Raw genomic sequence first — 57,671 nt, 5'->3', positions numbered from 1 at the left:
GGGGCAAGCGGTAAAAGTGTCAAGATATGGACTTGCTTCACCCGACCGGACGGCACTTTGCCACAAACAACGGAAGAGGCCGAAGTGTTCCAAGCGCATGCCTATCGCCTCGCCATCAAATGTTATCAGCCTCAACTCCCTTTCAACATTCTGCTAAAAGAGCCGAAACTGGAACAATTCTCACGTCTTAGCTATGATCCGGACCTGATTTATCGTTCCACCCCTGTCCCTTTCTATCTTTCACAACCTATCGGTATGCCCGGCGAGATGACTTATCATGAGAAATCGAGCTCTGAAACATCTCCATTGAATCGTGCCTTGCCGGGATATGATACGGAAGATACTGTAGCATTACTCTATGAAGCGGCATTGCGGAAAACATTCGAAGAAATGGAAACAGATTGGCACCGGAACGATCATGATTTGCAAACTTTAGTAGTCCCGCTTGCCGAAAACTGCTACTATTCAGGCATCCCGGAAGAGGAGGCAACCAGACGCACCATCATGCGTTATTACAAAAGAAAAAATCCGATGCTGGTACGCGAAATGATAAGAAACGTGTATAAGGAATGTAAGGGAGTGCCCAAAGACAACTGCCTGACTAAAGAGCAACGCCTTAGCCTGCAAATGGACGAATTTATGAATCGTCGTTATGAGTTTCGCTACAATACGCAGATCGGGGAGGTGGAATACCGGGAGCGTTTCTCATTTCAGTTCTATTTCCATCCCATCGACAAACGGGCGCAAAACAGTATTATGCTGGACGCCCAATCTGAAGGAATCGGGGTATGGGACAGGGATATAGACCGTTACTTACATTCCAACCGTGTGCCTATCTATAATCCATTGGAAGAATTTCTGTTTCATTTGCCGCATTGGGACGGTAAAGACCGCATTCATGCTTTGGCAAACAGGGTTCCTTGCAACAATCCACATTGGGAATTGCTTTTCCATCGTTGGTTCCTGAATATGGTTTCGCATTGGAGAGGGGTAGATAAAATGCACGCGAATAGTACATCACCCATATTAGTAGGGGCACAGGGAACTCATAAATCAACTTTCTGCCGTGAAATGATTCCGCCTGCACTTCGAGCTTACTATACGGACAGCATTGATTTCAGCCAGAAACGGGATGCGGAACTGTATCTGAATCGGTTCGCGCTCATCAACATTGATGAGTTCGACCAGATTACTCTGACGCAACAGGGATTTCTGAAACATATTCTCCAAAAGCCCGTGGTCAATCTTCGGAAACCGCATGGTCGCTCGGTACTTGAATTGCAACGATATGCTTCATTTATCGGCACAAGTAATCAGAAGGATTTGCTGACTGATCCTTCGGGAAGCCGTCGTTTTATCTGCATTGAAGTGACGGGAAACATCGACACTACACAACCAATAGATTATGAACAGCTTTATGCACAAGCCATGCACGAGATTTATCATGGTGAGCGTTATTGGTTTGATAGCGAAGATGAGCAGATTATGACTGAAAACAACCGTGAGTTTGAGCAAACACCGGCTATGCTGCAATTGTTTTATCAATATTTTAAGGCTGCGCAAACGAAAGAGGAAGGAGAATTTCTTACTCCGGTCGAAATTCTGAATTATCTGAAGAAAAAAAGCGGTATTTCATTGTCCGACAATAAAGTATATCACTTCGGGAGATTACTGCAAAAATGCGGAATTACCTCGAAACACACTTATAAAGGTACTGTTTATCAGGTAATAAAGGTATCATAAGAGATAAAAGTAAGGCTGACAATAAAAGTAGAGATATTTTATTGTCAGCCTATTATCAATGGTTATTGTCAGGTGATAGAGTACTGATATTCATCTACTTGAATAGAATTCTGACAGTATGACAATAAAATAGGTACAAATGATTATGAGATCTAACTTTGATATTTTTATTTCATAGATGAATAGAGGCGAAGTATCTCCTATTTTATCTCCATTTTCGTCTGTAATCTGATGTCATCAGAAGCAGCACCGATCATTACTTGGAAAGTTCCCGGTTCTACCACCCTTTTCAAATTCCGATCGACAAGTGCAAAATCCTCTTCGGACAGAACAAACTTCACTTCCTGTTCTTCTCCACACTTCAAAAAGAGGCGTGCAAAGTGTTTCAATTGCTTCAACGGTTGCACTACTGAAGCATATTCATCTCTCAAATAAAGTTGAACAACTTCTTCACCATCGTACTTTCCGGTGTTCCGGATTTTGCATGAAACTTCGAAAGAGTGTGGTGTCAGAGCTGACAGATGTAAATCTGAATATTCAAAAGTGGTATAGCTCAAACCATATCCGAAAGGATAAAGCGGAGCAGCAGACATTTCTACATAATCATGGCTTTGGGGGGCTTTCTTATTATAGTATACCGGAATCTGTCCGACGGAACGGGGCACAGAGAATGGTAATCGTCCTGCCGGATTAAATTCACCGAATAAAACATCAGCAATGGCATTTCCTCCCTCTTGTCCCGGGTAATAGGCCGTCAGCAGTGCATCAGCATTTTCAGATGCCCAGTTTTTATCCAAAGGACGCCCTTCAATGTAAACTACTATTAATGGTTTTCCAGTAGCTTTCAAGGCTTTGAGCAATTCCTGCTGTTTTCCTAATAAAGAAAGCGTTGCCCGGTCGAATCCTTCACCACATTCCATATCGCTGATTGTCTTTTCATCAGCAATGGCCGCACCTGTTTCTTTATAACTGGTTTTGAAATCACGGGCACTGGAACCACCTACCACAGCGATAATGACTTCGGAACGCCGGGCGGCTGCAACGGCCTGTTCAATATCAGATGCCACAGTATCACGAATGGAACAACCTTTCACATATTCCACCTGTGAGGAAGTAAGTTTTGTTCTGATTCCATCCAGTACGGTCTTTACATTCTCTTCTTCCTGCGGAGCGGTGTAATCTCCCAACATATTATAGCGGTTATCAGCATTAGGTCCGATCAGCGCAACTTTCACATGCCTGTTCAACGGAAGCAGAGAGTGCTCATTTTTCAACAAGGTGATCGAGGCTTGTGCCACTTGGCGTGCCAAAGTAACGTATTCTTTGCTACGAACTTCTTTCTTCGCTTTTCCGTAATCTACATAAGGATTTTCAAACAATCCCATTTCAAATTTCAATCGAAGTACACGGCTCACGGCTATATCAAGGATTTCTTTACTTATTTCCTTCCGGTTCACCGCATCCATAAGATTCATATAGGCATCGCCTCCGAGATCAATATCGACTCCGGCAGATAAGGCCATTACAGCCGCCTCTTTCATTGTAGAAGCAACAAAATGGCTTTGATGAATACCTTCGATACTGTATAGATCGGAAACGGCAACCCCTTTAAACTTCCATTCATCCCGCAAAAGTTCGGTCAGGAGATAATGATTGGCTGTACAAGGAATACCATCCATCGAATTATACGAAGTCATTACGGATAATGCTCCGGCATTGATAGCTTGTCTAAATGGCGGCAGAAAGTTTTCATGCAGTTCACGTATACCTGCAAAAGAGGGATTCCCGTTCTGTCCGCTTTCCGAGATACCGTAAGCGAGGAAGTGTTTGAGAGTAGCCAGCGTGCTGTATGGACGTGACAAATCACCACCACCTAATCCTTCCACCATCGCTTTTCCTATTTCCCCCGTCAATACAGGGTCTTCACCAAAAGTTTCTTCCACGCGAGACCAACGGGGATCACGGGCCAAATCAAGCACAGGTCCATAGCTGATATGTCCGCCTTGAAGACGTATCTCTTTACCGATTGCTTTACCTACCTCATTAATCAGTTGTGGTGACCAAGTTGCAGCCATCCCGATTCCGGTAGGAAAAACGGTTGTACCAATCGCCATGTGACCGTGGGGCGCTTCTTCTGCCAGGAATAAGGGGATTCCCAAACGGGTATTCTCCATCACGTACCTCTGTAAGGCATTTCCTGCCTTTGCAGCCAATGCGGGATTCAGTCCGGTTGCCAATGTTTTCTTTGTCCACGGATCGGCACGATAGGTTGCCCATAGCATTCCCGCATTTCTGTCTTTTATAAGTTGCTTGAATTTGTCAGAAGGAAGGACATCGTTGCCTTTGATTTCATACATCTCCCAACCCAAAGGACAAAGAAGTTGCCCGACTTTCTCTTCTAATGTCATACGGGATAGTAAATCCGCAACTCTTGTTTCTACGGGTAAAGTCGGATTTTTATAGGCTACTGCCGGAAGCTGCTGTGCAAAGGAATAAGAAATTCCTGTCATCATAGCCGTAAGCAATAGTGATTTACTGATTCTACTTAGCATAACTATTTTTTTAGATACGAATAAGCTATTTAAAAGAGAAGTCTGCCATCCCCCTCGCAATGCCTTACAGCAAAACCGATTCGACAGCAGACTTCATCGTATTAAAGAACAATCTCTATTTTACCTCTTTTAGAACGGACATTTCTGGTTGTCTACGTAGGTGATAGTTCCACCGGGCACTGCATTGTGGCCATGACCTGTCATATCAAGCACCGTACCATCATCCTGCGTTTCGCCATCAAAACGCCAGTAAGCAACAAGCCCTTCGCTAGTGGGGTCCACATAACAAACACCATCCTCAATCTGTGCGGATGTACGCGCCACATTCCATACGCGACATTCGCTTATGTAACCATCGAAGAAACGGGCATTACCTGCTGAACGGCCAATGGAAAATGCATCATTCCATGTATGACCATCATAAGCCATACTCAAGTTGATAGTTCCGCCATTCTTGGTCTCTACGAAATGGATTTGCTCACCGTCCAGATAAAGACGGAGATACTGACCGTCGTATACGGCAGCAAAGTGCAACCAATGTCCGGTAGGGAATTCTTTTTCTACCCACGATTCATAGTGGTCTTTCTTATCGGGATGAGATGCCGCACCGATGGAGCCTTTCACAAACTGCAACTTATTCACAGGATTACCGGCACCGTCACCAAAACGGAAAAGGAAGTTTTCTTCGCATCCGCATAATGAACTAATGCCACTGGCACTCTTTTCCTGCCCAACAGGGAAAGACTTAGGAAGTACTTTCATTTCCAATGTCATCTGCCCGAGTGCTTTCACCGGGCTATTTTCCTGATCACCAAACGAAGGAATATTGAAATATCCCCGGCGTGCCAAATAGGCGGCTTTAATTTCAATCACTTTGGTGAGCATGACATAAGCAGTGCGGGAACTCTCCATAACTTTCAGATCACTGTTTGATACGGAAGTTATAGTTACGGGAAGACAGTAAGATACACCTTCCTGTAATTTCTCGGAATCAGCAGTCACTTTGATTTGTGTAGACTGGTTTTGTCCGGCAGGAATTATCACTTCACCACCTTCAAAACTGTAGCTGCCTTCAGGAGGCATTTGACAGTTACGACCGGTAGAAGAGTTGAAAGATTCCAGTAATTGAGGAGCCACCTGTACGCCTACCGCCACGTCTGTTTCCGTTTTATCGGTGGAGGTCACGGTCAATCCTAAAGTAGACTGTCCCTCTACCAGAAATTTTACGTTCGATGAAGTCAGCGTACCGGTCATGTAAACGGCATCACTGTAATCCGGTTCGGTCTTGCAGCCTGATACACAGAGCAACAAAGCCAATAAAGATAAAAGTGTATATTTCTTCATGGTTTTAATTATTATTTAGCATAAACATTAAATACGCCACAGTTTACAGAATAAGAGGTTGTCTCCACACGAATATAACGTGCGGTCAACGGTGCATAGAACACGATAAACCTGGAACTATCGGTCACTTCGCCGGCACTCTTGAAGTTCGTACCGTCATCGCTGGTACTAATCTTTGCTCCAGCATTGATGGAATTATAGTCCCCCCAAGAACTGCCCCTGTACGCCACAATGGCATTAAAAGTATAAGATTTGCCCATATCGACTGTAAAAGCTGCCTTATAATTCGACCAATCGGAAATGGAAGCAGTAGATTGAGGATTTCCGTCGAACCATCTGTTAAGATTTGATCCGCTACCACTCAACACCTCCACACTCCATCCTGTCTGATCAGCTACCAACGTACCAGTAACATCGGCTTCAGTGGCCTCATGATTTACATTGTCTTCTGTCACGGTAATGGTCAGGAAAGAAGGTACTACCATATTGGTGCTCAATTCTGTATTAGGACCTTCTGCTGACACCAAGCGTAAAGGTATGATGTATCCCTTTTCGCTCTTAAGTGTAGAAAGCACGCTAACGTCATCTGTCAGTTTCACATGCACAGTGTCAGCAACGACCATTTCTCCGGCAGGGATAGTCATCTCGGCATTTTCCAGTACGATGGCTCCGGCAGGCATAGCTTCAAACTCGGTACCATGCTCTTCATTATAGGCAGCAATCAGAGAGTTGTCCACTTCCACTGCCACTTTAATGGTACCGTCTGCTTTCCTCGAGCATTTTACCGGCCATTTAAAATCCACGTTGCTGACCGTACTAATAGGAGTCTGCACAATCTTGTATGTTTTAGAGTTATCCAGTGTGTATACCCGGTTAAATGGATCGCCATAAACATCATAAGCCTCATCGTCACCACAAGCGGCAAGACCGATGCCACAGAGGGCGAACATACCTATATAAAATAGATTTTTTCTACTTTTCATTGTCATCTTTCATTAAAAGGTTAATTAATGGATAGCCGGATTCTGTATTTGAATACACTGACGGAACCGATAGTAAGGTTCAGGATTGTATTCATGTACATTATAGTCACGATGGATAAAGAATGCGCCAAAGCCACCTTTACGCTTGCCGTTCGCGGGCTTGTAGCGTGCCTGGTTGTACATAGACTGCATATCTCCCTGCCAGTTATCACCCATATTGCAACAGTACACCACTTTTTCATCAGGCCATCCGCCTGCTCCCGTACCACCGCCATAAGCTTGAAGGAAGCAATAGTTACTATACGGGATAAGGCTAGTCATGCTGGTACTGGTCTGGTCGATATTGAGCATTTTATCACAGATACCTTCCTGTGAAGCGATTTCTTTACCATAGCGTTCTTCGATGAGCTGTAAACGTTCTTCCTTAGTGATGTCCGGATTCGGTCCCATGTACTTTGCCATGTGTTTGTAAAAATATTCAAAGTTAGAGCCACTCAAGAAGTCACCTTCCGGCTCATAGTCCGCATCAAAACCGTCGAGATCGTTCAGAAATACCTGATCGAGGAAATATTCGGCATACATTTCAAAAGAACGATTGAGTGCGGCAGTCCGTTCTTCACCACTCGGCATTGCCTTCGCTTCATTGTAAGCCTGCTTGAAAGCATGGTCATCTGTTTCCGCATCGATACGGGTGATTGCCACACAAAGCATCTTGGTTCCTTTCACTTTCTGCACGAAGCGGATTTCTTCCCAAATCTCCGTATTTTCTGTTGCCGGAATGCCACCCCACATAGAGCAAATATCAAGGCTGTCAGGTAATCCCATAAAACGAACAGCGGCAGAGTTCTGCGCTCCATACTGTGCAAACCATCCGAAAGCAATTTCGTGCTCGCTCGCTTTGTAGTCGCGTAAGTTCTGGTAGTATTGGTCGTCGCAAGTCAGTGGTCGCTGAATGGTCAACGACTCTATGTCTGTATTACATGAGGCCATCATACCGCCCACAGTCAGTGCGGCCAATATGTATTTCATTGTTTTCATATTCTGATTACTTAGTTAGATTGTTCTACATTATATATCTGATCACCTTTTCACATCCCACCAAAGACGTGTGCCGGCAATATCCGTGCCTTTCAACAGGGAAACAGCAGCTTGTGTGTTCTCGCCATTGTCAGAATATTCCTTCGTAGGGAACTTCAAACGGCTGATAAGCTCTCCAGTGGCAACTTCTCCACCGGAAGCATTTGTGTTGATAGTCACAATGCCGGGATAACCAGTACGCCGCATCTCGCTCCACGCTTCTTGCCCGTCCGGGAAAAGAGCAATCCATTTCTGCACCATAATGCGCTCGAGTTTCTTATCAGGAGAAGCCGATTCATCCCACTTCACTGTCAAAGTCGAAACCATACGACTTACATCGGTATTACGTCCGTTTGTCGGATCAATGAATGAAGTTGATGGTACATTTACATCATTATCAAGATAACTCTCCGCACCGGAAGCACCTTTGGAAGAAAAAGAGGTCTTCACACCTTCTTCGTAATATTCCTTCACAGTCTTATCTCCCAAGTTTAAACGCAGTTTAGCTTCAGCCAAAAGGAAATATGTTTCAGCGGCATCCATCCAGAGGATAGAGCTAGCCTGTCCTACGTTCATGCTAGACGCTGCTTCAGACAAAGTGCCCTGACTACGGCTGGTTTGTCCATTACGGACTCCATGATATGCTCCATCTTTCTTCGCAACCTTGAAGTAAGATGCCAAACGCGGATCCTGTAAGCCTTTCAAATAACAATCCATAGTGGCACTCATTCGAAAATCATTGAAACTTTCAAATGCTTCCCACCACTCATTAATGAAAGAGAAGGATACAGACTGTTTCAAAACGGCATTGTCACTAACGGAAGTCATTAACCCGATAGTATGATCTATTGCTGCTTTAGCTTCATCCAGGGCCTTTGTCTGATCCACATAAGAAATACGCATTGCCAGACGGAGACGGAGAGTATTAGCAAACTTTATCCAATTCGCCACATTACCATTGTAAATATAGTCATAGTCTTCCAAGTAAGGCTCGGAAGTACGACTGTTGTAGCTGGTGAGCACCTCAATGGCATTTGACAATTCTTCAAAGAAACGATAATATACATCCTTTTGGCTATCGTAGGCTACTTGAATGCCGGTACCAAACTTTGAATAAGGGATGGGACCATACTTATCTGTAATACGACTCATACCGAACACCTTGACAATAGTAGCCATAGCGCGTGCGGGGGATGTTTCACTAGTACAATCCACGACTTTCCGCCATGGCTGCATCACCTCTGTATAAGCGGTGCTAAACGGAGAGTTGTACCACTGCGGATAGAGTTTGTAACAATCGTTGTCCTGCTCTCCGGCATAGTTCCATGTTTTAATAGGAGCACAGTAGCTGGCAAAAATATCACCGGTCAGCATTTGAGTCTCCTCAAACAAGCCACCTTTGTCTTTACCTACTACGAAAATACCTCTTTCCATCTGCGTGAAATAGGCTCCCGTCAGGAGATTATCGCGTTCCATCTGCTCGGGAGTTACTTCATTCGGATTGATATTCCAACTTTCATAATGGTCGGTACAAGCGGTAAACAACAAGCCTCCGGCAAGCAACACACCATTGAACACTTTCATGCATTTTAATATATGTTTCATCTTATCGATTCTTTAGAAATTGAGTTTAACAGAGAAACCTAAATTGCGTAAGCTCGGCAACATAAAGTAGTCCATTCCGCTGAAATGCGTGCCTGTACTTGCCGTCAGTTCAGGGTCGAAAGGAGCTTTGCAATAGAACATCAGCAGGTTACGTCCCGTGAAGGCTACATTCATGCCCTGTATCCAAGGAACCCACTTCTGAACAGGGATATCATAACCGAGAGACAACTCTGCAAGGCGAACGTTTGTCGCACTATAAACATACATAGAGCCGACACCACTTCCTACAGTACTATAATACTTCTGTACAGCGGGTACTTTATAACCGTCAATCAGCACATAGCCCAAGTCGCGTGCCTCAGCAGTAGCTGTAGAAACACCGTAAGCATCCATCATCGCCTGTGTCTGTGAGACAACAATACCACCAATACGTGCATTAACCAGACAGCTCAATGTCAAACCCTTCCATGAGAATGAGTTGCGCCATCCCATCATATACTTAGCTTGCGAGTTACCGGCATAAATCCATCCGTCCTGGCGTTCGCCCGCCTTGTTGTCTATAGCTACTGTATTGTTGACATAGTCTACGTCAATATATCCATGGGAGTCGGTGCGAAGTGCAGTCACGTACAAGTCACCAATAGAGCCACCTTCAAAGAGACGCGAATTCACAATTTCCAATCCGCCCAAATCCATCATATCCTGTTTGACAATTTCTCCACTCGATAAAGTAGTCGGTTTCAACAGTTTTTTAATCTTATTGCGATTGATGGTATAAGTAAACGTAGAGTTCCATTTTACCGGTCCGAGCGGTTGGTTTAATGTCAGACTTGCCTCGATACCTTTGTTATCCACTTGTCCGCCATTGATATAAATAGAAGAATAACCGGAAGAAGCGGAAATCGATGGGTTGAATAATTGGTTGTAAGTAGATGTCTTATAGAGAGAAACGTTCAGCTCCAATCTATCATTCCAAAGATGAGACTGCAAACCGACTTCCCAAGCCTTGGTACGCTCCGGCTTGATATCCGTATTGGGATATGTGGTAGCCGTGACGGGAGAAGCCGATTCGTATGGGTAAGTCTGATAAGCGATGTAGCGTGTAGGAGCATTACCTACCTCACTGTATGAGCCGCGTACCTTCAAGAAGGTGAGCACATTGTTCTTGATGGGTAGTAACTCTGTCAAGATAGCAGAAACACCCACCGACGGGTAAGCAACCGACTTCGTATCGGTCCATGCCAAAGCAGATGACCAGTCAACACGTCCTGTTACGTCCAAGTAAAGTTTGCTCTTCCAACCCAGCTGTGCTGTAGCAAAGATGGATTGCGTCTGGTCATGATAACCATCCTGCTGGAATTTCACGGCAGACTGCATCAGGTTGAGCATTGTAAATCCGTCTGCCACAGAATTCAAGCTACCTCCCACATCGTAATACTGGTAGTTGACATCCTGAATACTGGTACCTAGTGTAGCGGTCAGCGAGAAGTCACCGAAATATTTGTCGATATTCAGCATCACATCGCCATAAAGTTGACGAGTGGATGCATCACCTTTATAATATCCTCCAAATTTCTGGCAGAAAATATTATCGGTAGATGCAGCGTATTTCTTTTCGTACAGAGCCGACGTATAATCCATTTTGGCACGCGCACCTAATGTAATGCCTTTCATGATTTCGAAACTCAAACCTCCACTCATGAGGAAACGGTTCTTGTGATTGATAAAATTGTCGCGATTGACAATCCAATAGGGGTTCTGCATGGCAATACCCTGATTACCCCAAGGCCAGTATTGTGTTTTGAAGTTACGGGCTTCGTTGTACATTTCAAACTGCTGAAGCATTTCCAAACTATAGCTCGGCGACATCAGATAGATAGGAACAATCGGATTGAAATACTGTCCCTGTGACACCATGTTCTGTTCACGCACATTCATATAGCTTGCGCTTAGGTCGAGACGCAGACGATCATTGAGCATGCTAGTCGTATTACGGATAGTGAAATTGTAGCGATCCAACGTGTTGTTCGGAACAATACCTGCCGCATTGGTAGCAGCCATAGAAAGGAATATCTGGTTCTTCTCATTACCATTACTGATGGTTAAAGAGTTGGTTTCGTTCCATCCGGTCTGATAGAAGTCCAACGGATCGTAACTGCTGGCTTGTCCCAATTTCTGTCCCCAGCTTCTTATTTCTCCCGTAGTTGCACCATAAGTGTTTTGAAATTCCGGAGTTACAAACGGATTGAAGAATGAGGTATTATTGGCATAGTTGACACGAAGCTTATCTTTCGATCCTTTCTTTGTGGTAATCATGATAACACCGTTGGCGGCATCACTACCATAGAGTGCGGAAGCGGCAGCACCACTCAACACAGACATAGTTTCAATATCTTCGGGGTTAATCATGGAAGCACCGTCACCGGATTGGCCCATACCGGTCATAAAGTCGTCCGGTTGTGTTGTTTCCAACGAAGGCATCGGAATACCATCGATTACATACAGGGCGTTATTATTCCCGGATAGAGATTTCGCACCACGCATCACCACCTTAGCTCCACCACCGATACCGGATGAGCTGGAGTTGATGACAACACCTGCTATCTTACCGGACAAGCTATTTACGAAATTGGCATCCTTGACGCCGACAATTTCACTGGCAGAAACTTCTTGGACATTATAAGAAAGTGCTTTCGCCTCTTTACGAATACCAAGAGCGGTAACCACCACTTCGTTCAACACTTGCGAATCATCTTCCAAGGTGACATTCAATACCGGACCGGAGACAGGCAATTCCTTTTTCTGATAACCCACATATGAGAATAGCAATACCGGGCTGGCAGTCTGTGTGGTCAATGTATAGTTTCCGTCAAGATCGGTCACTGTTCCGTTAGTGGTTCCTTTCTCCATAATAGAGACCCCAATCAGCGGTTCGCCATTCTTGTCTTTTACCGTACCTGCAACGGGTTTTGTTTTTTGTTGAGTTACTTTCGTTTCTTTAGCCGTCAGTACAATCTTATTATCCAATATTTTATATTCGACATTTGTACCTGCAAAGACCTGTTCCAACACCTGAAAAATATTCTTCTCGGAAGCTGAAACCGATACCCGGCGATTAAGGTTAAGATTCTTGCTATTTATAAAAAAGCTGAATCCAGATTCACGTTCAATCTTGTGCAGCACTTCTTCTATAGTACAATCGTTAACCCGTAAAGTGATAGAAGTTTTTTGCGCATATCCATCTGATGCATACGCTAGTCCGGCTGAACAAATAAGGAGTATAAATAGTAATTTCATAGCCAATGATATTTCCTTTAAGGTCCGTCTAATAGACTTTAATCCTCCAAGAAATTGGACGATACAATAATTTTGCATAAATTTGTAACGAGTTTAATTAGAAAATTGGTAGTTATACTTGTCGGGAAACAAGTAGGTTCACAATTACTGAAGCTCATACGGGAGGATACGGCCAATATCATCCCGTATTTTTTTGGTTGCTAGGGATCTTTGTTTTTCATGGCAATAAGTTTTTGGGAATTAAGGTTTTTATCTTTTAGTACTAAATAAATATCTCTATCTTTATTTTCTCTTTACCGGCATCTGCGTTATTATTCAGATAACGCCAACGAACTTTCGAGGAGGCACTGATAAAATTAAGTACCTGTTCCAGATTCCGGTTAGTAAATGTCCCGGAGAATGAGTCGTCATAAGGTACATTCTCCTGTATGACAAATTCGGCATTGTATCTATCTGCCAAGATATCCAGTGCATCCCGTAATGACGTTTGACGGAAAATGATTTTGCCATCTTTCCATGAAAGTTCTCTCTCGCCGGAAGTCGTATAGAGTTCCGTCTTTCCATTCTGGGAATAATAGACCAGTTTCTGTCCCGGAGCCATCACAATATACTGCGGTTGTTGACTGGCATTGTTGAATTCAAAATTAACTTTCCCTTCAACTAAAGTAGTAATTACCTCATCTGCTTCTTTGTATGCCTTTACATTGAATTTTGTACCCAGAACTTTTATGGCAGACTGGTGAGCGGTAGAGACTATGAACTGTTTTTCCGGATTTTTCCGGACATCAAAATAGGCTTCTCCATCAAGTTCCACAGTACGTGTACGGGAAGAGAAATGGCTCGGGAAAGTCAATGTACTTTTTCCATTTACCCATACTGTAGTTCCGTCAGCAAGTGTCACGAATGTGCGTTGTCCGGCTGGCACATAAACAGTCTGCATTTCTATATCCTCTTTTTGGAGAACCTGTATCATTGCATAACTTAATCCGAAAGCTACGACAAACACTGCCGCAATCCGCAAGATTCGTTGTGTAACAGGATGCAATGAAATTGTCTTTTTTGTCTTCTTTGAGAATGCGCCTGTGTCTTGCCAGATGAATGCATCATAACTCTTACGAAGAGAAATGAATTCTTTAAGATTGGCTGCATCTGCATCAATCCATGTAGCAACGTCTTCCTTTTCCTTTTGGGATGCCTTGCCTGCAATATATTTTAATAGTAATTCCTTATCCATACAATAAATAATTTATGAGTAATGAGAATAGGAGTATTATTCCCCTTTCATTAAGAATACCACTCACTAAAGAGATTCTCTAGTAAGAAATGTGATTTTTTTTATTATTGCTTAAAAAAAATAGCAAGCAAGGAGGTATTTTCCTTCTTTTCAGATGAAAAAGAAAAGGAATGGAGCATAATCTTTTAGATTATCACGCAGTATTTTAACTGCTCTGCTGATATGATATTCTACTCCTTTTACACTAATGCCCAGTTCTTCGGCTATTTCTTTATGGGATTTTCCATCCAGGCGATCGCGGATGAAAGCAGTACGAGTTTTTTCTGGCATACTCTCCAATAATGCATGCACTTTTGCCCGTAATTCCTCTGATAATATTTCCTTCGGATCACAGGCTTCCAATGTTGATATACGAATTTCCAATTCACGCTGTCCCTTATCAAGCAAAGTTTGAAAAACATTCTCCTGTGATTGTATATGTTTCAGGTAATTGAGTGATTTGCTGCGAATATAAGTAATTAAGATCGCTTCAACACTTGGGATTTCCCGTTCTTTACTTAGTTCCCATAAATGGATAATGGCTTCTGATACAATATCTTCTGCTACTAAGTCATTATGGACATAGGACAAGGTAAATAGGAAGGCTTTCCTATAATATGCAGTATATATCGAGTTGAAGTTGATTTGAGCCATTCGCCAGTATATCCATAAGTATTAAACGCTGCAAAGGAATGCATTTTACTTATAATAAGAAAACTTTTTAGAGAAAATTTAAATTTGGCTAAAATTCCTTTTTCATATAAAGAAGAAAAGGGGTGCTGATTATAATTTGCACGTCAGCATTAAATCCCCTTCTGATGTACTGAGAAAAACATTTAGATGAAAAAGATATAAACAGGATAAATAGTAACTTCTTCATAAAACAAACATAAATAAAAGAAACCTGCTTACCAAAAGAATATTATCTTTTCAGTAAGCAGGCTTTCACTCATATTCAAAAATGCAAAGAGCAAAACTCTCACAAATTTGTGTGTTCCATTAATTAATAGCTATCGGAGCATCCAACGTCTTAATAGTAATTCCATTTGTAGTACCGTTTATACGCCCTGTGGCATCTTTGATAACTCCACCTTCCTGAGTCTCCGATCCGTCTAGTTTATAATAAAGTGCCAAGCCTTCTGAAGCAGGGTCAACCCCCAGCATATTCTGCTTAAGTTGATTTTCCGTACGGGCTACACTCCAAACACGGACTTCACTCATTTTACCATGGAATGGACGTTCACCCCATTTGAAACCATAGATTCTACCAATATAAAAACCCATATCCGAATTCGGATCAAAACCGTCAATACCCCAATCTGAACCAGCCCATTTTTCACCATTTACATAAATGCCGGTTTTTCCTGTCGGTTGATCATAAGTCAACGCTACATGATACCAACGATTTGTTAACAACGGTTTCGTTACACGGTAGTTCTGTCCTCCGGCCACTTCCAAATAATCTTTAGGAGTAATTCCTCCTCCCGCATCACCGATACGGAGAATCATCACACCTTCGGTTCCCATAATCGTATTATTATCGAGGAAATAATCCACATTAATCAATGCTTCGTAAGTGAATGACGAGAAGAAAGTACCGACAGGGAACTTCACAGAAATATAGTGATTACTGAAATTACCAGCTTTGGTAATTTTCAACGGTTTGGAGAAAAAGAAATATGCAATGTTTGTTCCGGAAAGAGTCGACACCGAAGACGAATGTACCCGCATAGGCAAAACATACGAGTTCCCGGCTTTCAAGGCTTCTAACCCGGAAAGTTCGACTTCTACATTATTCGCATACAATTTTCCACTCGAAATAGAAGATGTCGTACTGCTTAGCTTTACCTGCGAAACATCAAGCATCTCATAATTTGTGCCATACTTTGCATTGTATTCGTCTACTACACTTGGTTCGGCTACACTATATGATACGTCTACCTGAGAGGAAGTTGCTGACGAGAGTCTTGAAACCAGATCAAATGTCATTACATCCATCTCATCTTCCACCGAGAAATTATATTCCTTGCTTTCGAAATAAACCTTAGGCTCCAGCAGGTCATTCATGCTGTCGTTGCAAGCGCCCAACAATAATGCCATACTACCTACCATCAAATAATAGAATATATGTTTATTCATCATCTTTTTACTGTTTTAGAATTTTATAAATCCACTTATTCCTGCGGTTTATTTTCCGCTTCGTTTTGTTTCGCTTTCCATTCATTGAAAACCCGCTGATTGATTTGAATAGCCTGACGCATCCATTTATAATTTGGTGTATTGTCATAATCATTATCGAAGCGATAAGCTCCTACTCCACCTTTATAACCTTTCCGCGGCATAGCAGCAGCCTGTCTCAGCAATTGACCTCCATTTGTGGCATACTTTTCAAAGTTTTCAGTACAGATTATTTTCTTAGGATCAACGCCATAACCATCTAAATTGGGGTTGGAACTACCATAACTTTGTATAATCCAATAATCGACATACTCATCCAATTCACTGGTAAGCCCATAAATATTTCCATCAATACAGATCATTTTATGTCCTTTACCTTCCGGATCGCTTTTCGGGCCAATGTAATTGTTCATCTCTTTAACCAAATGAATCAAATGCTTGTTCTGACTCAATGTGCCATCCATATCAAACACACCACTACCGATTTCCCAGTCTACATCATAACCGTCCCATTCGTTTGCATACAAAGAATCGCACAGAGCTTTGGCAAACTTCGCCAGACATGCATAATGGTTTTCACTTTCAAACTGACCTTCAAATCCCCAATATTTCCAACGGGCTTGTTTCTTCGCCGTTTCCAATTGAGCCGCCGACCAGCCTTCTTCCTCCGCTTGTTTTTCCACTTCGAGGTATACCGAATTTGGTGTCGCACCCTTACCAAGATAAGAAAGCAGACTTACCTGCAACAGTTTCGTTCCTTTCACCTTTTGCACAAACTCTTTATCAGCTTTCTGCTCCGGAGTGATTTCATAACGTCCTGGAGCGCCACTCCACATAGAAACAAAATCCATACTATCGGGCATAGCAGAAAGATATCCTCTTCGATAAGCTCCAGCAGGCGCCCAATTGGAATACCATCCGAAAGCTACGGGACGATTGTAATTCCAGGCAGTCGCCTTATAGGCACGCAGATTGGCATAATATGCCTCACTCTCCGCATTGTTCATTGTGGCATACCCGCCTATATGGTCTATCTCAATATTCTCCACATCCATGCAAGAAGTTACCATCATGCCTGTCAATGGAATAATATATAACAATTTTCTTAATGATTTCATATTTTTCATCTGTATTAAAATGATACATGTAGGTTATCTCTTACAATCCCACCACAAACGGGTAGAAGACCTATCTTCGCCACCGGCACCGTTATTGAACAACTTCAAGGCTGCTTCATAGATAGCCTTTCCCTCGTTAGTCTGAGAAAAACTGGTGGGATAAATCATACGGCGAATACCGCCCTCAAGAGTTGCGCCTTGCACTGCTCCTTTCAAAGTCTTAATGACATTCAACTTCGGATAACCGGTTCTTCTCCATTCCGTCCACGCTTCCTGTCCGTTAGGAAACAAAGCAATCCACTTCTGAATCATAATCTTTTCCAACTTCTGCTCAGTTGTTCCTTCAAACTTGGCAGTAGTCTCACACGGAGCAGAAAGTGTTTGCCCATACTGATAATGGGAAAACACAAATGCCCGAGGTGACAAATTGGAATTCATATAATCATCTACAGGATCGGTCACGCCATTCTCCTGAAAAGACATATCAATGCCCTGTTTATACCATGAATCCGCACTACCGAAACCTTCCCAGACTAAAGCTGCTTCCGCACGCAAAAAATAAACTTCCGACGCACGCAGCCAATATGTAGGAGTCCCACTTTGAATATTGGGCTTTGAGCAAGATTTGTAGATATCATTCTGCGCATTGGCATGCCCTGCCGGCACCGCTTGATATGTTTTTCCGTCGAAAGCCTCAACACCATAAGAGGTATTACCATCCATCGGCAAAAAATAAACACTCAAACGCGGGTCTTCATATCCCATCAGATAAGAAAAAATGGAAGAACCCATACGAGCTTCATTATAGTTGCCTGCCAGCCATTCAATGTTGTTGCGGAAAGTCATGCCTGCTCCTTGACTCATTTGGGCCGCATCATCCTTAGCCGTCATCACACCGATAGAATGATTTACTGCTTGAGTAGCATATTTTTTCGCCAGTTCCGCATTAGCGAAGCGGACACGCATAGCCAAACGAAGCATCAGCGAATTGCCGTATTTCACCCATTTAGTAGCATCTCCGGCATATACCGCATCATAAGCTCCCATCACATTCACCCCATTTTCAGCTTTTTCCGTCAATACGGCAATGGCAGCAGTCAAATCCTGAAACATAGCTTCATAAACATCCTTCTCCGAATCGAATGGAATGTTCATTGTAGCGTCCGCCGCATGAGAATAAGGCATCGGACCGAAACTTTCAAGTGTCTTGTGCCAAGCGGAAATCTTCAGAATTTGAGCCAAAGCAAAGACTTCGGGCGTACCATTTTTTTCGGACGCTATTTTCAATTTCTTCCAAGGATCAAGAGCATTGGTATAGGACTGTGTATAGGTCGCTTTTATCCAATTGTCCAACAAATAATAAGTAGTATTGTTACTACCTGCGTTCCAACCGTTACTGTTGTTCTCGCCAAAAAATCCACTCCAATTATCGGCCGATAGATGATAAGCTATTTGATATTCATTGATAACATCTGTATCATCAGCCTGTGTGCCTACGGGAATCACTGTCCGTTGCATAGCTGTAATCAGCCCTCCGACTTCAAAACCATCCATCGCACCTTCTCCGTCGCTCATCTCAAATTGGTTGGTATTGATTTCTTCAAAATTGCATGAGGCAAATAGCGCCATTGCGCATATCACCGCTAATAGTTTAAACTGATTCATTTTTCTCATAATAAAGAAGGTGTATTATAATTTAAATTTAATACCGAAACCAAAGCTACGAACACTCGGTTGCATAAAATAATCATTACCTTGTCCGTAAGTACTAGTGGAAGGAGTCAGTTCCGGATCGAACGGAGCTTCGCAATACAACATCCAAGGATTGTTGGCTATAAACGAAACTGTAACATCTTTCAACACGTTACCAAACCACTTATTAGGCATAGTATAGCTAAAGGTAAGTTCTTGCAAACGAATATTGGTGGCACTGTATACATAGTAACCGGAAGTTTCATAATTTCCCGTACCTGTCATCTGATAATAAGACTTCGCGTCTACCAGACCTTGTCCCTTCAACAATACGCCTCCCGCTTCACGAGCCTCAGCCGAACGTTTGGACACACCGAAACGATCGAGCAATGCCTCTGTAGAAGAGGTCACCACGCCACCAAAACGTCCGTTGATCTGGAATCCGAGCCCAAAGCCTTTGTATGTCAACATATTACTCCATCCCATATTGAAATCAGGAGAAGTTTTTCCCAAATAAACGGGTTCCCCCTTTTCCATTCCAAAGGTTCCATCGCTCTTTACCTCAACATATCCCAAGTGGTCTTTCTTTAAGAAGGTGTTGGCATAAATATCGTGAATACTTCCACCTTCTTTCAAGATGACACGACCACCATCCTTCAAAACCTCCGGAATATTAATCGGTTCATCCATCAAATCCGTATGATAGTTTTCAACCATCTCCTTAATCTCGTTTATATTACGAGAGAATGTCAATGTTGAAGAGACTCCTAATCCGAACTTAAACTGATCGGAATAGCTTAATGAAGCCTCCCAACCACGATTTCCCACATTACCGGCCTGCAAATAAATCTGCTTGTATCCGGTAAATTCCGGAAGATCACCCAAGAAGGTCTGATTGTATGTATTAGAATGATAGTAGGTTACCTCCGCACTTAATTTATTCCACAACTTCAGACTTAATCCAAATTCGTATGACTTTGTACGTTCTGCCTTGAAATCTGTAAACGGATAGATACCGGTAGGATCTAATGCACCACCCACAATAGGGGTAGTTACCGTACCCGGAGTCAGTCCCGAACGGGATACAGGCGCACCGACTTCCGTATACGAACCGCGAACTTTCAGGTAAGAGATAAATTCGGGCAATTTGACCATCTCGGAAATAATCCCGGACAGACCGATTGAGGGATAGAAGAAAGATTCTTCATCGGTATTCACCAAACGTGAATTCCAGTCATTACGTCCGGTCAGCGTCAAATAAAGCATACTCTTCCAACCAAGTTCCAAATTGGCAAAAACAGCATGATTACGTACACGACTATCACCACCCTTTTCTGAAATACGACCATTAGCCGGATCGATATTAGAAGCCGCAAATTTATTGGGCACTCCCAATAATGTCCCTTTGTATCCTCTCTCCAATGCCCAATAGTTAGAATAGTTCCAACCCGCATTGGCAGAAATACTGAAATCAGCTATATGTTTATTTACGTTCAACATAAAGTCGGCATATTCCTGACGGTCTTCATAGTTATTGTATCCATACAGTCCTTTCTTGCCTTCCGCAAATTTATCGTCGGATGAAGCGTAAATCTTGCGTTCAAACAATACATGTGTGTCATCCATTCTGAAACGGGCTGCCGCATTCAACCAATCGGTAATATTATAAGTCAACCCTACGTTGAACATATAACGACTCTTTTCATTCGTAGCTACATTGCGATAAGCAGTCCAGTAAGGGTTCTGTGAAGCATATACCGGATCTGCCACCGGCCAATACTGAACCGGAAGTTGACGGCTTTCATCGAAATGCTCGAATGACTTAATTCCATCAAAGTCTTCACCACGAGGGAACAAATAGGCGGCCATCACCGGATTCCAATATTGTCCTTGCGATACCATATTCTTGTCTTTCTGTTTCACATACGACGCACCTAAATCAAGTTGTAATTTATCATTAAGGAAAGTTGCCGTATTACGGATTGTGAAATTCAAACGTTCATATTCATTATTAGGCACAATACCTTTGGAATTGGTAGAAGAAACAGAAGCAAAAGTCTGATTCGATTTCGTACCGGTGGTCAACGTAACCGAATTAATAAAGTTTGTTCCGGTATTAAAGAAATCCTTCTTAGGATCATAACTTGTAGGAGTCAAAAGTTTCTCACCCCAGCTTTCATACATATCTTTTTTGTTACCATACGTATTTTGAAACTCAGGAGTCATATAAGCTTTGCTGAACTCTGAAGAAGAAGAGAACTGCACTGAAAGTTTTCCTTCTTTTCCTTTTTTAGTGGTAATCAAAATTACACCGTTGGCAGCACTACTACCATACAGCGCGGCAGCCGAAGGACCACTCAAAACAGAAAGGCTTTCAATATCTTCGGGATTGAAGTCGGCGATTCCTTCTGTTCCGGCCTTACCTTCACCCATAATACCACTGTCGGTATTTCCCATATTGGTATTGAACAAAGGAATACCGTCCACCACATACAAAGCATTGTTATCACCTTCGATAGATTTTGCACCACGCATTACAACACGTGTCGCACCACCAACTCCACTAGCGCTTTTATTAATACTCACTCCGGCTATCTTACCGTTCAACGAGTTTACAAAGTTAGCATCTTTTACCGTAGTCAAAGCATCTCCCTTGACTTGTTGTACATTGTAAGACAACGCCTTTTCTGCGCGTTTGATACCCAATGCCGTCACAACAACTTCATCGAGCACTTCGGTATCCTGCTTCATTACAACCGGATAAAAATCTTTCTTGGAGACAGGAATTGTCTGTGTAGCATATCCGATATAAGATACTTTGAGAATCGATTTTTCTGCCGCTTTGATCGTAAAGTTACCATCGAAATCGGTAATCGTACCTGTAGAACTACCATCCACAGATATATTTACTCCAATCAACGGTTCACCGCTTTCATCGGTAACCTTTCCTTTGATATTTTTAAGGGTTTGCGTAACTACAGGCTTCTTTTCAGTTATTATGATGTAGTTACCTTGAATCTGGAATGAAAAGCCTGTCCCTTTTAAAATGGTATCGAGTGCGGTTTCGAGGGATGCATTCTGCAAGTTTAACTGGGCTATTACTTTTCCTTTTAATTCGGAATCACTATAATTTATAGACTTTTTGGACTGTTTTTCCACAGTCTTTAAGGCATCAATGACAGTGATGTTCTTTTGCTGGATAGTTATTTTACTATCATTTTGAGCCAAAGCGAAAGTCTGTATAAGAATAAGACTTAAAAAAGTGAGAAAGACCCGCTTATGAGCTATTTTTTCTGCTATTTTTTCGTAGATTTGTAGCATCTTTAGTATTAGTTAATTGGTTATTATTCTAGGATCATTCAGAATAGCGTCAATATTACGCTAATATTAAAAGAAATTGATTTCATATCCGGGAGGAACGGCCATTCCTTCCGGGTATTTTTTTGCATTACGTATTAAATTAAAAAAGGTTCTACAATATATTTATTCTTTGCTAGTTACATAGCACTTATTTCCCTTGACAACATAGTTTACATTTCCTACAACTTGCGATATAATCTTCATAACTTCCTCCAAATTAGCCTGTTTGGAGAAACGGAAACTATATGTATTCTTTTTCAGACTATGAAGGCTATATACAAAGGCATAAGGAAATTTACGTTCAAGATTTGTAAAAATATCCTCCAGATGCATATTACTAAAAACCAATTCCCCACGTTGCCATGCCGTCACATCATCTATCTCAGGCATCCGCAGATTGTGCGCTTTCGTATGTTTGTCATAGACCAACTGTTCATTAGGCTTTAAAATAATATTTGACATTAAATTATTAAATTCCACTTTCACACGACCTTCCAATAATGTGGCAATTAATTCATTGCTGTCAGGATAAGCATTTACATTAAACTCTGTTCCCAAAGCTGTAACTTGATAATCATTCGCCTTTACAATGAAAGGATGCTTCTTATCCGGTTTCACTTTAAAGTTGGCCTCACCAATCAAATATACACTTCTAGTTTCTCCTGTAAATTGTTCCGGATATAGTAGTGTACTCTTTGAATTCAGCATGACATGTGTACCATCCGGTAATGTAAGTTCACGAGTTTCCGCTGTTGGTATATAGCATTCAACCAAATCTTTTTCTGGTCGGTCCTTTTCCAACATCAGATAGATAGAAATGGATGAGACAGCTAACAAGAAAATAGCTGCAGCTCTCCATATAAGTAACTGGTAATTTCTCTGCGAAGTGACAGACTGCATTCCCAGATTCTGCCGCATTCGTTGTATTGATTGTTGCATACCATCAGGTGCTCTCTGTCCTTCTGCTTGTTTCCAAAGCTCATGAAGAGCCTCATTCTTTTCATCAACATGCTCCTCATCAGCCAACCACTGTTGCACTTTCTTCTGTGTATCGGCAGAATAGTTGTTATGGCCGAACAATTCTATGAGTTGTTGAATATAATTTTTCATGAATCTTTTTCTTTCTTTTTTGGGCTTTATACACTAAATACAACTACTATGAACACACTACTTAAAAATATTGGAGAAAAAAATAAAAAAGAGGAGTACCTTCTTTAATTCGATCAATGCCAGATAAACCTGATGCTCTATAGTACGAATAGAAACATCGAGTTTATCAGCTATTTCTTTATGGCTTAATCCTCGAAAACGGCTAAGTTCGAATATCAACCGACGACGCTTCGGCATCTTTTCCAAGGTCAACTGAATAATCAACAGCATCTCCCTATAATATACATTATTCAAGATCTCTTCTTTCTCTGTCAATTCATAAAGAAAAGTCTTTTCTATAACCTCCGCCTGATATTCTTGCTCTACCTGTTGATGCTTAAAGATGTTCAGAACTATATTTCTAGTCATTATAAAGATATAATTGTCTAGTTCTTTATCATTATTCAGCCATAACTCCGGCTGCAGCCAAAGCTTACAAAAAACATCTTGAGCCACATCTTCTGCATCACTTTCCGATTTAAGCAGCATTTGAGCAAAGTTTTTTACTTTCGGAAAATTCACAGTAAAAAACCTCTGAAACTTTAATTCAATCTGCTTGTCGTTATTTTCCATCTCTCTAGTATTTTTCAGTGTTAACGGTTAAATCAAATGTACCATGTATAAGGTTAAAGAAATGATTAATATAATATCTATTACAAGCTTATAATCTGAAAGCAAAATAAAAGATTAATAACACAATAAAAAAATATTATTACTGTTTTTTGATTTATTTTTTCAAGTAGCCATTACTACAAAGCTCCCTCAAACAAAACAAATGTAGATTACACACCCATAAAAATAAAAAAGGCTTTATGAATCAATGATTCATAAAGCCTATAAAGAATACTCGTACTCGAAGCGGGACTTGAACCCGCACAGCCGCAATGGCCAAAGGATTTTAAGTCCTTCGTGTCTACCATTCCACCATTCGAGCATCCTTTCAAAGAAAGAGCGGAAAACGAGACTCGAACTCGCGACCCTAACCTTGGCAAGGTTATGCTCTACCAACTGAGCTATTTCCGCGTTTTTTCAACGGGTGCAAAGATAAGTAGTTTACTTGTTTCTGCCAAATCTTTTCGGAGGAAAGTTTAAAAAACTATCCTCCGAAAGTTTATTTTATCTTCCAAGCAGTGCTTTCTCCGCTTGCTCCATTCCACAAAAGTTGAATCCATCGATCACTTGCTGCATCAATGCTGAGATTTCCGCATTGCAAAGGTTGCCAATACTACCTTCATGAGTATGGTGTACTTCTTTTGTATGAGAGAATTTTCCAGCTTCAATATCCAAACCAACCTTCTTATATGCATCACGGAAAGGCATACCTTCACGTGCCAGACGATTCACTTCTTCCACGCTAAAAATAAGGAGGTATTTATCATCATCGAGGATATGCTCATTGACCTTTATTTCATTCATGATGTAAGTTGTCATCTGCAAACAGTCTTTCAATTCCTGAAAAGCAGGCAGGAAAACTTCTTTTATAATCTGCAAATCACGGAAATAGCCGGAAGGCAAATTATTCGCAATCATCATGATCTGTTGAGGAAGCGATTGCAGTTTATTACATTTAGCACGTGTCAGTTCAAAAACATCGGGATTCTTCTTATGGGGCATAATGCTGGACCCCGTGGTACAGTCATCGGGCAATTTCACGAAACCAAAGTTCTGGCTATTAAACATGCAGGCATCAAAAGCTAACTTGGAAATGGTTCCGGCAATCGTAGCCAATGCAAAAGCAACATTACGTTCCATTTTCCCACGCCCCATTTGAGCATACACAACATTGTAATTCATCGAATCAAAGCCAAGCAAGTCGGTTGTCATTGTCCGGTTCAAAGGAAAGGACGAACCATACCCTGCTGCAGAACCTAATGGATTACGATTACACATTTTAAATGCGGCCTGCAAAAACAGCATATCGTCCATGAGACTCTCGGCATAGGCACCAAACCACAAACCAAAAGAAGAAGGCATTGCAATCTGTAAGTGGGTATACCCTGGCATCAAAACGTTTTTATATCGTTCGCTCTGACGAATCAGTACATGGAAAAGTTGCTCTACAGCTTCGGCAACTTCTTTTATTTGTGTACGGGTAAAAAGTTTCAAATCCAATAAGACCTGATCATTTCTGGAACGACCACTATGTATTTTCTTTCCGATATCACCCAAACGACGGGTCAACATCAGTTCTACCTGTGAATGTACATCTTCCACCCCGTCTTCTATGATAAATTCACCTTTTTCAGCCGAGGCATAAATACTCTTCAACTCTGCCAGCAACTGTTCCAGTTCTTCTTTTGTCAACAAACCGATACTTTCAAGCATCGTAATGTGAGCCATAGAGCCGAGCACATCATGCTTGGCCAAATAAAGATCCATCTCACGATCACGACCTACCGTGAAACGTTCGATATCCTTATTCACCTGTACGGACTTCTCCCAAAGTTTCTGTGCCATAAAAAATAAGTTTAAGTATTAAGTGTTAAGTATTAAGTATTAAGCACAACAGCATGAGCCAAAGTGACTGCGGTTAATACTTAATACCTAATACTTAATACTTGTTTTTTAATATTCAATAACTGCCAGCATATCAACCATCTTCTCCAAACCCTCCTGAAGAGGTTTCTGTACCATTGCTTTCATAAACGGATTAAGATCCATACCGATAGTCACCTTCACCTTGCACTCTTCTTCTGCAGTTTCAACCAGTTGAATCCACATATTAAAGGGAAGTGGAGAGTTAGTTGTTGCCAACTTTATACATTTACATGGATCACGCTCTACAATTTGCAAAGTCAGTTGCCCAACAGGAGGGACACTAAAGCTTAACGTGTCCGAATCAAAACTCAAATCCTGTACCTTATCCTTCGGTAAACGATCTTTGACAGCTTCCAGATTACTCAAATCCGAAAGTTTATTATATACGCGTTCCTGACTGTAAGGTATTACCTTGACACTACTCTCAAAATTACTCATAAATTTCTATTAGTATAAAACAAAAAAAGAACAATCCGGCCAAGTATTGTCCGAACAGTTCTTTTTACCAAATATGTTTGATCAAAAAATGAATCTTATTTTCCAGCATCCCAATGAGCAGGGTCTTTACGCCATTCGTTCAATGTCTGTATGTCTTCTTCTTCAATATAGCCTGTACGAAGAGCGACATCAAGTACTGCTTCATAATTGGTCAATGTTACCAAAGTCACCTTCGCATTTTTGAACGCCTCTTCAGCTACCGGGAATCCGTATGTATATGCTGCAACCATACCGATCACTTCGCAACCATCGCGACGAATTGCTTCAACAGCCTTCAAACTACTACCACCAGTAGAAATCAAATCTTCTACGACTACGACTTTCATGCCCGGACGAAGTTCACCTTCAATCAGGTTTTCCAATCCATGATCTTTGGGGGTAGAACGAACATACACGAACGGCAGATTCAATGCATCAGCTACCAAAGCTCCCTGCGGAATAGCGCCTGTAGCCACACCAGCAATCGCATCCACCTGTCCGAATCGTTCTAATATCAGACGTGTAATTTCAATCTTCACAAAATTACGAAGAGAAGGATAGGACAGAGTTTTACGGTTGTCACAGTAAAAGGGGGATTTCCATCCAGAAGCCCATGTAAAAGGGTTAGCGGGTTGAAGTTTAATAGCCTTAATCTTCAACAGTTTCTCCGCAAATAGTCTCTCTAAGTTTTTCATAACTAAACTAACTATTAATTATTTGCCGCAAAAGTACAGAAATTGAATGAGAATAAAAAGAAGAATCCGTTTATTTTTTCAGTCAATTTGTTCCTCTTCATCGGGAATGTCAATACAACGCTTGATATCTTTCAATTCAAATCCACGACTCATAGCGAATCGCATCAGCTTTCCATTCAATTCGTAATCGTCTGCTGCATGGATACTTTTCCGCTTGGAAGTCAGCAAGTCACGCAGAATAGAAAGATATTCTTCTTCATCAATTTCATTCAGATAACGCCATGCCACATCAGAAGGGATTTTCTTCATGTAAAGCCCTTGGGCTATTTTCATTTTCCCCCACTTGGCAAAGCGGAACTTGTCATTCACAAAAGCCCTGCAGAAACGTTCATCATCAATGAACTTCTCTGATTCCAGTCGGTCAAGAATACGCGCAATGGTATCATAGGCAATCCCCCAACGTTGTAACTTCTCATTTATTTCTGCCCGGCAATGCTCGGCAGTGGAGCAGTAAGAGGCTACGCGATTTAAAGCCTCTTCATCAGTTAATTGTGCACTCATCGGTTAGCTGTAACTATTCTATCTTTTCCAAATATGTCTTTTATAACACGAACATCACGATATTGGTTCATTTCAAGTATGTGTGCTGTTTCCCGGCCATAGGCCTGGTTGATTTCAAAATAAAGTTTTCCGCCCGGCAATAACAATTCACTTCCCAGACAGGCTATACGATTATAAAACCGTAAAGGGTCCTCATCAGGAACGAACAAAGCCAAACCCGGCTCCCACTCAAGGACATTAGCGTCCATTTCGTTCTTTTCCGTTTCAGTCACATAAGGCGGATTACTGACGATCACATCAAAAGACGGTACTTTTTCCCAGTCATCGGACAGCACATCTCTTTGCAGAAATCTCACCCCGGCTTCTAAATTTTCATTGTTTTTACAGGCAATAGACAACGCTTCTTCCGAAATATCCCAAGCCTCTACGGCTACATCCGGAAGTTTTTTATCCAGAGAGATCGCAATGCATCCGCTTCCTGTACCTATATCTAACAAACGACGTGCATTCGGGTTCTCCTTTACTATTAGCTCTACGAGTTCCGCGGTCTCCGGCCGAGGGATTAACACGCCGGAAGCAACCTTAAAATTCCTTCCACAAAACTCTGCAAAACCGCGAATGTACTGTATAGGTTCATTTTTCTGTAAACGGAATATAATGTTTTCTAATTCACGCTGTTTGCATTCGGATAAAATTATATCTTTGCCCATGTAAATATCGAGCGCATCTAAGCCTAACATGTCGCAACAAATCAGCATTGAAAGAGCTTTTATCTCTTCCGGCGGATAGATTTCCTGCAAAGAATGGCGAATGTAAGCGGTGATACGATTCATATTTTCACAATTTCGGAGTGCAAAAGTAAGAATAATATGGCGAAGAGCACCAAAATGGAAGAAGAAAAATACATGAGGCGTTGCATTGAGCTTGCAAAGAAAGGGTTATGCAATGTGCCTCCAAACCCGATGGTAGGGGCTGTTATCGTATGTAACGGACGTATTATCGGTGAAGGCTATCACATTCGTTGCGGAGAGGCACATGCGGAGGTCAACGCAATCCGTTCTGTCAAAGATGAGTCTTTATTGAAACATTCTACGATTTATGTCAGTCTGGAACCTTGCTCCCACTACGGGAAAACGCCTCCTTGTGCGGATCTGATTATAGAGAAACAGATTCCACGCATTGTTATCGGCTGTCAGGACCCCTTTTCTGAAGTAGCCGGACGAGGAATTCAGAAATTACTGGATGCCGGACGGGAAGTTACAGTCGGCATATTAGAGGAAGAATGTCAATCGCTGATTCGTCGTTTTATTACTTTCAATACACTTCATCGGCCTTTTATCACGTTAAAATGGGCAGAGTCAGCCGATCGTTTTATTGACATAGAACGTACAGGTGGAATGCCTGTGATACTCTCCTCTCCTCTCACTTCAATGCTAGTACATAAAAAAAGAGCGGAGGCCGATGCTATTATGGTAGGCAGACGAACGGCTTTATTGGATAATCCGTCGCTAACGGTACGCAACTGGTATGGGCATCATCCAATACGCATCGTATTAGATCGCACATTATCTCTTCCGAATGATTTACAAATATTCGATGGAAATGTGCCAACATTAGTCTTTACTGAAAAGAAACAGCCAGAAAGAACCAACATCACATATATCTCCATCGACTTCAATCATAACCCACTGGAGCAGATTATGGAGGTACTGTATCAACGGAAAATACAATCCTTACTGGTAGAAGGAGGCAGTCAATTGCTGCAATCATTCATCGATAATGAACTATGGGACGAGGCGTATATCGAGAAGTGCCCCAGCTGGCTACATTCCGGTGTTAAAGCACCCCAAATGAACGATAATTATAGTTATTCGATAGAAGAACACTTCGAAAGACAATTTTGGCATTATGTTCACCGGATATAGCTAAGATAGTTCTATTCAGGGGGTTTTACGTCGATAAAAACAGTATTATTATCTATAATTTTATATAAAACTTACCTGTAATGTTCATTATCGGAAAAAATGTTTCTATTTTTGCAACTTGTAAATAAACACAATCTTTCAAATGAGAATAAAGTTTTTATCATTCATTGCGAGTTTTTTCATGGTGTCATTTGTTATAACGTCATGTCTTGATGACGATAATAACATCGAATATAGCCCGGATGCAACTATCCATGCGTTTGAACTTGACACAGCAGGCCTTGGGAGTTATAAATTCACTATTGATCAATTATCACGTGAAATTTATAACGAAGACTCTCTTCCTGTTCATGCCGACACCATCATTGACAAGATTTTAATCAAAACATTAACTACGGCATCTGGTGTCGTAACAATGAAAGACAAAAGCGGTAACGATTCTGTCATAAACATCAATGATTCTATTGATCTCCGAGAACCACTTATTATAAAGGTATGGTCGACAGAAGCTTTAGCAGGAGTATCTCCTAATCAGACTAAGGAATATACTATTAAGGTAAATGTGCATCGGCATGATCCTGATTCATTGAGATGGAATTACTGTGGGAACATTGACGAAGCTAACCTCACAGGAGAACAAAAGTCAGTAGCTTTAGAAAATGATATCCTAACTTATTCTGTTGTTAATGGTAGCCTTATGGTATATCGTGCACAAATAGGTAACACGATGAATTGGAGCTCAAGTGTTGTGAGTGACAGCAAATCTAAATTTGATGACAAGCTCCCTTCTTCTATTTTATCATATAAGAAGAAACTGTATGCAACATCTGCAACAGAAGACGGAAAGGTATATGAGTCTACAGACGGAACAACATGGTTAGAGTCAGATTTGTTTAGTGGCAATCACGTCAATTTGCTTCTGGCACCACTAAGTAATAAAATAACATATATCAAGACTGATGACGGCAAGAAAGTATTTGATTCAACCGCTGAAATCGCATCTATAGCAGAGGCAGAAAAGAAGCTTCAAGAAGTACCGGATGACTTCCCGATTGGCAATATTTCCTACACTACCTATACAACAGCTAGGAACCAGGAAGGTATCATGTTAATCGGTAAATATAAAAATCAACCAACTGTTGGAGAAACCGAAACGATTGTACCTTGGGCATATATGGGAGAGATATGGATTCCACTACCACCCAATAATGTAGATACAAGTTGTCCTGCATTGACTAATCCTTCCATAATATATTATAACAATAAGTTCTATATTTTCGGAGAGAAATTTGAATCTTTCTATATTTCTGAAGCAGGTATTGCATGGAAAAAGGCAAATAAGAAATTTTATCTACCTTATCAGGATTGGAGTGAGTCAGACTTTAAACCAAGTCCGGAGAAGCCGGAATTCAGGGGTAGAACAAGCTATTCAACCGTAGTAAATAAAGACAACAACAGTATCTATATTCTTTTCAGTGCAGGCAATGCTAGCTTTGATGAAGAAGTAGAAGATGACGATAGTACACGAGCTACGAACCACCATACTTATTCTTATAAATCAGAAGTTTGGCGTGGCCGTCTTAATCAGCTATGGTTTGATTTGGCAAAAGCTGGCAAATAAAAACGTATACGTTTAAAATAAAAAGATGTCCTATATAGAACAAATAGACAAAACTCGGATACCACAACACGTGGCCATCATTATGGATGGGAACGGACGATGGGCAAAACAACGAGGGGAAGAACGTACTTATGGTCACCGTGCTGGCGCAGAAACGGTACAGAATATTACCGAAGATGCCGCCCGTTTGGGAATCAAGTACCTGACACTGTACACCTTCTCAACCGAGAACTGGAATCGGCCGCAAGACGAAATTGCGGCTCTGATGAATCTATTGCTAGAATCTATTGAAGAAGAGACATTGATGAAAAACAATATCCGCTTCAATGTAATCGGTGATTTCAAAAAGTTACCTGTTGAAGTTCAGAAAAGTTTGGCATCATGCATAGAACGCACATCCCAAAATAGTGGCATGTGTATGGTATTAGCTCTTAGTTATTCATCCCGTTGGGAAATAACCGAAGCTGTACGACAAATAGCAACACTGATAAAAACTGGAGAAATATCTCCCGAACAAATAACTGATGAATGCATCGCATCTCATCTGGAAACTAAGTTTATGCCCGACCCGGATCTACTGATCCGCACGGGAGGAGAAATCCGGCTAAGCAATTACCTCTTATGGCAATGCGCTTATTCGGAGCTTTATTTTTGTGATACTTTTTGGCCTGACTTCGACAAAGAAGAACTCTACAAAGCCATTTGGGAATATCAACAAAGGGAACGCCGATTCGGCAAAACCAGTGAACAGATCAGCTAATATAACTCGAAACATCAAATTATAACATAAATGCATTATCGTATTTCCTTTATATTCATAACGTTTGTCTGCCTGTGCTGCTTTGCGACAACAGGCATTGCGCAAAATGCTAACACTGATGAAGACTCGAAACCTGTCATCTTATACTCTGGAACACCCAAAAAGTATGAGATAGCAGATATTAAAGTCGAAGGCGTAAAGAATTATGAAGACTATGTATTGATTGGACTATCCGGACTATCGGTAGGACAAACAATTACTGTGCCGGGTGACGAAATTACTGGAGCAATCAAACGTTATTGGCGTCATGGTTTGTTCTCAAATGTACAAATCACAGCCGAGAAAATTGAAGGCGACAAAATCTGGTTAAAAATCAGTCTGACACAACGCCCGCGTATCGCAGATGTGCGCTATCACGGTGTGAAGAAGTCGGAACGCACCGATCTTGAGGCCAAGTTAGGGATGGTAAAAGGTATGCAAATCACTCCGAATACCGTAGACCGTGCCAAGACATTGATCAAACGCTATTTCGACGATAAAGGATTCAAAAATGCAGAAGTTATTATCTCGCAGAAAGACGATCCATCCAGCGAAAATCAGGTGATCGTTGACATTGATATCGACAAGAAAGAAAAAATCAAAGTACACGAAATCCAAATCGTTGGTAATCATGCAATCAAGGCTTCCAAGCTGAAGAAAGTAATGAAGAAAACCAATGAGAAAGGTAAACTTCGCAATTTGTTTCGCACCAAAAAATTCGTGCCGGAAAACTTCGAAGCAGATAAGCAGCTGATTATCGACAAGTATAATGAGTTGGGATACCGTGATGCAATGATTGTAAAAGACAGCGTTTCACAGTATGACGAAAAGACTGTAAACGTTTATTTGAATATAGACGAGGGACAGAAATATTATCTACGTAATGTTACATGGGTGGGTAACACTCTTTATCCGTCAGAACAGTTGAACTTCTTGCTTCGCATGAAGAAAGGTGACGTATACAACCAGAAGTTATTGAACGAACGTGTTTCTACAGATGATGACGCTATCGGTAACTTATATTACAACAACGGTTACCTGTTCTATAACCTCGACCCGGTAGAAGTAAATATTGTCGGCGACTCTATCGACCTCGAAATGAGAATCTATGAAGGCCGTCAGGCTACTATCAATAAGATCAAGATCAGTGGTAATGACCGTTTGTATGAAAACGTTGTTCGCCGGGAACTTCGTATTCGTCCGGGACAATTGTTCAGCAAAGAAGACTTGATGCGTTCCTTGCGTGAAATCCAGCAGATGGGACACTTTGACCCGGAAAAGCTGCAACCGGATATTCAACCGGATCCGATGAACGGAACTGTTGACATAGGCTTGCCTTTGACTTCCAAAGCCAACGACCAAGTGGAATTCTCTGCTGGTTGGGGACAGACAGGTATTATCGGTAAGTTGAGCTTGAAGTTCACCAACTTCTCCGTAGCCAACTTGTTGCACCCGGGTGAAAACTACCGTGGTATCCTTCCACAAGGTGACGGTCAGACATTGACTATCAGCGGACAGACGAATGCTAAATACTACCAGTCATACAGTATTTCATTCTTCGACCCATGGTTTGGCGGTAAACGTCCGAACTCATTCTCCGTATCGGCATTCTTCTCTGTACAAACAGATATCAGCAGCCGTTACTATAACTCCAGCTACTTCAACAACTACTACAACAGTATGTATAGCGGCTACGGTGGTTATGGTATGTATAACTATGGTAACTATAACAACTACGAAAACTATTATGACCCGGATAAATCTATCAAGATGTGGGGACTTTCCGTAGGTTGGGGTAAACGTCTGAAATGGCCGGATGACTACTTCACTCTTTCCGCTGAATTAGCTTACCAACGCTATAACTTGAGCGACTGGCAGTATTTCCCGGTAACCAACGGTAAATGTAATGACCTTAGCATTTCATTGACTTTGGCTCGTAACTCTATTGACAACCCAATCTTCCCTCGTTCGGGTTCAGATTTCTCACTGTCAGTTCAGTTCACACCGCCTTACTCGTTGATGGACGGTAAAGACTATAAGGGATATTACAGCAACCCTGAAACAGGTAGCATTACCCAGGACAACATGAATAAGCTTCATAAATGGATAGAATACCACAAATGGAAATTCAAAGGCAAAACATATACTCCGCTGATGGATCCGGTTGCTCATCCAAAATGTCTGGTATTAATGACACGTACGGAATTCGGTCTGTTGGGTCACTATAACCAATACAAGAAATCTCCGTTCGGTACATTCGACGTAGGTGGTGACGGTATGACCGGTTATTCAACTTATGCAACTGAAAGTATCGCTTTGCGTGGTTACGAAAACAGCTCATTAACACCATACGGTTCTGAAGGTTATGCCTATGCACGTCTCGGCATCGAATTAAGATATCCGTTGATGCTGGAAACAAGTACTAACATTTATGTGTTAGGTTTCCTTGAAGCAGGTAACGCATGGCATGATATCAAAAAATTCAATCCATTCGAGTTGAAACGTTCTGCCGGTGTCGGTGTTCGTATCTTCCTTCCGATGATTGGTATGATGGGTATTGACTGGGGTTACGGTTTCGACAAAGTATTTGGTTCTAAACAATATGGAGGAAGCCAGTTCCACTTTATCTTAGGACAAGAATTCTAATGTATCATCAAAAACTAAACGTTATGAGAAAGTCTGTTCTATTAATTATGATGCTATTTACTGTCAGCATGGCAGCAAATGCACAGAAATTTGCACTGATCGATACGGAATATATTATGAAGAATATTCCGGCAGCTCAAAGCGCTAATGAGCAAATGCAAGAAGCTACGAAAAAATACCAGAGTGAAGTAGAAGCTCTGGCTAAAGAAGCACAGAAGATGTTCCAGGATTACCAGGCAAAATCTTCCACTCTTTCTGCCACACAAAAAACAAAGACAGAAGATGCAATCGTAGCAAAGGAAAAAGAAGCAGCCGAACTGAAGCGTAGCTACTTCGGTCCGGAAGGCGAATTAGCCAAGATGAGAGACAAGTTGATTACTCCGATCCAAGACGATATCTATGAAGCTGTAAAAGCTATATCACAGCAACATGGATATGATTTGGTAATCGACAGAGCCTCTGCTACAGGTATAATATTTGCAAATCCACGCATAGATATTAGTGATGAAATCCTAAGAAAATTAGGATATTCAAATTAATTTCATACATTTGCAGCTGGAAATAACTAAAAATCATTCAAATAAATTATAGAACTATGCTAAAAAAAATTGCACTTGTAATGTTGCTTGCACTCCCAATGGGTGTATTTGCACAGAACCTGAAATTCGGCCACATTAATGCACAGGAAATCATCACTGTGATGCCGGAATTCACCAAAGCCCAAAATGATATTCAGACTTTAGAAAAACAACTTACTGCCGAACTACAGAGAACGCAGGAAGAATTCAACAAGAAATATCAGGAATTCCAACAAGCTATCGCTAAGGATTCTCTTCCTCCCAACATCGCTGAAAGAAGACAAAAAGAGTTGCAGGATATGATGCAGAGACAAGAGCAATTCCAACAGGATGCTCAACAACAAATGCAGAAAGCCCAAAATGATGCAATGGCTCCTATCTACCAGAAGTTGGACAATGCCATCAAAGCAGTAGGTGCTGCTGAAGGCGTGATCTATATCTTCGACTTGGCAAGAACTTCGATTCCTTACGTGAACGAATCACAGAGCATCAACTTGACTAACAAGGTAAAAGCAAATCTTGGTATCAAATAAGATCTGACCAAGGATAAAGAAATACCAAAAGGGAAAGAGAAAGAAGGATCATCTTCTTTCTCTTTCCCTTTTTTTGGTGTACATTTGCATATATAAATCAGGTTTGTCATGAAGCAACATCTATCCCATACGCCCGGCCCAATCGGAGTATTCGACTCCGGCTACGGAGGTCTGACCATCTTAGACAAGATTAGAGAAGTATTACCGGAATATGATTATATCTATTTGGGAGATAATGCACGTGCCCCCTACGGAACGCGCTCTTTCGAAGTCGTATACGAATTCACCCGACAAGCCGTCAACAAGCTGTTTGATATGGGATGCCATCTGGTTATATTAGCTTGCAATACAGCTTCCGCCAAAGCTTTGCGTAGCATTCAGATGAATGATTTACCCCAAATCGATCCTGCCCGCCGTGTGCTCGGAGTCATCCGTCCCACTGTAGAATGTATTGGAGAGATTAGCAAGAATCAGCATATCGGTGTACTGGCAACAGCAGGCACCATCAAATCCGAATCGTATCCATTAGAAATACATAAACTGTTTCCTGAAATTCAGGTAAGTGGAACGGCATGTCCGATGTGGGTATCCTTAGTTGAGAATAACGAATCACAAGACGAAGGAGCCGACTATTTTATCCGGAAGTACATCGACCAATTACTGTCAAAGGATCCTCAAATAGATACTGTCATCCTCGGATGTACCCATTTCCCCATACTCCTACCTAAAATCCGGCAATACATTCCGGATCATATCAGCATAATTGCACAAGGAGAGTATGTTGCAGAAAGCCTGAAAGACTATCTGAAGAGACATCCCGAAATGGATGCCAAATGTACCAAGAATGGCAACTGCCAGTTTTACACAACCGAAGCGGAAGAAAAGTTTTCAGAATCGGCCTCTACTTTCCTGAAACAGCAGATTAGCGTAAAACATATCACACTCGAATAATTTTTAAGAAAATAAATAACTATTTCTCTCTCTTTTTTGTTATATTTGTAGATAACAACCCCTAATAAGTAAGATCATGAAAGAAGAAGATTACAGCAAGGCAATAGAAGTATTCTCCGGATCCCCTTGGGAAGCCGAGATCATTAAAGGGTTATTAGAAAGCAACAACATCCGTTGTGTGATTAAAGATGGAATTATGGGGACATTAGCACCCTATATCGCTCCTTCCGTATCCGTCCTCGTGACAGAGGAAGAATACGAAGCAGCCACCGAGCTAATCAGAAGCCGGGACGAGAAAGGTAGCGATTGATACGGTCCAGTCCTTCTTTGATATTCTCCAATGAGTTTGCATAGGAGAAGCGTACATATCCTTCACCTCCCGTTCCAAAGTCTACCCCGGGAGTAATGCCGACATGCGCATGCTCGAGTACATCGAATGCAAAGCGATAAGAGTCGGTTGTAAATTTACGTGCGTTGGCAAAAATGTAAAATGCTCCTTGAGGTTCTACTTTAATCTCAAACCCCATTTCCCGAAGACGAGCAATCATGTACCGGCGACGCTCATCATAAATCTGCTTCATCCGTTCCACATCCGAATCAGCCTGCCGTAATGCAGCAATCCCAGCCTGTTGAGCAACGCTGGACGCACAAATAAATAGATTCTGCTGCAACTTCTGCAAAGAACGCATACAAGATTTAGGTGCGATCAAATAACCCAGCCGAAGACCCGTCATCGCAAAACGTTTAGAAAATCCGTTCAGGACAAAAGCCTGATCGGTATATTCAAGAATGCTGTGCGCACGTCCTTCATAGACAAGTCCGTGATAAATCTCATCTGAAATAACAGGAACTCCCAGTGCTGCCACTTCTCTCAAGAATTTTTCATCCAGCAACATTCCGGTCGGATTCATCGGAGAATTGATAAAGATAGCCGCTGTATGTGGATTCACACATTTGCGAATAGCTTCTATGTCGTATTGCAGATATTCTTTAGACAAAGGAACCAAAACGGGTTTAGCCTGGGTAGCCAACACAAAATTACGGTAACAAGCATATCCCGGATTGGAAAGAATCACTTCGCTATCCGTATTGCAGAGCAACATTAATGCAAGAAGAATGGATGGAGAAGAACCGGAAGTCACTACAATACAATCCGGATCTACCGTCACTCCATATTCCCGTAGATAAAAAGCAGCAATTTCCCGCCGCAGTTCCGGGTCCCCCAAAGAATGCGTATAGTGAGTAAGATGACGATCATAAGCCGCTTTTGCTGCTTCCGACACACAAGACGGCACATCAAAATCGGGTTCACCAACTTCCAAATGAATAATATCAACACCTTGTTTCTGTAATTCGTTTGCCCTCTCCAACACATCCATTACAATGAAGGAGGTCATCTGTTCTACTTGTGGATTTGTATGTTTCATTGTTAATCTTTTCTCTATCTGGCTGCAAAGATAATTCTTTTTAGCCTGTTTTGGTAACATATCGGCAAAAAGCTCTATATTTGCGCTTTCAAATCGTTAGTAAGGATGAAACAGGAATTTACACGAATCGCAGTAAAAGTAGGAAGCAATGTATTGACACGCCGCGACGGAACGCTGGACGTTACCCGTATGTCGGCACTTGTTGACCAGATAGCGGAATTACATAAGTCCGGGGTGGAAATCATTTTGATTTCTTCGGGAGCTGTTGCTTCCGGACGCAGTGAAGTGCATCCGCAGAAAAAACTCGATAGTGTAGATCAGCGCCAGTTATTTTCTGCTGTGGGTCAGGCCAAACTAATCAACCGTTACTACGAACTTTTCCGCGAGCACAATATCCCTGTGGGTCAGGTACTGACAACGAAGGAAAGTTTTGGTACTCGCCGCCATTATCTGAATCAGAAAAATTGCATGACGGTAATGCTTGAAAATAATGTCATTCCTATTGTCAACGAAAACGATACGATTTCCGTCAGCGAGCTGATGTTCACCGATAATGATGAATTGTCCGGACTCATCGCTTCCATGATGGATACGCAGGCACTCATTATCCTAAGTAATATTGACGGGATTTACAATGGTTCTCCTTCCGATCCGAGTTCTTCTGTTATCCGGAAGATCGGTCACGGCAAAGACTTATCCAACTATATTCAGACAACTAAGTCCAGTTTCGGACGGGGGGGGATGTTGACGAAAACCAATATTGCCCGTAAAGTTGCCGATGAAGGAATTACAGTGATTATTGCCAACGGGAAGCGGGATAATATTCTCGTAGATTTGCTACAGCATCCTGAAGAAACTCTTTGTACACGTTTTATACCATCAGACGAACCGGTATCCAGTGTCAAAAAATGGATTGCCCATAGCGAAGGCTTTGCTAAAGGGGAAATTCATATAAATGAATGCGCTACAGAAGTTCTAAACTCTGAAAAAGCTGTCAGCATCCTCCCAATCGGAATCACTCATATTGAAGGTGAATTTGAGAAAGATGACATTGTGCGTATCATGGATTTTCAAGGAAACCAGATCGGTGTTGGAAAAGTGAACTGTGATTCGAAACAGGCACAAGAAGCGATTGGCAAGCATGGAAAGAAACCAGTAGTACACTATGACTATCTATATATCGAATAATCACCAGTAGGAGATACTGTTTGCGTTAATTTGTTCCCTTTCCGTACGAGTTTTGAATTAAACAGGTCATAAAATTTAGGCACGGATTACGCGGATTACACGGTAGCTTTGCGCACTCACTACGCTAAAACCGTGAAATCCGTGAAATCCGTGCCTGAAAAGAATCATAAGCATTTGATTCATTTCTGTACGGTTATGAACTAAATCATAAATTGAGGATTAGGCACGGATTACACGGATAAACACGGTAGCTTTTCGTAATCATAGCATTAAATCCGTAAAATCCGTGTAATCCGTGCCTAAAATATATTCCTTATTAATCGAGAGTAAACAAATAATCACACGAAATAAACGAATGCTGCCAGAACGAGACTTTATTGAAAAAGATGGAGATAGACATGTACTTTCCAATCTCATTTCCAAACTCTGGTTCAAAAAGGAATATTATAAGTAAAGAGCAACATTTATTTCTATTTTCAACAAGTTTTATTCACATCATTCACTATATTTGCATAGTTTATCTTTCCATTTAATGCAAAAAAGGAGCAAATGACTACAAATTTAAACGAGACCTTTGCCGCTGTACAAGTAGCAAGTCGGGAATTAGCCCTGCTGAATGATGATGTCATCAATCAGATTTTAAACGCAGTAGCTGACGCAGCAATTGCAGAAACACCTTTCATTCTTTCAGAGAACGAAAAAGACCTCGCACGGATGGACAAAAATGATCCGAAGTACGATCGGTTGAAACTGACGGAAGAACGTTTGAAAGGTATTGCCGCAGATACACGCAATGTAGCAACACTCCCCTCTCCTTTGGGTAAAGTGCTGAAAGAGAGTGTTCGTCCCAATGGAATGAAGTTGACGAAAGTCAGCGTTCCTTTCGGAGTCATAGGAATCATTTATGAAGCGCGCCCCAATGTTAGCTTTGATGTTTTCTCCCTTTGTCTGAAGAGCGGAAATGCCTGCATATTGAAAGGAGGAAGTGACGCCGATTGTTCCAACCGGGCCATCATCAGTGTGATTCACAAAGTATTGAAAAAGTTCAAAATCAATCCGCACATTGTAGAATTACTTCCGGCTGATAGAGAGGCTACGGCAGCATTACTGAATGCTGTGGGCTACGTAGACTTGATTATCCCCAGAGGCAGCAGCAGTCTTATTCATTTCGTACGCAAGAATGCAAGGATTCCTGTCATTGAAACAGGAGCAGGTATCTGTCACACTTACTTCGATGAATTTGGAGATACAAACAAGGGAGCAGACATTATTCATAATGCAAAGACACGTAGAGTTAGCGTATGTAATGCATTGGACTGCACCATTATACATGAGAAGAGACTGACCGACCTCCCTCTGCTTTGCAAGAAACTAAAAGACAGCCATGTCATTATTTATGCTGATCCGCAAGCTTACCAGGCATTGGAAGGCCACTATCCTGCCGAGCTTCTGGAACACGCAAAAACAGAAAGCTTCGGCACGGAGTTTCTGGATTATAAAATGGCTGTCAAGACTGTAAAGAGCTTCGAAGATGCCTTAGGACATATTCAGGAAAACAGTTCCAAACATAGCGAGTGTATTGTTACCGAGAACGGGGAACGTGCAGCCTTATTCACCAGAATCGTGGACGCAGCTTGCGTATACACCAATGTGTCTACCGCTTTCACTGACGGGGCACAATTCGGATTAGGAGCCGAAATCGGAATTAGCACGCAAAAACTACACGCGCGCGGTCCGATGGGACTGGAAGAAATCACTTCTTACAAATGGGTCATTGAAGGAGATGGACAAACGAGAAGAAATTAAAAATTGAGACTATACCTATATGTTAGAAATCAAACAAGGTTTTGAGCGAAGCTAATTAAGAATTAAAAAATAAATGATATGAAGAAATTTACTTGTGTACAGGACATTGGCGATTTAAAATCAGCCCTTGCAGAAGCATTCGAAATCAAAAAAGACCGCTTCAAATATGTAGAACTGGGACGAAACAAGACTTTAATGATGATCTTCTTCAACTCTAGTTTACGTACCCGCCTTAGCACACAGAAAGCTGCACTCAATCTAGGAATGAATGTCATGGTGCTGGATATCAATCAAGGTGCATGGAAATTGGAAACTGAACGTGGCGTAATTATGGATGGAGATAAACCGGAACATATATTAGAAGCCATTCCGGTGATGGGATGCTACTGTGATATCATTGGAGTACGCTCTTTTGCCCGTTTTGAAGACCGTGACTTTGACTATCAGGAAACTATTATCAATCAATTCATCCAATACTCCGGACGTCCTGTATTCTCAATGGAAGCGGCAACACGCCACCCTTTGCAGAGTTTTGCCGACCTGATTACCATTGAAGAATACAAGAAAACAGCACGTCCAAAAGTGGTTATGACTTGGGCTCCGCATCCACGTCCATTGCCGCAGGCTGTCCCTAATTCCTTTGCCGAATGGATGAATGCAACAGATTACGAATTTGTCATCACTCATCCCGAAGGTTATGAGCTTGATCCGCAATTCGTGGGTAACGCAAAAGTAGAATATGACCAGATGAAGGCTTTCGAAGGAGCCGATTTCATATATGCCAAGAACTGGGCTGCCTATTCTGGCGACAACTATGGACAAATATTAAGCAAGGATCGTGATTGGACTGTAAGCGACCGCCAAATGGCAGTTACCAACAATGCTTATTTCATGCATTGTCTTCCGGTGCGTAGAAATATGATTGTGACAGACGATGTCATTGAAAGTCCACAATCTATTGTGATTCCGGAAGCTGCCAACCGTGAAATCTCGGCAACTGTCGTTCTGAAAAGATTATTGGAAGGACTGAAATAACCAAAAAAATAAAGTGCTGATAAATCAGCACTTTATTTCTCTATTTCTTTACCTGCTTCCTCCCAGGAATTAAATCCCTTATCAAGCTCAAAGACTTTATATCCCTTCTCACTCAAAATAGCCGCAGCCTTCTTACTTCGTTTTCCACTACGACAATATACAGCCACCGGTTTGTCTTTTTGCAACAAAGAATCAGCCATTGAAGCAAAAGAGTCATCCATCACATTGATGTTGATCGTCTTCGTGATATGCCCCTCCGAATATTCCGCAAGTGTGCGAACATCCAGACGTTGTATATCCTCATTCTGAATAAGAGAATCAAACTCCTCTACATTCATTGATTGAAAATCACCTTTCTGCTGACAAGAGAAAAGGGAAGAGAGAAATAAAAATATTCCCACGATTAATTGATTCAATTTAAACATATACACTCCATTATTCAATTCTGTCCCGGAGTATAGTCAAACCCGGGATCACAGTACTTATCAGATTCTATCGGAGAGCCATCCTTATCGTACGTATAATATTTAAACTTAATCTTTATCGTCTGACCCGGATTCTCTTCATCTATATATTGCGCCAAAGGAACAGAAATGTAAGCACGCCGATTATAGTATTCTCCATCACTGTTCGCATCATGGTATAACAACATATTCACAATACCATTTGTTTTAAGTTCGGACACATCTTCCACTATACCGAAAACATGCCCCTTACCTATACTGACCTTGAGATTCAAAATCATATTCAGATAATCCCTTCCGAGCCAGATACTGACCATCTCTACCGGATCTAGCTTTATTCCGTCCTTGTAAACCGGATCATCTTCCGGTTTAGGCACTGGTGTTATAAGCGATTGCAAAGAATATATAGTAGCGGTGTTCTCACCGGAAAGTACCTCATAGTTACTCATTACACGTCTGGAAGTGTTTGGAGAGATAGTAGAACCCGTACGGTCTTCCGAAACAGTCAAGACTTCTCCCTTATCAGGAATAAGCGTTTGTATGCGACCGTCTTCTCCAGCCTCCACAGTCACAAATTCCAGTTTCACCGAAGGATAATAATAGTCATCATCTCCACAGGCAGTCATCAGGAAAAGCAATCCCCACAACCAAACAACATGTAATTTTCTTCTTTTCATCGGCAAGCTGCTAAATAATTAACTAACGGATTGGAATACATTAATAACAACTTCTCACGCAAAAAGTCTTCATCCTTATTCGGAATCTTGATCTTTGCCAATTGTTGTTCAATATAGTTCATAAACTGCTGTTTCTCTTCTTCCGTGTAATTGGACACGAATTCCGTTGTGCTATTCAGCCAATCATACGCCACATAATTTCCCGGATATATCCGATAATTACGATGGATGCGGCGATCAAGACAGGCAGAAATACGGGCAAACAAATCCGGTTTCGGCAACGAACGGTCCAAGTCTTGCAAGTCATCATTCAGGCAAGGAGCAACCTGAAAATGTACCCTGCCTTTATATCCGAAAAGACCAGTCTGCATATTAATCAAATCATCCTGTGTCGTCTTTTTATATCCTTCGATGTCCCTCTTCAACTGAAACTCTTGCGCTTTCAGAAAATCACACGGATCATATTCGTATGAAATAGCAAGAGGAGCAATATTCATTTCCATCAGGCGGTCTATCAAATCGCCTTCACCTCCCATTGCCAACATTTTCAATACACTGTCTTGTGTACGGTCATTCGAATCTTTTGCACGTCCTTCACGCTGCGCAATCCAAATAGACTGATTCTTCCCTGAAATGGTGTAATGCATATAACGGGACATACGCGCTGAAGATTCCAACATCTGCCGCATAGTCAACGCCCGCTGTACAATAAATGATTTATTGACACGCACCAGTTTCTTAATCCAGGGATAAATAAGCAAATTGTCGCCAATCGCAATTTCTACCGTATCCATTCCCTGGTCAATCAGCAAAATAGAGAGAAAGCCCGAATCAAGAATAATGTCTCTATGATTCGATATATACGTATAAGCTTTGCTTTTATCCGGTATGGCGGTATGATCCAGTGTCAGTCCGGCAGTATGATCTGCCGCTATCTTCCACAAAATGCCATAGCAAAATGCCTCCTGAAAATCAAGCTTAGTCTTACAGGCACGCATCTTTTGCGCCAGAAGTTCAAATGGAACGTTCGGTATAGCACCGGTAGCAGCTTTCTGAAAAGCCGGATCGGCAATCAGTTCCTCAAAGATTTGAGGAAGTTCCTCATCATTGTAAGGACGAATTTCATTAAACTCTGTCAGATCCATAAGTCTCAAGTATTATGTGCTCAAGTATTAAGTAATAAGTATAAAGTATTAGACTGCGTACAAACCGCATGGTTAATACTTGATACTTGATACTTAATACTTAAAACTTGTTTTCAATAATATCAGTCATCACATCCTTTATATCCAGTCCGGCTGCACGCACTTGCTGGGGAATAAAACTGGTAGTAGTCATTCCCGGAGTAGTGTTTACTTCGAGAAGATTCAGTTTTTCACCGGCAGTTATAATGTAATCTACACGGATAATACCGGAACAACCTAATATATCATAGATAGCTGAAGTCAGCATCTGTACGCGTTTGGTCAATTCATCCGAGATACGCGCAGGAGTGATTTCATCTACCTGTCCATTATATTTAGCATCATAATCAAAGAACTCATTGTGCGTCACTACTTCCGTAGGCGGAAAGATCACCGTCTTCTCTTTTGTCTTATAACAGCCGCAAGTCAATTCCGTTCCGTCCATAAACGCTTCAACAATCACCTCTTCCGCTTCTCCGAAAGCTTTAACAATGGCCGGTTGTATTTGTTCTTTTGTCTTCACTTTCGTAACCCCGAAACTCGAACCTCCCAAACTAGGCTTGATAAAACAAGGCAGGCCGATCTTTTCCACTACTTCGTCGTCAGAAACCGATTGTCCCCGGCGCAGCAACAGTGATTCGGCAATGCGCACCCCGAAAGCTTTCAGATATTGATTGCAGGTAAACTTGTCATAAGTAATGGCAGCCGCCAACACTCCACAACAGGAATACGGAATACGCATCATATCAAAATAGCCTTGCAGCCTGCCATCCTCACCCGGCGTACCATGGATGGTGATATAAGCAAAGTCGAATACAACCTTTTCCGTTCCGTTCATAAAACTAAAGTCATTTCTATCCACCGGCACTTTGTTTCCGTCCGGTAATTGTACTTCCCAGCGACGGCCTTCCATCTCCACGATATACAAATTATACTTTTCCTTATCAATAAAGGAATAAATACCCTGTGCGCTACGCAGGGAAACTACGATTTCAGAGGTATCTCCTCCTGCTACGATAGCGATGTTGCGTTTCATTCTAATTCTCTATTACTTATATAGCCTCTCCACTTCTCGATAAGCCGGGTCATGTCATCCGGAAGTTCGGAAGTAAAATACATCTCTTCACCTGTGACGGGATGCACAAACCCCAACGTCATAGCATGCAAAGCCTGTCGGGGACAAGTGTCAAAGCAATTATTTACAAACTGTTTGTATTTACTAAAATGGGTTCCTTTCAGTATCTCATGACCGCCATAGCGTTCGTCATTGAACAGCACATGACCGATATGTTTCATGTGGACACGAATCTGATGAGTACGTCCTGTCTCAAGTATACATTCCACAAGGGTTACGTATCCCAGTCTTTCCAGTACGCGGTAGTGTGTAACGGCATGTTTGCCCACTGTCGGATCGGACATCACCGCCATTTGCATCCGGTCTCTCGGATTACGGGCAATATTACCGACAATCGTTCCTTCATCCTGTTCCACAACACCCCACACCAAAGCACGATATTTGCGTTTGGTAGTCTTATTAAAGAATTGAATTCCCAAATTTGTTTTGGCATCCGGTGTCTTGGCAATCACCAGTAAGCCTGAAGTATCTTTATCGATGCGATGAACAAGTCCCACGTGCGGGTCATTGGCATCATAATCCGGTATATCCTTCATGTGCCAAGCCAGCGCATTGACCAGCGTGCCGTGATAGTTTCCGTGTCCCGGATGCACGACCAATCCCGCCGGTTTATTCACAACCATCAGATAAGGATCTTCATAAACGATAGTAAGGGGAATATTTTCAGGAATAATTTCATTTTCATAACGGGGACGGTCCATCATCACTGTAATGACATCCAGCGGTTTCACTTTGTAGCTACTCTTCACCGGTTTGCCATTGGCCATAACGAATCCATCTTCGGCAGCTTTCTGAATACGGTTGCGCGAAGCATTGACAATACGTTCGAACAGATATTTGTCGACTCTGACCATCGCCTGCCCCTTGTCTACAACCACGCGGAAGTGCTCGTAAAGCTGGGATTCGTCACCGACAGGTTCTATATCATCCAAATCATTCTCCAGTTCATCTGGAAGTTCTTCCTCTATCATGCGAGTCCGTTTCTGTTATTTATCTATTAAAACCAACTATCATCTTGGGCAGATGATGATTCCGACGTAACCGGCTTCTCCGTATCCACGAAAACTTCGACCGAGTCCTCTTCTTCCGACATATCACCGGAGCCGTCTCCTACCATCAATGTCAAAGAAGCTCCCAAAGGAATCTTTTCTCCGGCAGCCAACTGACGTCCCTGATATTTCACACCGTACACCCAGTCTTTCTCACCATTTACCAATTGAATCTGATTCAGTTTAAAACCGGCATTCAGTAACTTAGCCTGTGCCTGCCGGAGCGAGCTGTTGTCCGCCACATCAGGAATGGCACGTAAAGGGACATCCAGTGTATTAACAGTCAGGTATACCGTACGTCCTTCCTTCACTTTCTCACCGGCTCCCGGTTTCAGTTCAAGAATGATACCCGCTGCTTTATCCTTGACATATTTAGTATCGGAAATCACATATACCAGACCGTGATTCCGGAACATCTTCGTAGCTTCTTCCACTGTCATTCCTTTCACATCGGGAACTACCACGCTTTCACCATGATGTGTATGTATATCAAGCCATTTCAACACACCAAATATCATCACTATCACCACCACAATCATGGCGATAATATTCACCCAGAAATATTTATTGTTTTTAAAAGAAAAGAATTCCTTAATAGTCATACGCATTGCTGTTAATATGCGCCAAAGATACGACAAAATAGTTGAACTTTTAAAAAGTAGGCGATGAAAAATGTCCCTACCTATTATGCAAGGACACTTATCATCACCAGAATTGCTGCAACTATAATCCCCACTCTTATAGATTTCAACAACCTTATTATAATGATACGGGATTTCAAGTCCCGGATATACTCTACCATCGCATATGTTCGTTTATGAGTTTTATTTAATCTCACAAAGAAAAGCAAAAAGTCATAAACAAGAGCAAATAATATCGCTTTTTAACATACTATCCCCTTGAAAAACAGAGAAACAAAAAAGGCGAAGATTAAAATCTCCGCCTTTTTTGTTTCCTGATGACAAGTGATTATCACTTCTGTCCGTTGTACTCATCAGAAACAGTCAGTTTCTTTCTGCCTTTCGCACGACGAGCAGCTAATACTCTACGACCATTAGCCGATGCCATTCTCTCACGGAAACCGTGTTTGTTCTTTCTCTTTCTGTTAGAGGGTTGAAATGTTCTTTTCATTACTGTATCTTGTTTTTATGTTATTATTCTACGTAATCGGGCTGCAAAAATAGGCACTTTTTTTAAATTAACCAAGAGATAACTCATTTTTGCTCAAAAGTTTTTGTGTTTTTTACCGATTTAGATTACTTTTGCAGTCGAATTCCTGCGAAAACAATTAAATAACAATAATAGATTAAGAAAAATAGCAGTATGATTAATGCTCAAGACATCAAAAACGGAACTTGTATCCGTATGGACGGAAAGCTCTATTTCTGTATAGAATTCCTGCATGTAAAACCAGGTAAAGGTAACACTTTTATGCGTACTAAACTGAAAGATGTAGTTAGCGGATACGTTCTCGAACGCCGTTTCAACATCGGTGAAAAGTTGGAAGATGTACGTGTAGAACGTCGTCCATACCAATTTTTGTATAAAGAAGGAGAAGATTATATCTTTATGAACCAGGAAACATTCGACCAACATCCTATCGCTCACGATTTGATTAACGGCGTTGACTTCCTACTCGAAGGTATGATATTGGATGTGGTTTCCGATGCTTCTACAGAAACTGTACTTTATGCAGATATGCCAATCAAAGTGCAAATGAAAGTCACTTATACTGAACCAGGACTGAAAGGTGATACAGCTACTAACACACTGAAACCTGCAACTGTGGAATCAGGTGCAACAGTACGTGTTCCTTTGTTCATCAGCGAGGGTGAAACAATCGAAATCGATACTCGTGACGGTTCTTACGTAGGACGTGTGAAAGCATAATTTAAAAGAACATATAAAAATAGCCGGGAGTCTTTGGACTTCCGGCTATTTTTATATTCATACAGTTCTATTATTTATATCCTGCAGCTTTCGCAATTCTTTTAGGTATTTCTGTATTATCAATCTTCTCACCAAACAGTTGAGAACCTGCACCAATAGCAAATACAGGAACATAACCGGCAGAGTGTCCGCCACTTACCCATCCTATCATGGCTATTTCATCCATCACTTCCTTCGCACGTGCAGCCATCGGTTCGTTCTTAGAGTACATACTTTCAGCAAATACGACTTTATTCTTCACGAATGATTTCTCAAACTCATCACGCAACTTTTTTTCCTGTTCCCAAGATATTGGGAATTGTTTCCAGAAGCCCATTTCTTCGCCAAGGAATGTTTTCATGTCCTCCCAAGTGACTTTATTGTCTTTTGATTTTCTCAATTCACTGATACGTTGTGAAAGTCCGTCAGTAGAATTTTTCTGATATTGCAATGCTTTCAGGTTCAACGCATATTTTCCCGTACCGAGCACGATACCACCTGTTTCATGATCTGCAGTGATCACAATCAGTGTTTCTTTCGGATGTTTCTTATAGAATTCATAAGCTACTTTGACAGCATTATCCATGTCTTTCACTTCGTTGAACACAGTAGCGGCGTCATTGGCGTGGCATGCCCAGTCAATTTTACCTCCTTCTACCATCAAGAAAAAGCCTTTATTATTACCTTTAGTAAGGAAGTCAATAGCACTTTCCGTAATTTGTGCCAATGTCAAATCATTCTCTTTGCGATCAATGGCATAAGGCAGACAAGAAGGATTGGCTCCTTCTTCCTGAATCAAGATCATCTTTTCTGCTTTTGCAGCTTTTGCCTTATAGTCATTGTAACCACGTGCTACTGTATATCCTGCTTCTTCAAAAATAGGGAAAATGCTCGGAGCTTCTTTCTTGTCATAAGTAGTGGTAGGTTTCAAGAAACCACCGCCTGCATAAAAATCGAAATTGGCTTTCGGCAAATCAAGAGCGATTTCATAATTCATATTACGATCAGGTTGATGTGCATAGAATGCGGCAGGAGTAGCATGATCTACACTGACAGAAGTCGTTACGCCCACCTTTTTTCCAGCTTTCTTTGCCTTTTCAGCAACAGTTTGAATGGCACTTTTATCTTCTCCTACGGAAATAGCACCATTATAGGTTTTCTTTCCTGTTGCCAATGCAGTACCTGCAGCAGCAGAGTCTGTTACTGAATTTTTAGCAGAGAAAGTGGTTGCTACGGTAGCAACCGGAAATTGAGTAAACAACAAAGGCTCGACGCCAATACGGCCATTTTGAATTTCCGCCTGATACATCTCCGTACCATTTACTTGATTGACTCCCATTCCATCTCCGATGAAATAGAATACGTACTTTGCTTGCCCGTTGGCTACAACGGAGATAAGGACAAAGAACAGTGTGTAGATTAACTTTTTCATTCTCTAGTATATTTATTATTAGATTAGTTGCCTACAAAGTTAGAAAAAAAAGAAAGAGATGCAGCGGATTATCGAACACTAAAAGTGGATATTTGCTGAATATGCCAGTATTACTTGCTCGCATATTACGAAGCAATAACACATTGCTATCTGTGAATAGCACTATAGGTTCATTACATTCTGCTCAAACTGATCTTTGTCCCCGGCAGCTTTATTACGCATCCGGCTACGATAATTATAGATAGTGGCCAAAGAATAACCGAGAAAATGAGCGATTTTGTTACTGTCTACCACTCCCAAGCGGATAAGGGCAAAGATACGAAGTTCTGTTGTCAGAAGCTCATCGGATTTCGGATAAACCCTTGCTTCTTCTACCAGCAATTCATTAAAAGCGGAAATAAAGTTCGGAAATAATTTCAGGAAAGACTTATCAAATTCATTATAAAACTCATCCCGCTCATCCCGGATAAACTGTTCGGATTTAATAGCCTTAAATAAATCTTCGATACGGGATGCCATCGCCAGTTTAGCCAATGAGCGACGGTAGGTTTCCAGCTTATCCAGATAGTTGACACACCTGTCCAGATAGCGGGCAATATATACCTCTTTTATTTTCCCCGTCTGCTCCAGTTCTTTGTTGACTACTTGCATCTGTTCATTGGCCAAACTCAAATCATGCCGCATGATAGACAGTTTCTTCATCCAACGGTACAGAAAGAAGATAGCAACCAAAAGAAACAATGACAACAAGCTGACACTGATTAACATGGTTCGGGAAACCGCACGTTCTTTTTCTTCTTTCAGTTTATAAGCCTTATCAATAATCGGAAAAAACTCAGTTACCTCGATAAAACGTAAACGGGCATTACAAGCTACAGCGTCCTCCATCGAACAACTCAAATACTTGTAAGCACGATCAATATCCCCCTGCTCATACATCAGATGGGCCAACTTCTGCAAAGAGGCATACTCCCTCACTGAAGACTCCAAATCCGCTATCGCTGTCAATATCAGATAGTATACTTCTTTCTCTGTATCTTTCTTCATACTATATGCTTCGGACAGCGTATAGTAGATATAAACTTTCTGGCGTTCATCAACAACGTCTTTCAATGCATCATTAAGCATGACTAAAGCTGTGTCGGCTTTACCATTGACTATATATTTTTCAGCTGCAACAATCGTCCTGTTTGTTTCCGGAGGCATGATACTGATAATAGAATCACGATATAAATCTGTCTTTTTCAGGTATTTCTTTTTTTCCTCCTTATTGGTAGTATAGTCAGCAAGCCAGCCATAGCAGGCACGGTAAGTCTGATAATAAGACAGTAACATTCTTTTGTCCAACTTCGCCGGGCGAATTCTCTCCAACTCTTTCATTGCTTCAATATACATCCCCATCACCCCCAACACTGTTGCCCGGTTAATCATAATCTCATTCTCCAACTCCGGACGATTCAGTTGAGGTAGAATCTGTTTTCTACTGTTTATATAATGAAGTGCAGAATCTGCCTGATAATGGAGATAAGCATCAAACAGAGCACCATATAGCCGGTATTTATCAACAGGATCAACCGAATGAGCAAGCTGGACTTTCAAGCCATCAATCTCCTTTTCTTTCTGAAGCTGATAAGTTTCTTTCTTATTTATGATGTCGTCCAGTCTTTTAAGAGCTGCTCCATATTCCGTCTGCTTTGCAGACAATGAAACAGGATAAGCCAAGAGAAAAAATAAAATATAACAGGCTATATTTCTCATAGGATACTTTTTAAAGATGTCACAAATATAATAAATATAGTAATGAGAATGAAATATATATTCATAACTATTTTAATTTTCACTTATATTTCCTCATCGTTATTTCGCTAACATACTATTGATTTACAACGCATTAACTCCCGAAAGCATTTATATTTATATTCTAGTTTCCCAATATAGCATCCTATCCCTCTACATTTGCAACATCGGTTCGCCGAGCAAACATTTAAAATCTACGTTACCATGAAAAAGTTTTTTTTATCCGTCATCTTACTTGTATCCTTATTTAGTTGCAGCTCACTATTCGCCGCAACTGCAATAAAAAAAGTAACCCCTGCATTCTGGTGGGCAGGAATGAAAAACCCCGAACTGCAAGTCATGCTGTATGGGGAACATATAGCTTCTGCAGAGGTCAGCATTTCTTCTAAAGACATCATGTTACAAGAAGTTGTAAAACAGGAAAATCCGAATTACCTGCTTTTATATATGAATATTTCGGAAGCAGCCCCACAGAAATTCGAAATCATTCTGAAACAAGGAAAAAAGCAAACTGTAGTCCCCTACGAGCTTAAACAAAGAAGACCGTCAGCTTCCGAAGTGGAAGGTTTTAATTCAAGCGACGTTCTTTATCTCATTATGCCGGACCGCTTTGCCAATGGCGATGTTTCTAATGATATAATCCCCGGAATGTTGGAAGCTAAAGTAGATCGTAATGATCCTTTTGCACGTCATGGCGGTGATCTGAAAGGTATAGAGAATCAACTGGATTACATTGCCAATTTGGGAGTGACGAGTATATGGCTCAATCCGATTCAGGAAAATGATATGAAAGAAGGCTCCTATCATGGTTATGCCATTACCGATTACTATCAGGTAGACCGGCGTTTCGGAAGTAATGAGGAATTCCGCAGTCTGGTGCAACAGGCACACAACAAAGGCTTAAAAGTAGTAATGGATATGATCTTCAATCATTGCGGAGACCAAAACTATCTCTTCAAAGATATGCCTTCCAAGGATTGGTTCAACTTCAAAGGCAACTATGTACAAACGACTTTCAAGACAGCTACTCCATCAGATCCGTATGCTTCGGACTATGCGAAAAAGATTGTAGTAGACGGCTGGTTTAGCGAATGTATGCCCGATTTTAACCAACGTAACCGCCATGTAGCTACTTATCTGATACAAAGCAGTATCTGGTGGATTGAATATGCAGGTATCAATGGCATTCGCCAAGACACACATCCTTATGCAGACTTCAACATGATGTCTGACTGGTGTAAAGCGGTAACAGAAGAATATCCGAATTTCAATATTGTAGGAGAAACCTGGATAGGCAGTAACGTGCTTGTCTCTTACTGGCAAAAAGACAGTAAAATAGCCGCTCCCCAAAATTCCTATTTGCGTACAGTGATGGATTTCCCGCTGATGGATCAGATGAATAATGCTTTCGACGAGGAAACGAACGACTGGAACGGAGGACTTTACCGGCTCTTCGACTATCTATCACAAGATATCGTCTATGCCGACCCGATGAATCTATTAATCTTTCTCGACAATCATGACACTTCCCGCTTCTACCGTTCGGAAGCTGCCACACAAAACCTCGATCGCTACAAACAGGCACTCACATTTCTGTTGACAACCCGGGGAATTCCACAAATATATTATGGAACTGAAATTCTAATGGCTGCCGACAAAGCCAATGGCGACGGTTTACTCCGCTGTGATTTTCCTGGGGGCTGGCAGAATGATACACGGAATTGCTTCGACGCAACCAACCGGACAGCACAACAATATGAAGCTTTCTCTTTCCTGCAAAAACTACTTCAATGGAGAAAAGGAAATGAAGTGATCGCCAAAGGGAAATTAAAACATTTTTCTCCTAATAAAGGTGTTTATGTATACGAACGCAAATATGGTGACCAATCAGTAGCGGTATTCCTTAACGGAAACAATCGGGAACAAACCATAAACCTGAATGAATATCAGGAAATACTACCCGCTTCATCTGCTCATAATGTGCTGACAGGAGAGACAGTCAAACTAGAAAAAGAATGGACCCTTCCAAGCCGTGGAATTTTGATTTTATCCTTCTGAACAAGTTCATAACGACTTATATTTACGGAGGTGACATTGCCAGTTAATTACCTAGTAAACAACGTATTGACATTTACACAGACTTGTATTTTTATTCTAATTCATAAAGCCGGCAAGGATAGTCTTTACATTTGCGATATTCCTAATGCAAAACACCTGAAAGCTCAAATTAATTAGCTTACAATTTAATACCATAGATAAAATGAAGAAGAATTTATTGATTATTGCCTTACTCTGTATTTCGTTCATCGCGAACGCACAACAGAAACTGACCTCACCGGATGGAAATCTGGTTATGACCTTCCAATTAAATAAAGAAGGTGCTCCCATATATGAATTGAGTTACAAAGAAAAAGCTGTCATCAAACCTAGTAAACTGGGATTGGAACTGAAAAAAGAGAATGCGACTAAGACTGATTTCGATTGGGTAGACCGCAGAGACATGGATAAACTTGATTCAAAAACAAATCTATCTGATGGGTTTGAAGTGAAAGATGCCCGTACATCTACTTTCGATGAAACCTGGAAACCGGTATGGGGAGAAGAAAAGGAAATCCGCAATCATTATAATGAACTGGCAGTGACCTTATACCAACCGGTAAACGACCGCTCCATCCTGATACGTTTTCGTCTGTTCAACGACGGTCTGGGCTTCCGCTATGAGTTCCCACAGCAGAAGACATTGAACTACTTTATCATCAAGGATGAGCATTCACAATTTGCAATGGCAGGTGACCATACCGCTTATTGGATTCCGGGTGATTATGACACACAGGAATATGATTATACCATTTCCCGCCTATCAGAAATCAGAGGATTGATGAAACAAGCTGTCACCCCTAATACTTCACAGACCGTATTTTCACCAACAGGTGTACAGACTGCATTGATGATGAAAACCGATGATGGATTATACATCAACCTTCACGAAGCCGCTTTGGTTGATTACTCCTGCATGAACCTGAACCTCGACGATAAAAATATGATATTCGAGTCATGGCTGACTCCGGATGCCAAAGGAGATAAAGGTTATATGCAAACTCCTTGCAATTCTCCATGGCGTACGGTGATTGTCAGCGACGATGCCCGCAATATCCTTGCCTCACGTATTACCCTTAACCTGAACGAACCTTGCAAACTGGAAGATACTTCATGGATAAAACCTGTGAAATATATCGGCGTATGGTGGGACATGATTACCGGAAAAGGTTCATGGGCTTATACCGACGAACTGACCAGCGTGAAACTTGGCGAAACTGATTATTCTAAAACAAAACCAAACGGCAAACATTCCGCCAATACAGCCAATGTAAAACGTTATATAGATTTCGCAGCTGCTCACGGATTCGACGCAGTGTTAGTGGAAGGATGGAATGAAGGATGGGAAGACTGGTTCGGCAACAGTAAAGACTACGTATTTGATTTCGTAACTCCGTATCCTGATTTCGATGTACAGGAAATACATCGCTATGCAGCAGGTAAGGGTGTTAAAATGATGATGCACCATGAAACTTCCGCTTCTGTACGCAACTACGAACGCCACATGGATCAGGCTTATCAGTTCATGGCAGATAACGGATACAACTCTGTAAAGAGTGGTTATGTAGGCAATATTATTCCTCGTGGAGAACATCATTACGGTCAATGGATGAACAACCACTACCTGTATGCAGTAAAGAAAGCCGCCGACTATAAAATCATGGTCAATGCACATGAAGCAACCCGGCCGACAGGTATTTGCCGCACTTATCCCAACTTAATCGGCAACGAATCGGCACGCGGTACAGAGTATGAATCATTCGGAGGGAACAAGGTATATCATACCACTATCCTGCCTTTCACACGGTTAATTGGCGGTCCGATGGATTATACTCCGGGCATCTTCGAAACTCACTGCAATAAAATGAATCCTGCCAATAATTCTCAGGTACGTTCTACTATCGCCCGCCAGCTAGCTTTATATGTGACGATGTACAGCCCTTTACAAATGGCTGCCGATGTCCCCGAAAACTACGAACGGTTTATGGATGCTTTCCAATTCATCAAAGATGTAGCCATCGACTGGGACGAGAGTCATTATCTGGAAGCAGAACCGGGAGAATATATCACCATCGCCCGTAAAGCAAAAGGAACTAACGACTGGTATGTAGGTTGCACGGCAGGTGAGAACGGACATACTTCTAAACTGACATTCGATTTTCTGACTCCGGGCAAACAGTATGTTGCCACTGTTTATGCAGATGCCAAGGATGCCGACTGGAAAGAGAATCCACAGGCATATACCATCAGAAAAGGTATTCTGACCAACAAGAGCAAGATGACTTTGCGTGCAGCCAACGGTGGAGGATATGCAATCAGCATCAAAGAGGTAAAAGATAAAGCAGAGGTAAAGGGATTGAAAAGACTTTAAGGAATAAGATTGAGAGAATATAGTTTTCGATAGGTATTTTTAGAGAGATATAGTTGATTTTGATAAAATAACTTTAAATTAAAGACATGAAAAAGAGCTTAAAACTAAAAGCCCTGCTTGTATTGTTGGTGGGACCCTTCCTTTCCATTGGAGCATTTGCGCAGCAAATGGCTGTCAAGGGGCATGTGAAAGACACAACGGGCGAACCTGTCATTGGTGCTAATGTACTGGTGAAAGGTACAACCAATGGAACTATAACAGATTTCGATGGTAACTTTATGCTGAATGTTCCGAAAGACGCCATTCTTTCTGTTTCATTCGTCGGCTATAAAACTGCGGAAGTGAAAGCAGCTTCTTCCGTAGTGATTACATTGGAAGATGACTCTCAAGTACTGGATGCGGTAGTTGTGATCGGCTACGGTTCGGTGAAAAAGAATGATATGACAGGTTCGGTTACTGCCATCAAGCCCGATAAACTGAATAAAGGTTTGATTACCAATGCGCAGGACATGATGACGGGTAAGATCGCCGGTGTGAGTGTTGTCAGTAAAGGCGGTGCTCCGGGTGCGGGCGCAACGATCCGTATCCGTGGTGGTTCTTCGCTGACTGCGGAAAACGACCCGCTGATTGTAATTGATGGTTTGGCGATGGATAATAAAGGGGTGAAAGGTCTGTCCAACCCGCTTTCTATGGTTAATCCGAATGATATTGAAAGTTTCACTGTATTGAAAGATGCTTCGGCTACCGCTATTTATGGTTCGCGTGCTTCCAATGGTGTCATCATCATTACGACGAAGAAAGGCCAGGCGGGTGCACGTCCCACCATTTCTTATGACGGCAATCTATCTGTCAGCAATGTAAAATCGACTGTTGACGTGATGGATGGCGACCAGTTCCGTTCTTTCATCAAGGACATCTGGGGAGAAGACAGTGAAGCCTACGGCAAATTAGGGAATGCCAACACCGATTGGCAGAAAGAGATCTTCCGCGCAGCCGTCAGTACAGACCACAACCTCACCATTTCAGGCGGATTGAAAAATATGCCTTACCGCGTTTCTTTCGGTTATACCAACCAGAACGGTATTGTAAAAACATCCAAGTTTGAACGCTATACAGCTTCCGTCAGCTTGGCTCCCTCTTTCTTTCAGGATCATTTGAAAGTGAACGCCAACCTGAAAGGGATGATTGCCAAGAACCGTTACGCTGACGGTAACGCGATAGGTTCCGCAGTAAGTTTTGACCCTACACAGTCCGTCCGCTCCGACGACCCTTACCATAAATACTATTTTGACGGATATTTCCAATGGAATACGGATGCTTCCTCATTGAATGACGATACATGGAAACGTACTTTCAACAGCAATGCTCCCGGCAATCCGGTTGCC

Annotated in this window: 45 protein-coding genes and 2 tRNA genes (2 of these 47 cut by a window edge); 16 read left to right on the top strand and 31 right to left on the bottom strand. The window is 41.6% G+C overall.

The window, feature by feature from the left end:
- Positions 1-1,743, top strand: partial view of a BT4734/BF3469 family protein gene (locus tag AB3G73_RS20465; RefSeq protein ID WP_367745534.1) — the 3' portion only. Its footprint begins 342 nt before the window's first position; the window shows 1,743 of its 2,085 coding nt (coding positions 343-2,085); the start codon falls outside the window, past its left edge; it ends in the stop codon at positions 1,741-1,743.
- A 200-nt stretch (positions 1,744-1,943) separates the two neighbouring features.
- On the opposite strand, the gene AB3G73_RS20460 is transcribed toward AB3G73_RS20465, so the two are convergent.
- The 21 genes from AB3G73_RS20460 to prmC form a co-directional block, all read right to left on the bottom strand.
- Complete coding sequence (locus AB3G73_RS20460; protein WP_367745722.1) at positions 1,944-4,253, bottom strand: glycoside hydrolase family 3 N-terminal domain-containing protein; 2,310 nt, start codon at positions 4,251-4,253, stop codon at positions 1,944-1,946.
- 171 nt (positions 4,254-4,424) lie between these two features.
- On the bottom strand, positions 4,425-5,639 hold the full coding sequence (locus tag AB3G73_RS20455; protein ID WP_367745533.1) for a DUF1735 and LamG domain-containing protein: 1,215 nt from the start codon (positions 5,637-5,639) through the stop codon (positions 4,425-4,427).
- 11 nt (positions 5,640-5,650) lie between these two features.
- A complete protein-coding gene (locus tag AB3G73_RS20450) occupies positions 5,651-6,622 on the bottom strand; it encodes a DUF1735 domain-containing protein (RefSeq protein ID WP_367745532.1) in 972 nt (323 codons plus the stop codon).
- A 24-nt stretch (positions 6,623-6,646) separates the two neighbouring features.
- Positions 6,647-7,651 carry a glycoside hydrolase family 18 gene (locus tag AB3G73_RS20445; protein ID WP_367745530.1) on the bottom strand — a complete coding sequence of 335 codons (1,005 nt, stop codon included), beginning with the start codon at positions 7,649-7,651 and terminating at the stop codon, positions 6,647-6,649.
- A gap of 51 nt (positions 7,652-7,702) precedes the next feature.
- Complete coding sequence (locus AB3G73_RS20440; RefSeq protein WP_217722899.1) at positions 7,703-9,304, bottom strand: SusD/RagB family nutrient-binding outer membrane lipoprotein; 1,602 nt, start codon at positions 9,302-9,304, stop codon at positions 7,703-7,705.
- A gap of 12 nt (positions 9,305-9,316) precedes the next feature.
- Complete coding sequence (locus AB3G73_RS20435) at positions 9,317-12,679, bottom strand: SusC/RagA family TonB-linked outer membrane protein (RefSeq protein WP_217722898.1); 3,363 nt, start codon at positions 12,677-12,679, stop codon at positions 9,317-9,319.
- Between the two features lie 184 nt (positions 12,680-12,863).
- The gene (locus AB3G73_RS20430; RefSeq protein ID WP_298046030.1) at positions 12,864-13,835 is read right to left on the bottom strand and encodes a FecR family protein; all 972 of its coding nucleotides are present in this window, start codon (positions 13,833-13,835) and stop codon (positions 12,864-12,866) included.
- A gap of 150 nt (positions 13,836-13,985) precedes the next feature.
- Positions 13,986-14,528 (bottom strand): RNA polymerase sigma-70 factor, encoded by a 543-nt coding sequence (locus tag AB3G73_RS20425; protein WP_367745529.1) that lies wholly within the window; start codon positions 14,526-14,528, stop codon positions 13,986-13,988.
- 345 nt (positions 14,529-14,873) lie between these two features.
- On the bottom strand, positions 14,874-16,016 hold the full coding sequence (locus tag AB3G73_RS20420; RefSeq protein WP_148363950.1) for a DUF1735 and LamG domain-containing protein: 1,143 nt from the start codon (positions 16,014-16,016) through the stop codon (positions 14,874-14,876).
- A gap of 32 nt (positions 16,017-16,048) precedes the next feature.
- Positions 16,049-17,170 carry a glycoside hydrolase family 18 gene (locus tag AB3G73_RS20415; RefSeq protein ID WP_217722896.1) on the bottom strand — a complete coding sequence of 374 codons (1,122 nt, stop codon included), beginning with the start codon at positions 17,168-17,170 and terminating at the stop codon, positions 16,049-16,051.
- Between the two features lie 33 nt (positions 17,171-17,203).
- The gene (locus AB3G73_RS20410) at positions 17,204-18,844 is read right to left on the bottom strand and encodes a SusD/RagB family nutrient-binding outer membrane lipoprotein (protein WP_117935555.1); all 1,641 of its coding nucleotides are present in this window, start codon (positions 18,842-18,844) and stop codon (positions 17,204-17,206) included.
- A 15-nt stretch (positions 18,845-18,859) separates the two neighbouring features.
- On the bottom strand, positions 18,860-22,183 hold the full coding sequence (locus tag AB3G73_RS20405; protein ID WP_148363952.1) for a TonB-dependent receptor: 3,324 nt from the start codon (positions 22,181-22,183) through the stop codon (positions 18,860-18,862).
- 162 nt (positions 22,184-22,345) lie between these two features.
- Positions 22,346-23,332, bottom strand: a complete 987-nt coding sequence (locus AB3G73_RS20400; protein WP_234133260.1) for a FecR family protein — start codon at positions 23,330-23,332, stop codon at positions 22,346-22,348.
- Positions 23,333-23,389: 57 nt separating this feature from the next.
- Positions 23,390-23,944, bottom strand: a complete 555-nt coding sequence (locus AB3G73_RS20395) for an RNA polymerase sigma-70 factor (protein ID WP_148363954.1) — start codon at positions 23,942-23,944, stop codon at positions 23,390-23,392.
- Positions 23,945-24,221: 277 nt separating this feature from the next.
- Positions 24,222-24,305, bottom strand: a tRNA-Leu gene (locus AB3G73_RS20390).
- 16 nt (positions 24,306-24,321) lie between these two features.
- Positions 24,322-24,394, bottom strand: a tRNA-Gly gene (locus tag AB3G73_RS20385).
- A 93-nt stretch (positions 24,395-24,487) separates the two neighbouring features.
- Positions 24,488-25,828 (bottom strand): argininosuccinate lyase, encoded by a 1,341-nt coding sequence (argH, locus tag AB3G73_RS20380; RefSeq protein WP_367745528.1) that lies wholly within the window; start codon positions 25,826-25,828, stop codon positions 24,488-24,490.
- Between the two features lie 108 nt (positions 25,829-25,936).
- Positions 25,937-26,347: an SRPBCC family protein gene (locus tag AB3G73_RS20375; RefSeq protein WP_148363956.1), complete on the bottom strand. Its 411-nt coding sequence runs from the start codon at positions 26,345-26,347 to the stop codon at positions 25,937-25,939.
- Positions 26,348-26,442: 95 nt separating this feature from the next.
- Positions 26,443-27,081, bottom strand: a complete 639-nt coding sequence (gene pyrE, locus AB3G73_RS20370; RefSeq protein WP_004299787.1) for an orotate phosphoribosyltransferase — start codon at positions 27,079-27,081, stop codon at positions 26,443-26,445.
- Positions 27,082-27,159: 78 nt separating this feature from the next.
- Complete coding sequence (locus AB3G73_RS20365; RefSeq protein WP_148363957.1) at positions 27,160-27,642, bottom strand: regulatory protein RecX; 483 nt, start codon at positions 27,640-27,642, stop codon at positions 27,160-27,162.
- Entirely contained in the window at positions 27,639-28,475 is an 837-nt protein-coding gene (gene prmC, locus AB3G73_RS20360; RefSeq protein WP_148363958.1) for a peptide chain release factor N(5)-glutamine methyltransferase, read from the bottom strand. The genes AB3G73_RS20365 and prmC overlap by 4 nt, the downstream gene beginning before the upstream one ends.
- A 36-nt stretch (positions 28,476-28,511) precedes the next feature.
- On the opposite strand from prmC, the gene ribD reads away from it, so the two are divergent.
- The 8 genes from ribD (at position 28,512) to AB3G73_RS20320 (ending at position 37,005) form a co-directional block, all read left to right on the top strand.
- Complete coding sequence (ribD, locus tag AB3G73_RS20355; RefSeq protein ID WP_259022086.1) at positions 28,512-29,567, top strand: bifunctional diaminohydroxyphosphoribosylaminopyrimidine deaminase/5-amino-6-(5-phosphoribosylamino)uracil reductase RibD; 1,056 nt, start codon at positions 28,512-28,514, stop codon at positions 29,565-29,567.
- A 142-nt stretch (positions 29,568-29,709) separates the two neighbouring features.
- Positions 29,710-31,188 (top strand): DUF6242 domain-containing protein, encoded by a 1,479-nt coding sequence (locus AB3G73_RS20350; protein ID WP_367745527.1) that lies wholly within the window; start codon positions 29,710-29,712, stop codon positions 31,186-31,188.
- Positions 31,189-31,213: 25 nt separating this feature from the next.
- Positions 31,214-31,948 carry an isoprenyl transferase gene (locus AB3G73_RS20345; protein WP_217722892.1) on the top strand — a complete coding sequence of 245 codons (735 nt, stop codon included), beginning with the start codon at positions 31,214-31,216 and terminating at the stop codon, positions 31,946-31,948.
- A gap of 30 nt (positions 31,949-31,978) precedes the next feature.
- Positions 31,979-34,633, top strand: a complete 2,655-nt coding sequence (gene bamA, locus AB3G73_RS20340; protein ID WP_074556722.1) for an outer membrane protein assembly factor BamA — start codon at positions 31,979-31,981, stop codon at positions 34,631-34,633.
- A gap of 23 nt (positions 34,634-34,656) precedes the next feature.
- Positions 34,657-35,172, top strand: a complete 516-nt coding sequence (locus tag AB3G73_RS20335) for an OmpH family outer membrane protein (RefSeq protein WP_074637331.1) — start codon at positions 34,657-34,659, stop codon at positions 35,170-35,172.
- 56 nt (positions 35,173-35,228) lie between these two features.
- Positions 35,229-35,744: an OmpH family outer membrane protein gene (locus tag AB3G73_RS20330; protein ID WP_117935535.1), complete on the top strand. Its 516-nt coding sequence runs from the start codon at positions 35,229-35,231 to the stop codon at positions 35,742-35,744.
- A gap of 108 nt (positions 35,745-35,852) precedes the next feature.
- A complete protein-coding gene (gene murI / locus AB3G73_RS20325) occupies positions 35,853-36,695 on the top strand; it encodes a glutamate racemase (RefSeq protein WP_148363961.1) in 843 nt (280 codons plus the stop codon).
- 76 nt (positions 36,696-36,771) lie between these two features.
- Positions 36,772-37,005, top strand: a complete 234-nt coding sequence (locus AB3G73_RS20320) for a DUF2007-related protein (RefSeq protein WP_004299777.1) — start codon at positions 36,772-36,774, stop codon at positions 37,003-37,005.
- Here AB3G73_RS20320 and AB3G73_RS20315 read toward each other — a convergent pair.
- The gene (locus AB3G73_RS20315) at positions 36,974-38,122 is read right to left on the bottom strand and encodes a pyridoxal phosphate-dependent aminotransferase (RefSeq protein WP_148363962.1); all 1,149 of its coding nucleotides are present in this window, start codon (positions 38,120-38,122) and stop codon (positions 36,974-36,976) included. The two genes, AB3G73_RS20320 and AB3G73_RS20315, sit on opposite strands and share 32 nt — an antisense overlap.
- Before the next feature lie 105 nt (positions 38,123-38,227).
- Between AB3G73_RS20315 and proB the strand changes: the two genes are divergently transcribed.
- The 3 genes from proB (at position 38,228) to AB3G73_RS20300 (ending at position 42,151) form a co-directional block, all read left to right on the top strand.
- Complete coding sequence (gene proB / locus AB3G73_RS20310; protein ID WP_367745526.1) at positions 38,228-39,310, top strand: glutamate 5-kinase; 1,083 nt, start codon at positions 38,228-38,230, stop codon at positions 39,308-39,310.
- A gap of 549 nt (positions 39,311-39,859) precedes the next feature.
- Entirely contained in the window at positions 39,860-41,116 is a 1,257-nt protein-coding gene (locus AB3G73_RS20305) for a glutamate-5-semialdehyde dehydrogenase (RefSeq protein ID WP_367745525.1), read from the top strand.
- 78 nt (positions 41,117-41,194) lie between these two features.
- Complete coding sequence (locus AB3G73_RS20300) at positions 41,195-42,151, top strand: acetylornithine carbamoyltransferase (protein WP_195650065.1); 957 nt, start codon at positions 41,195-41,197, stop codon at positions 42,149-42,151.
- 32 nt (positions 42,152-42,183) lie between these two features.
- Here the strand turns inward: AB3G73_RS20300 and AB3G73_RS20295 are convergent, their stop codons facing one another.
- The 7 genes from AB3G73_RS20295 to rpmH all read right to left on the bottom strand — a co-directional run bounded on the left by AB3G73_RS20295 (position 42,184) and on the right by rpmH (position 47,791).
- Positions 42,184-42,576 carry a rhodanese-like domain-containing protein gene (locus tag AB3G73_RS20295; RefSeq protein WP_004324586.1) on the bottom strand — a complete coding sequence of 131 codons (393 nt, stop codon included), beginning with the start codon at positions 42,574-42,576 and terminating at the stop codon, positions 42,184-42,186.
- A 14-nt stretch (positions 42,577-42,590) separates the two neighbouring features.
- Complete coding sequence (locus AB3G73_RS20290) at positions 42,591-43,292, bottom strand: NigD-like C-terminal domain-containing protein (protein WP_367745524.1); 702 nt, start codon at positions 43,290-43,292, stop codon at positions 42,591-42,593.
- Positions 43,289-44,437 (bottom strand): acyltransferase, encoded by a 1,149-nt coding sequence (locus tag AB3G73_RS20285; protein ID WP_322019726.1) that lies wholly within the window; start codon positions 44,435-44,437, stop codon positions 43,289-43,291. Before AB3G73_RS20285 ends, AB3G73_RS20290 begins: the two co-directional genes overlap by 4 nt.
- Positions 44,438-44,537: 100 nt before the next feature.
- On the bottom strand, positions 44,538-45,512 hold the full coding sequence (locus tag AB3G73_RS20280; protein WP_234133277.1) for a D-alanine--D-alanine ligase: 975 nt from the start codon (positions 45,510-45,512) through the stop codon (positions 44,538-44,540).
- Entirely contained in the window at positions 45,509-46,582 is a 1,074-nt protein-coding gene (locus AB3G73_RS20275; protein ID WP_117935519.1) for an RluA family pseudouridine synthase, read from the bottom strand. Before AB3G73_RS20275 ends, AB3G73_RS20280 begins: the two co-directional genes overlap by 4 nt.
- Positions 46,583-46,608: 26 nt before the next feature.
- On the bottom strand, positions 46,609-47,262 hold the full coding sequence (locus AB3G73_RS20270; protein ID WP_148363970.1) for a PASTA domain-containing protein: 654 nt from the start codon (positions 47,260-47,262) through the stop codon (positions 46,609-46,611).
- A 370-nt stretch (positions 47,263-47,632) separates the two neighbouring features.
- The gene (rpmH, locus tag AB3G73_RS20265; RefSeq protein WP_004299762.1) at positions 47,633-47,791 is read right to left on the bottom strand and encodes a 50S ribosomal protein L34; all 159 of its coding nucleotides are present in this window, start codon (positions 47,789-47,791) and stop codon (positions 47,633-47,635) included.
- 192 nt (positions 47,792-47,983) lie between these two features.
- Between rpmH and efp the strand changes: the two genes are divergently transcribed.
- Positions 47,984-48,550, top strand: coding sequence for an elongation factor P (efp, locus tag AB3G73_RS20260; protein ID WP_148363971.1), 567 nt, complete (start codon positions 47,984-47,986; stop codon positions 48,548-48,550).
- A gap of 70 nt (positions 48,551-48,620) precedes the next feature.
- Here the strand turns inward: efp and AB3G73_RS20255 are convergent, their stop codons facing one another.
- Positions 48,621-50,021 carry an alkaline phosphatase gene (locus AB3G73_RS20255; RefSeq protein WP_148363972.1) on the bottom strand — a complete coding sequence of 467 codons (1,401 nt, stop codon included), beginning with the start codon at positions 50,019-50,021 and terminating at the stop codon, positions 48,621-48,623.
- A gap of 162 nt (positions 50,022-50,183) precedes the next feature.
- Complete coding sequence (locus tag AB3G73_RS20250) at positions 50,184-51,779, bottom strand: DUF6377 domain-containing protein (RefSeq protein ID WP_148363973.1); 1,596 nt, start codon at positions 51,777-51,779, stop codon at positions 50,184-50,186.
- A 243-nt stretch (positions 51,780-52,022) separates the two neighbouring features.
- On the opposite strand from AB3G73_RS20250, the gene AB3G73_RS20245 reads away from it, so the two are divergent.
- The 3 genes from AB3G73_RS20245 to AB3G73_RS20235 form a co-directional block, all read left to right on the top strand.
- The gene (locus AB3G73_RS20245; protein WP_321019677.1) at positions 52,023-53,876 is read left to right on the top strand and encodes a glycoside hydrolase family 13 protein; all 1,854 of its coding nucleotides are present in this window, start codon (positions 52,023-52,025) and stop codon (positions 53,874-53,876) included.
- 202 nt (positions 53,877-54,078) lie between these two features.
- Positions 54,079-56,286 carry a glycoside hydrolase family 97 protein gene (locus tag AB3G73_RS20240; protein ID WP_321019676.1) on the top strand — a complete coding sequence of 736 codons (2,208 nt, stop codon included), beginning with the start codon at positions 54,079-54,081 and terminating at the stop codon, positions 56,284-56,286.
- 86 nt (positions 56,287-56,372) lie between these two features.
- Positions 56,373-57,671: the start of a SusC/RagA family TonB-linked outer membrane protein gene (locus AB3G73_RS20235; RefSeq protein WP_367745522.1), read on the top strand. It continues 1,725 nt past the right edge of the window; the window shows 1,299 of its 3,024 coding nt (coding positions 1-1,299); its start codon is at positions 56,373-56,375; its stop codon lies off the right edge, out of view.

This window comes from Bacteroides sp. L008, assembly GCF_040812255.1.
GTDB lineage: Bacteria > Bacteroidota > Bacteroidia > Bacteroidales > Bacteroidaceae > Bacteroides > Bacteroides vicugnae.
The sequence above is the reverse complement of the archived record's forward strand: the minus strand, read 5'-3'. Positions and strand labels throughout refer to the sequence as shown.

Bases quoted from the DNA above. Each gene is read 5' to 3' on its own strand.
- AB3G73_RS20290 (WP_367745524.1), bottom strand. From the start codon at position 43,292: ATGAAAAGAAGAAAATTACATGTTGTTTGGTTGTGGGGATTGCTTTTC.
- argH (WP_367745528.1), bottom strand. From the start codon at position 25,828: ATGGCACAGAAACTTTGGGAGAAGTCCGTACAGGTGAATAAGGATATC.
- AB3G73_RS20305 (WP_367745525.1), top strand. From the start codon at position 39,860: ATGACTACAAATTTAAACGAGACCTTTGCCGCTGTACAAGTAGCAAGT.
- AB3G73_RS20335 (WP_074637331.1), top strand. From the start codon at position 34,657: ATGAGAAAGTCTGTTCTATTAATTATGATGCTATTTACTGTCAGCATG.
- AB3G73_RS20395 (WP_148363954.1), bottom strand. From the start codon at position 23,944: ATGGAAAATAACGACAAGCAGATTGAATTAAAGTTTCAGAGGTTTTTT.
- AB3G73_RS20460 (WP_367745722.1), bottom strand. From the start codon at position 4,253: ATGACAGGAATTTCTTATTCCTTTGCACAGCAGCTTCCGGCAGTAGCC.
- AB3G73_RS20435 (WP_217722898.1), bottom strand. From the start codon at position 12,679: ATGCAAAATTATTGTATCGTCCAATTTCTTGGAGGATTAAAGTCTATT.
- AB3G73_RS20455 (WP_367745533.1), bottom strand. From the start codon at position 5,639: ATGAAGAAATATACACTTTTATCTTTATTGGCTTTGTTGCTCTGTGTA.
- AB3G73_RS20425 (WP_367745529.1), bottom strand. From the start codon at position 14,528: ATGGCTCAAATCAACTTCAACTCGATATATACTGCATATTATAGGAAA.
- AB3G73_RS20315 (WP_148363962.1), bottom strand. From the start codon at position 38,122: ATGAAACATACAAATCCACAAGTAGAACAGATGACCTCCTTCATTGTA.
- AB3G73_RS20400 (WP_234133260.1), bottom strand. From the start codon at position 23,332: ATGAAAAATTATATTCAACAACTCATAGAATTGTTCGGCCATAACAAC.
- AB3G73_RS20410 (WP_117935555.1), bottom strand. From the start codon at position 18,844: ATGAGAAAAATGAATCAGTTTAAACTATTAGCGGTGATATGCGCAATG.
- AB3G73_RS20285 (WP_322019726.1), bottom strand. From the start codon at position 44,437: ATGGATCTGACAGAGTTTAATGAAATTCGTCCTTACAATGATGAGGAA.
- AB3G73_RS20450 (WP_367745532.1), bottom strand. From the start codon at position 6,622: ATGAAAAGTAGAAAAAATCTATTTTATATAGGTATGTTCGCCCTCTGT.
- AB3G73_RS20405 (WP_148363952.1), bottom strand. From the start codon at position 22,183: ATGCTACAAATCTACGAAAAAATAGCAGAAAAAATAGCTCATAAGCGG.
- AB3G73_RS20255 (WP_148363972.1), bottom strand. From the start codon at position 50,021: ATGAAAAAGTTAATCTACACACTGTTCTTTGTCCTTATCTCCGTTGTA.
- AB3G73_RS20295 (WP_004324586.1), bottom strand. From the start codon at position 42,576: ATGTTTAAATTGAATCAATTAATCGTGGGAATATTTTTATTTCTCTCT.
- prmC (WP_148363958.1), bottom strand. From the start codon at position 28,475: ATGAATCGTATCACCGCTTACATTCGCCATTCTTTGCAGGAAATCTAT.
- AB3G73_RS20365 (WP_148363957.1), bottom strand. From the start codon at position 27,642: ATGAGTGCACAATTAACTGATGAAGAGGCTTTAAATCGCGTAGCCTCT.
- bamA (WP_074556722.1), top strand. From the start codon at position 31,979: ATGCATTATCGTATTTCCTTTATATTCATAACGTTTGTCTGCCTGTGC.
- AB3G73_RS20280 (WP_234133277.1), bottom strand. From the start codon at position 45,512: ATGAAACGCAACATCGCTATCGTAGCAGGAGGAGATACCTCTGAAATC.
- pyrE (WP_004299787.1), bottom strand. From the start codon at position 27,081: ATGAAAAACTTAGAGAGACTATTTGCGGAGAAACTGTTGAAGATTAAG.
- AB3G73_RS20300 (WP_195650065.1), top strand. From the start codon at position 41,195: ATGAAGAAATTTACTTGTGTACAGGACATTGGCGATTTAAAATCAGCC.
- AB3G73_RS20440 (WP_217722899.1), bottom strand. From the start codon at position 9,304: ATGAAACATATATTAAAATGCATGAAAGTGTTCAATGGTGTGTTGCTT.
- murI (WP_148363961.1), top strand. From the start codon at position 35,853: ATGAAGCAACATCTATCCCATACGCCCGGCCCAATCGGAGTATTCGAC.
- AB3G73_RS20320 (WP_004299777.1), top strand. From the start codon at position 36,772: ATGAAAGAAGAAGATTACAGCAAGGCAATAGAAGTATTCTCCGGATCC.
- ribD (WP_259022086.1), top strand. From the start codon at position 28,512: ATGGCGAAGAGCACCAAAATGGAAGAAGAAAAATACATGAGGCGTTGC.
- AB3G73_RS20240 (WP_321019676.1), top strand. From the start codon at position 54,079: ATGAAGAAGAATTTATTGATTATTGCCTTACTCTGTATTTCGTTCATC.
- rpmH (WP_004299762.1), bottom strand. From the start codon at position 47,791: ATGAAAAGAACATTTCAACCCTCTAACAGAAAGAGAAAGAACAAACAC.
- AB3G73_RS20270 (WP_148363970.1), bottom strand. From the start codon at position 47,262: ATGACTATTAAGGAATTCTTTTCTTTTAAAAACAATAAATATTTCTGG.
- proB (WP_367745526.1), top strand. From the start codon at position 38,228: ATGAAACAGGAATTTACACGAATCGCAGTAAAAGTAGGAAGCAATGTA.
- AB3G73_RS20330 (WP_117935535.1), top strand. From the start codon at position 35,229: ATGCTAAAAAAAATTGCACTTGTAATGTTGCTTGCACTCCCAATGGGT.
- AB3G73_RS20250 (WP_148363973.1), bottom strand. From the start codon at position 51,779: ATGAGAAATATAGCCTGTTATATTTTATTTTTTCTCTTGGCTTATCCT.
- AB3G73_RS20445 (WP_367745530.1), bottom strand. From the start codon at position 7,651: ATGAAATACATATTGGCCGCACTGACTGTGGGCGGTATGATGGCCTCA.
- AB3G73_RS20345 (WP_217722892.1), top strand. From the start codon at position 31,214: ATGTCCTATATAGAACAAATAGACAAAACTCGGATACCACAACACGTG.
- AB3G73_RS20375 (WP_148363956.1), bottom strand. From the start codon at position 26,347: ATGAGTAATTTTGAGAGTAGTGTCAAGGTAATACCTTACAGTCAGGAA.
- AB3G73_RS20430 (WP_298046030.1), bottom strand. From the start codon at position 13,835: ATGGATAAGGAATTACTATTAAAATATATTGCAGGCAAGGCATCCCAA.
- AB3G73_RS20420 (WP_148363950.1), bottom strand. From the start codon at position 16,016: ATGATGAATAAACATATATTCTATTATTTGATGGTAGGTAGTATGGCA.
- AB3G73_RS20350 (WP_367745527.1), top strand. From the start codon at position 29,710: ATGAGAATAAAGTTTTTATCATTCATTGCGAGTTTTTTCATGGTGTCA.
- AB3G73_RS20245 (WP_321019677.1), top strand. From the start codon at position 52,023: ATGAAAAAGTTTTTTTTATCCGTCATCTTACTTGTATCCTTATTTAGT.
- efp (WP_148363971.1), top strand. From the start codon at position 47,984: ATGATTAATGCTCAAGACATCAAAAACGGAACTTGTATCCGTATGGAC.
- AB3G73_RS20415 (WP_217722896.1), bottom strand. From the start codon at position 17,170: ATGAAATCATTAAGAAAATTGTTATATATTATTCCATTGACAGGCATG.
- AB3G73_RS20275 (WP_117935519.1), bottom strand. From the start codon at position 46,582: ATGATAGAGGAAGAACTTCCAGATGAACTGGAGAATGATTTGGATGAT.